Consider the following 54958-nt stretch of genomic DNA (forward strand, 5'->3'; position numbering starts at 1 on the left):
CCGGCGCGGGAACGGCATGAAGCCCTCGGTGAAGTCCGTGAACGCCATCGTCGTGTCCAGCCGCACCTGGTCGTACCGCTCGGCGAGGTCGAGGAACTCCTCGTACTCGGGCATGCCCATGTGCGCGACGATCAGCCGCAGCCGCGGGTGCCGCGCCAGCACCCGCGCGACGGGCTCGGGGCCGGTGTGCTTGCCGGGCGCGGGCCCGGAGCCGCAGTGGATCACCACGGGTATCCCGGCCTCGGCCAGCACACCCCACGCCGGGTCGAGACGCTCGTCGGCCGGATCGTACGCGCCCACCTGCACATGGGCCTTGAACACGCGCGCCCCCGCCTCGACGGCCTCGCGGACGTACGTCTCGGCATCCGGCTCGGGGTAGAGGGTGGCGGTGTGCAGGCAGTCGGGGGTGCGGCGGGCGAAGTCGGCCGCCCACCCGTTCAGCCACCTCGCCATGCCGGGCTTGTGCGGGTAGAGCATCGACGTGAAGGCCCGGACGCCGAAGTCCCGCAGCAGTGCCGCCCTCTCCGCCTCCTCCTTCCGGTACGTGATCGGCCAGTGGAGCCCGCCGATCAGCGGCCCGTTGGTGTCGAAGTAGTCCCACACCTTGTGCAGGACCCGCTCGGGCATGAAGTGGGTGTGGACGTCGACGAGCCCCGGAAGGCCGAGCCGTTCCCAGAACCGGCGGACCGCACCGGCCTCCTCGGACACCTTGCGCTTCTCGCTCATGCCGATCTCCGTCACGGGATGCGATCCGGCTCCTCGAAGTCGTGGAGCAGGGCGGTGGAGTCACCGTAGTCGCCGGGCTTCGGCCTCAGTTCGGCCCACACCGTCTTGCCGTGGGCCGGCGCCTCCACCACACCCCAGCGGTGCGCGTACGCCGCGACGATCCGCAGCCCGCGCCCGCCCTCCGCGTCGTCCGCGACCGGCCCCGCAAGCCGCGGGTTCCGGTCGCCCCGGGCGTCGGTGACCTCGATGCGGAGCGTGCGGTCGGCGTGCAGGGTCAGGGCCAGCCGGAAGTCCCTGCCCCGGACGCGTCCGTGCAGCACCGCGTTCGACGCCAGCTCCGCCACCACCTGCGCGGCGGCGTCACACTCCTCGCCCCACTCGTCGAGCTGGCGTTCGGTGAGCAGGCGAGCCAGTCGAGCACCTCTTCGAGTGGCGGACAGCTGGAGCGTGAAGTGACGTACGGGGGTGCCGATCTCGGCGAGGGATTTCTGGCTCATGTCACCCAGCGTGGCCGCCCGTCCCTACTCTGAACAGCAACGACCTCGGTACGGAGCGTGACTGTCCGGGCATGTCACGGGGTCGTACGGCTCGTACGTCAGGAGGGGAAGGCGTGGAGGACGAGGAAGCGGCGGCCGTGCTCAGGACGGTCGGGCGGCAGATCAAGATGTGGCGCGAGGCCGCCGGGTTGAAGCAGGCGGAGCTGGGCTCGGCCATCGGGTACGGGGAGGAGATGGTGTCGTCCGTCGAGCGGGCACGGCGCATCCCCAAGCCGGACTTTCTCGACAAGGCCGATGAGGTGCTGGGTGCGGGCGGCAAGATCTCGGCGATGAAGGAGGACGTGGAGAAGGCGCGGTATCCGAAGAACGTGAGGGACTTGGCCAAGCTGGAGGACCACGCGGTCGAGCTAGGGGCGTACTCGGCCCTGCACATCCATGGGTTGCTGCAGACACCCGAGTACGCCCAGGCGCTGTACGCGATGCGGAGGCCGGCTTACAGCGAGGACGAGATCGAGCGCCACGTGTCCGCGCGCATGGCACGGAAGGCCGTCTTCGACCGGACGCCCCGCCCCCTGGTCACGTTTGTCCAGGAAGAGATGACACTGCGGCGGCCCCTCGGGGGCAAAATGGTGCTGCGCCGTCAGCTCGAACACCTCATGGAAGTAGCCGGGTTGAGGCACGTCGAGATTCAGGTGATGCCCACGCGCAGGGAGGACCACGCGGCCGTGATGGGCTCGTTCCGGCTGCTGAAGCTCCAGGACGGCAAGGCACTCGGCCACACGGAAAGCCAGCTGTACGACCGGGTGATCAGCGACCCTAGGGACGTCCAGATCCTCGATATGCGCTATGGCATGATCCGGGCGCAGGCCCTCTCGCCCCGCGATTCACTGACCTTCATCGAGAAAGTGCTGGGAGAAGAGACATGACGCCCACCCCGCTGACGTGGATCAAGAGCAGCTACAGCGGTAACGACGGCCCCGACTGTGTCGAGGTCGCCATATCAGCCCCCACCATCCACATCCGCGACTCCAAGGACAAGGACGGTGCCCGGCTGGCCTTCACCGGCGGGGCTTGGTCCGATTTCGTTCAGTTCGCGGCGGGGCGTTGAAGGCTCGTCGGTCTGCTCACGCTCCCTCTTCAGGGCCAGTTCCCGCGCCAGCTTTTCCGAGTACAGCCTCATTTCCGCTTCTTTGCGCTCGTCGAACACGGACGCCTCCTTTGCGTGCAGGGGTGTTGAAGGGTGCTGCAGGGGGAAAATGAGAGACCGGTCAGGCAGAAACGCGCTGGAACCGGGGACGGCTGTGGTCCGGGAGCGCATGTGCCGACAGGTGGCAGGATTCATCGGGGATCAGCCGCCGCACCATCGCACACCTCCCAGGGAATAACTCGACCGGAGCACAAACCTCTTGGCTCGGATATTACCCGACGGGCCGGGAGCACGTCACGACCCGATTACGTTCGCGCACAAGTAATTCGCATGCTGTTCACCCGGCGAAACCCGGACGCGGTACCGCGTGGTCGGTATCCGAAAGCCGTTCCAGCGCATCGGAATTCCGCCCGCGCCCACGCCCGCGACGGCCGCGGGGTACACCGGACGACCATGCGCGGGGAGAATGATCGGCATGGCCACCTCCACATCACGCGGCGCGTTGTCGCTCGCCGCCACCCTGCTCACCGCGACCATCGCTCTCTACATGGCGCTCGTCGCCTTCGGGAACATCACCGACTTCGGGACCAACCAGCAGTTCGTCCGGCATGTGCTGGCCATGGACACCACCTTCAGGGACGAGGACCTGATGTGGCGGGCCATCACGAACCAGGGGCTTCAGGACGCCGCCTACGTCGGGATCATCGTCTGGGAGACCGTCGCCGCGCTGGTCCTCATATACGGGAGCTGGCTGTGGGTCAGACGCGATGACCTGCGCGCCCGGCGGATGTCCACGTACGGACTGCTGATGGTGATGCTGCTGTTCGGGGCCGGGTTCATCGCGATCGGCGGTGAGTGGTTCTCGATGTGGCAGTCGAAGAGCTGGAACGGGCTGGACGCAGCGACCCGGATCTTCGTGTTCAGCGGGGTCGTGCTGATCGTCAATCAGCTGTCGGCGCCGCGGACGGAGACCTCCGCCACCTGACCACGGTCACGGTCGTGCCGACCGTGCCGAACGCCCACAGTGCCGTGCCGTCCGCCTTCCGCGTCCTGACTCCGCCCGTCTTGGTGCCGGAGGCGGCGGGCGGCGGAGAGGCCCCGTCGACCGCGTTGGACAAGGCGACGGAGACGCCGGACTTCGCGGCGAAGTACACGATGTGCTCTGGGCTGACCGAGCCCGGCCAGACGGTGAAGGTGCGGCGCGTGGCCTCGCTCGCGTCGACCAGCCACACCCGCTTCTCGCCGAGGGAGTAGACGATGCGCCGGCCGGTGCCGGAGCCGTCGGGCACCTTCGCCGGGACGGAGGCCGTGGGGGTGGGCTGCGCCGAGGCCGTGCTGCTCGGCTTGGCCGACGTGGCGGTGGGGTGCGAGCCGCGGTCGGCCTGTACGCCCCAGGACCGTCACCGCGGCTATCGCTCCCACGGTCAGCCCGGTCACCCAGGCCCACGAAGGAAGTCGGGCAGGCACCGGCACGCGTCTCCTCCCGGCTGTCTCAGGGGCCGCCCGCGGCCTTGCGGACCGGCACCGGGCCCGTACCGGCGCCGCGGACGGCGTATCGCGGGGCGCGCACCGGTGCCGGATAGGACAGGTGGACCAGCCGGGTCTGCTCCTGGCGCATGTGCGTGAGCGACTCGAGGATGTAGCCCACGAGCAGGACGAGCGCCGCGATGGTCATGATCGCGGCGGCGAGGATCGCCGTGGGCACCCGGGGCACGGTGCCCGTCTCGACGAAGTCGGCGATGACGGGGATGCCCAGGACGATCGAGACGAGGGCCAGGACTCCGGCGACGACGGTGTGGACCAGCGAGGGGCGCTCGCGCCGCGCCAGGTCGAGGATGACCCGCAGGATGCGCCAGCCGTCCCGGTAGGTGCGCAGCTTGCTCTCGCCGCCGGCGGCCCGGACCCGGTAGTCCGTGAGGATCTCCGCCGTGGGGAGCCGCAGGTGCAGTGCGTGGATCGTCATCTCGGTCTCGGTCTCGAACTCCCGGGCGAGCGCCGGGAAGGACTTCACGAAGCGCCGCGAGAAGACCCGGTAGCCGCTGAGCATGTCGGTCACGTCGTTGCCGAACAGGGACCGCACGGCCCCGGTGAGCAGCTTGTTGCCGACCGCGTGCCCGGCCCGGTAGGCCCCGTCGACCGTCACCCGGCGGGCTCCCACGACCTGGTCGTACGGCCCCTCGAAGAGCAGGTCCACCAGGTCGCGGGCGCGGGAGGCGTCGTAGGTGTCGTCGCCGTCGATGATGAGCAGCGCGTCGGCGTCGACGTCGGCGAAGGCGCGGCGGATGACGTTGCCCTTGCCCTTGCGGGTCTCCTCCCGCACGATCGCGCCGGCCTCCCGGGCGACCTCCACGGTGCGGTCGGTGGAGGCGTTGTCGTACACGTAGACGACGGCCTCGGGGAGGGCCGCGCGCAGGTCGCGGACCACCTTGCCGACGGCCGCCTCCTCGTTGTGACACGGCACGACACACGCGATCGTCGGTTCCACTGCCACTTCCACTCCTCGGCCGAAGCGCTGTCGGACAGTAGGAAATAATGCGATATGAGCGAGCCCACCGAGCAAGGGCACGCCGGGTGGCTACTCTCCCTTTCGTGCCGGTTTCTCCCTCAGTGACCAGCTCCGTGCGCCACGCCGTGCAGGGCATCTGGCGCGAAGCCGCCAAGTTCGGCCTCGTCGGCGCGCTGGCGTTCATCGTCGACAACGGCGGTTACAACCTGCTCGTCTTCGGGCTGCCCGGCGGCGCGCGGGGCGGGCCGATGAGCGCCTCCCCGGTCCAGGCGTCCGTCGTCGCGACCTGCGCCGCCGCGCTGTTCAGCTGGGCCGGGAACCGCTACTGGACCTACCGCGACCGGCACCGCGACAAGGTGACCCGCGAACTCGTCCTCTTCCTCGTCGCGAACGGCGTGGGGCTCGCCATCACCGCCGGGACCGTCTTCGCCTCCCGGCATCTGCTCGGACTCGACTCCGCGCTCAGCGACAACACGGCCCGCATCCTCGGCTGGGCGCTCGCGACCCTGTTCCGCTTCTACGCCTATCGGCGCTACGTCTTCATCACACCCTGAGCCGTTAGCATCCGGCGCATGGGACAAATGGGATGGATGCCTCGTGCGCGGCACTGGGTCTGGATCCTGGCCACCGTCGCCGCCGTGTGCTGCCTGGCCACGATCCTCGTCTTCGCCCCCGGCTACCTGAGTCCCGACAGCCTCGACCAGCTCCGCCAGGCCGAGGGGAGGAAGCCCCTGACGGACTGGCATCCGCCCGTGCTCAGCCTGGTGTGGCGGGCGCTCATCGCGGTCACCGGCTCGATCGCGTCCATGCTGGTCCTCCAGTGCCTCGTCTTCTGGGCGACGCTGTGGGTACTGGCGCGGTGCGTATGGAGGCTGACCGCGAGCCGGGGCGGTTCGCTCGCCGTGCTCGGCCTCGGGCTGGCGCCCTTCGTGCTGACGTTCGTCGGGGTGGTGTGGAAGGACGTGCACGCGGCGTTCGCCCTGCTCGCCGCCTGCGCGGTCGCGTGCACCGGCCTGTTGCTGCGCGACGGCACCCCTCGCCCCGCCGTGCGGTGGGGTCTGCTCTGGCTGGGCGTGCTGTTCCTCGCCTACGCGATGCTGGTGCGCAAGAACGCCGTCGTCGCCGCGATCCCCGTCTTCGTCATGCTGGTCCTCGCCCTGTGGGGCACGCCCGGACGCCGTACGTGGGCGAAGTGCACGGCGGCCCTCGTCGCCGGACTCGTCGTGCCCACCGCCGCCATCTCCCTCTTCGCGGACCCGCTCCGGACGAACCAGGGCGCGCAGATCATGCTCGACGATCTCGTGCACGTACTGAGCGTGGACGAGCTCCGGTCGGCGGATGTGTCAGCCGCCCTGCGGGACCGGCTCGTCGCCTCCGCGCGGGAGTGCGAGCGCGTCGGCGCCCTCTCCGACGCCTACTGGGCCTGCTACCAGCGCCCGGCGGACGGGTTGCGCGGGGACTCGGGCGAGATCACGTCCCTGTGGCTGCGGGAGATGAGCGGGCATGTGCCGCACTATCTCCAGTACCGCCTGCTCCTCTTCACGACCCTGCTGTTCGAGACCGACTACGCGTACAAGGCGGGGATCTCCCGCAACGACCTGGGAATCGAGGTGGCGCACCCCCGGCTGGAGGACATGCTCGGCACGTACGTCAACGGCATGGCCGAGGACCTGCCCTGGCTGTTCCGCGGCTGGTTCTGGCTCGCGGTGGCACTCGTGCTCGCAGTCCGGCCCGGCAAAGGCGTCTTCTGGATGCCGGTCCGGGCGCTCGGCATCAGCTCGGCGGCCTACATCCTCGGCTACCTGCCGATCATGCCCGCGACGGACTTCCGCTACCTCTACTGGCCGGCGATCGCCTGCGCCCTCGGCCTGCTGCTGCTTGTGCTGGGCCGGGGCACGGCTCCCCCGCCACCGGCGAGCCCCGGCGCCGCGGCCGACCGCACCCTCACGGCGCATCAGCCGGCGGACGCCGGGGGCCAGTAGACCCTTCAGTCCAGCACCGGCAGCAGCTCCGGCAGATGCCCGTCCGAGGCCGCCGCCGCCCGCTGCCGCTCCTGCGGGACATCCCCGTAGAGGGTGTCGCGGGGCCTGGCGGGGCGCCCGGCCGCGTCCGCCACCGCGATCAGGTCCTTGACCGACTTGTACGAGCCGTACGACGAGCCCGCCATGCGGGAGATGGTCTCCTCCATCAGCGTCCCGCCGAGGTCGTTCGCGCCCGAGCGGAGCATCTCGGCCGCGCCCTCCGTGCCCAGCTTCACCCAGCTGGTCTGGATGTTGGGGATGTACGGGTGCAGCAGCAGCCGGGCCATGGCCGTGACCGCCCGGTTGTCCCGCATGGTCGGGCCCGGGCGGGCGATCCCCGCCAGGTACACCGGCGCGTTGGTGTGCACGAACGGCAGCGTCACGAACTCCGTGAAACCGCCCGTGCGCTGCTGGATGCCGGCGAGGGTGCGCAGGTGCCCGAGCCAGTGGCGGGGCTGGTCGACATGCCCGTACATCATCGTCGAGGACGAGCGGATGCCCAGCTCGTGGGCCGTCGTCACGACGTCGATCCAGTCGGCCGCGGGCAGCTTGCCCTTGGTCAGGATCCAGCGCACCTCGTCGTCGAGGATCTCGGCGGCCGTGCCCGGGATGGTGTCCAGGCCCGACTCCTTGGCGGCGGTCAGCCACTCGCGGACGGACAGGCCGGTGCGGGTCGCGCCGTTGACGACCTCCATCGGCGAGAAGGCGTGCACGTGCATGCCCGGGACGCGTTCCTTCACGGCCCGCGCGATGTCGAAGTACGCCGTGCCCGGCAGGTCCGGGTGAATGCCGCCCTGCATGCACACCTCCACCGCGCCCACCTCCCAGGCCTGCTGGGCGCGGTCGGCGACCTGGTCCAGGGAGAGGGTGTAGGCGTCGGCGTCGGTGCGGCGCTGGGCGAAGGCGCAGAAGCGGCAGCCCGTGTAGCAGACGTTGGTGAAGTTGATGTTGCGGGTGACGATGTAGGTCACGTCGTCGCCCACGGCCGACTTGCGTACGTCGTCGGCGACCCGGGCGAGGGCGTCCAGCGCCGGGCCGTCCGCGTGCAGCAGGGCGAGGGCCTCGTCGTCGGTGAGTTTCGTCGGGTCGTCGGCCGCCGTGCGCAAGGCCTGCCGTACGTCGGTGTCGATGCGCTCGGGTGCCATGCCGGGGGCGGCTGCCTCGCGCAGGGCGTCCCAGTCGCCGTACACCTCGTCGAAGTCGTCCCGGCGGTCCGACGTACGGCCCTCGGAATCGATCGAGGAGTGCAGGTCGGTGCGGCCGGACGCCGTGAAGACCTCCTCCGGCTCCTGCCAGGGCAGGCCCTCGGGCAGGGCCTCGGGCAGGGCGAGGCCGGTCTCCGGGTCGGCCAGCGCCGCCACGTGCGGGCGCAGCCGCGGGTCCAGCCAGGGCTCGCCGCGCCGTACGAACTCCGGGTAGACGCAGAGGCGTTCGCGCAGGTCGAAACCGGCCGCGCGGGACTTCTCGGCGAGCTGCTCGATCTGCGGCCAGGGGCGCTCGGGGTTGACGTGGTCGATGGTGAGCGGGGAGACCCCACCCCAGTCGTCGATACCGGCGCCGATCAGCCGCTCGTACTCGTCGTCGACGAGGTTGGGCGGGGCCTGGATGCAGCCGCTCGGGCCCATGAGGAGCCGGGCGACGGCCACCGTGGCGACCAGTTCGTCGAGTTCCGCGTCGGGCATGCCGCGCATCGCGGTGTCCGGCTTCGCGCGGAAGTTCTGGATGATCAGTTCCTGGATGCCGTGGTAGGCCCGGGAGACCTTCCGCAGCGCGAACAGCGACTCGGCGCGCTCCTCGTAGGTCTCGCCGATGCCTATGAGCAGCCCGGAGGTGAAGGGGACGGAGGAACGCCCCGCGTCCTCCAGGACCCGCAGGCGGACGGCGGGCTCCTTGTCGGGAGAGCCGTAATGGGGGCCGCCCGGCTCCGACCAGAGGCGGGTCGCGGTGGTCTCCAGCATCATGCCCATGCTGGGCGCGACCGGCTTCAGGCGCTGGAAGTCGGTCCAGGACATGACGCCCGGGTTCAGATGGGGCAGCAGGCCCGTCTCCTCCAGGATGCGGATGGAGACGGCCCGGACGTAGGCGATGGTGTCGTCGTAGCCGTGCGCGTCGAGCCACTCGCGCGCCTCCGGCCAGCGGTCCTCGGGCTTGTCGCCGAGGGTGATGAGGGCTTCCTTGCAGCCGAGGGCGGCGCCCTTGCGGGCGATGTCCAGCACCTCGTCCGGGGACATGAACATCCCGTGGCCCTCCCGGCGCAGCTTGCCGGGGACGGTGACGAAGGTGCAGTAGTGGCACTTGTCCCGGCACAGCCGGGTCAGCGGGATGAAGACGCTCTTCGAGTACGTGATGACGCCCGGCCGGCCGGCCGCCGCCAGGCCCGCGTCCCGCACCCGCGCGGCCGAGGCCGACAGGTCCTCCAGCTGCTCACCCCGCGCCTGAAGCAGCACCGCCGCCTCGGCGACGTCGAGCGAGACGCCGTCCCTGGCCCGTTTCAGGGCGCGACGCATGGAGTTCTCGGTGGGGCCGGTTCCGGAGGTCGCGGAAGTCGTCATCCTTCGAGCATACGAGTGCGCTGATCAGGCTCAGGGGAGCCCCGTCAGTGGAAGGCCAGCCACCCGATGCCCAGGGCGGACACGAGCCCGGCGGCGGCGACGGCGGCCGGTCTGTTGCGGTGCAGGGCGAACCAGACCAGCGCGGCGGTCACGAGCACGGCCGCCGTGCCGATCGCGGCGCGCAACAGCCCCTGGCTGTAGCCGTACTCGTTGAAATGACGCAGGAGCCAGGAAAACCAGGCAAGCCTCATGACGCTCTCCCCCCGTGGCGAACTGACCCCCAGTTTAGTAGGGGGCGCCAACCTCCTTGCCGGGCAGGGTAGTTGTCAGAGGTACCCGGCGAGGCCGTCCAGTGTCTTCAGCACCTCCGCCTCCCCCGCCGGGGGCAGCTGCGCCACGACCTCCTCGATGCCCAGATCGGCGTAGTGGGCGAGCTTGCCCGGGGAGGGGTGGACGGCGTAGGGGACGACCTGGAGGGCCTCGGGGTCGCGGCCGGCGTCGGCCCAGGCGGTGCGCAGGACCGGCAGCGCCTCACCGAGGCCCCGGCCGCCGATCGGCAGCCAGCCGTCGGCGTACTCGCTGATGTGCGCGAACAGCTTGGGCCCGGCGGCCCCGCCGACGAGCGTGCGCGGGCCGACGACCGGACCGCGCGGCTTCTGCACGGGCTTCGGATACGCGTGACTGGCCCGGACGCTGCCGAACTCCCCTTCGTACGCGACCGGTTCCTGCGACCACAGGGCCCTCATCAGCGCCATCCGGTCGCGGACCAGCTCGCGCCGGGTGTTCCAGCGCACGCCGTGGTCGGCGGCCTCCTCGACGTTCCAGCCGAAGCCGAGCCCCAGCGTGAACCGGCCGCCGGAGAGATGGTCGAGGGTCGCGACCTGCTTGGCCAGGTCGATCGGATCGCGCTGGGCGACGAGCGTGATGCCCGTGCCGAGCCCGAGCCGCTCGGTGACGGCGGCGGCCTGGCCGAGCGCCACGAACGGGTCGAGGGTACGGCCGTACTCGGGCGGCAGCTCACCGCCCGCCGGGTACGGGGTGGTCCGCTCGACGGGGATGTGGGTGTGCTCGGGCAGATACAACCCGGCGAAACCCCGGTCCTCCAGCTCCCGGGCGAGCCGGTTCGGGGTGATCGTCTCGTCGGTGAGGAAGATCGTCACGGCGATGCGCATGACCCATCCCTACCCGAGAGCGGCGCGAGTGTCCATACCGACCGGTCGGACTTTCGGGTGACCGTCGCGAGCGCGAGGTGCGGGGTGAGGGTGCGGACGCCCGGGACGAGACGGGCCGGCAAGACCGCCTGGTCGCCGTGGCACGCACCCGGGAACGCGACGTGCCGGCCCTGCCCGCGCAGGAGAGACCACCGCCGACATCGCCGCCCCCCTCCGACCCCGCGGCCTGTTTCCCTGCTGCCCGCCGTCCAATTCCCTTCCCTTGCACGGCGGTTCACGGCTGACTACAAGGGTGCACACGCACCACCCCGCACCACCCACGCCACGTCACCGACGACACCTGGGGAGCAGCAGTATGTGCGAGGACAGCCACGGCGGGCTCGGCCGGCGCGCTCTGTTCGTGACGGGAGCGGCGGCCGCGCTTACCTTGGGAAGCGTGAGCTTCGCTTCAGCGGCCGACGGGGGCCGGGAGAGCAGAACCGTGCGCGGCACGCTGCCGCCCGGCTCCCCGGACTTCGTGTACGTGCCCGTCGAGGTCCCGGCCGGGGTCCGGGAGCTCAAGGTCGCCTACACCTACGACCGGCCGGCCGTCCCGGCCGGCACCACGGGCAACGCCCTCGACATCGGCGTCTTCGACGACCGCGGCACCGAGCTGGGCGGCCGGGGCTTTCGCGGCTGGTCGGGCGGGGCACGCACGGAGTTCTTCATCCGGGCGGACGACGCGACGCCCGGCTACCTTCCCGGCCCGGTGCGCGAGGGCACCTGGCACATCGCGCTCGGCCCGTACACCGTCGCCCCGCAGGGCCTGTCGTACGAGATCACCATCACGCTGACGTACGGGGAGCCGGGCGAGGCCGCCGAGCCGGTGTATCCGCCGGAGCGTGCGAAGGGCCGGGGGCGGGCCTGGTACCGGGGGGACTGCCATCTGCACTCCTGGCACTCCGACGGCCGCCGCACCCCCGCCGAGATCGGGGAACTGGCCCGGGCCGCCGGCCTGGACTTCATCAACTCCTCCGAGCACAACACGCACGCGGCGCACGCCCACTGGGCCGACGTGGCCGGGGACGACCTGCTGGTCATGCTGGGCGAGGAGGTCACCACCCGCAACGGGCACGTCGTCGCGCTGGGCACCGACCCGGGCACTTTCGTCGACTGGCGCTACCGGGCCCGGGACAACCGCTTCGGCCGGTTCGCCCGGCAGATCCGCCGCGCCGGCGGCCTGGTCGTCCCGGCCCATCCGCACGCCACCTGCATCGGCTGCAACTGGAAGTTCGGCTTCGACGAGGCGGACGCGGTGGAGGTGTGGAACGGCCCGTACACGCCCGACGACGAGGTGGCGCTGGCCGACTGGGACAGCATGCTGGTGGCGTCCGTACGGGACGGGCGCGGCTGGATCCCCGCGATGGGAAGCAGCGACGCCCACCGCTCCCCGGACGCGGTGGGCAGCCCCCAGACGGTCGTCCTGGCCGACGACCTGACCCGGGAGGCCGTCCAGGAGGGCATCCGGGCGGGACGGTCCTACATCGCCGAGTCCGCGAGGGTCACGCTGTCGCTGCGGGTGTCCGGCGGACGCGGCGAGCACGCGGGCATCGGCGAGCGGCTCACCGTGGGCCGCGACACCCCGGTGACCGTCCGCCTGGAGGTCACCGGCGCCCCGCGCTGCACGGTCCGCTTCGCCACCGACCAGGGCGTCGTCCACACCAGCGCCCCGCTTCCGGTGTCCGGCTCGGGCGTCGTCGAGTGGCGGACCACACCGTCCTACGCGGCGTACGTACGGGCCGAACTGCGGCACGAGGCGGCGGCGGGGCCGCTCCCCGGAGCCCTGGCGGCGTTCACCAACCCGGTCTTCCTGGGGCGCCGCACCCCCTAGGGAGTGTCCTCCAGGTCGGCCACGACCGCTGCGTGGTCGGAGGGCCACACCCCGTCGACCGGGCCGTCGCAGGCCCGCCGTACGTCCCGTACGTGGCCGAGTCCGCCGGGGCCGGGCGGGCCCACGTGGATGTAGTCGATGCGCACGCTGGGCTCGTGGGTCGCCGCCACGTACGGGTTGGCCGCGTCCCAAGTGGCGGAGGGGGCGGCCGGGTCGGCGTACTCCCAGGCGTCGAGGAGGACCTGGCCGGGCACGGCCGGGGCGGTCTTGTAGCCGCCGAGGAGGCGGACCTCGTCCGAGTCGGGCCAGGCGTTGAGATCTCCCGTGACGACGGGCGGGAAGGGGGTGTCGCCGCGGTGCCGGGCGACGAAACCGGCGAGCGCGGCGGCCTGGCCGCAGCGGACCGCCGAAGCGTCCGGGGCGGAGATGAAGTGGGCCGTGAAGAAGGGGACTTCGCAGCCGGGGCCGGCCAGGCGGGCGTAGAGGGCCAGACGGCCGTCGTCCGAGTCGGCCGGGGCGGGCAGTGGCAGCACGTCCTGGTCGACGACCGGCCATCTGCTGAGCACGGCGTTGCCTATGCCGACGGTGGGGTCCCCGATCCGCCGCTGCCAGCGCTCGGGGGCGGGCGAGGCGCCCCAGGCGCAGTGCAGGCCCAGCTCACCGGCGAGCCACTCGGCGAGGTTCTCGCCGTCGGCCGCCCACACCTCCTGCAGTCCGACGACGTCGGGCCGCAGCTCCCGCAGGGCCGTGAGGATCGCCTTCTGCCGTGTCTGCCACGGCCCGAAGCGCCACCAAAGGTTCCAGGTCACGATCCGCATCCGCAGCCACCCGCTCTCCTCGTTGCCGCGTGGGGGATCATTGAAGCAGGATCCCTTGCAGAAACCGTGAGCGCTTCGTGCGAAGGAGACCCGCAGCCGATGTCCCGCCGCACCGATCTGAGGTTCCGCGCGACCACCGCCGTCCAGCGCCGCCTCAACCCGCTCCTGCGCCGCCTGCCCCTCCAGACGGTCCTGGAGACGACCGGCCGCGTCTCGGGGCTGCCCCGTCAGACGCCGGTGGGCGGGCGCCGCGTCGGCGACTCCTTCTGGCTGGTGTCGGAGTTCGGCGAACGGTCGCAGTACGTGCGCAACATCAAGGCCGATCCGCGGGTGCGGGTGCGCGTCCGCGGGCGGTGGCACGAGGGCACCGCGCATCTGATGCCGCAGGACGACCCGGTGGCGCGGCTGCGGGCGCTGCCCCGGGTCAACGGCCTGGGGGTGCGGGCCCTCGGGACGAACCTGCTGACCGTACGGGTGGATCTGGACACCTGAGAGGTGTCAGCCCGGCCAGACGATCGCCTGCACCTCGCTGTAGGCGTGCAGGGCGTACGAGCCGACGTCCCTGCCGACGCCGCTCTGCTTGAACCCGCCGAACGGGGCCTCCATGTTCCGCCCGACGGTGTTGACGCCCACCCCTCCGGCCCGTAGCCGCCGCGCCACCCGGAAGGCACGGGCCACGTCTCCCGACCAGACGTAGTCGATGAGCCCGTAGTCGGTGTCGTTGGCGAGCGCGATGCCCTCCTCCTCGTCATCGAAGGGGACGACGGCCACCACCGGCCCGAAGATCTCCTCGCGGACCACGCGCATGTCGTTGGTGCAGCCGGCCAGGAGGGCCGGAGCGACGTAGAAGCCGCGGGGCAGGTCCGGGCGTTCACCGCCCGTCACCAGCACCGCGCCCTCCTTCCGGCCCAGTTCGATGTACGACTCCACCCGGTCACGGTGCCCCGCCGAGATCACCGGCCCGACCACGGTGTCCGGCTCACGCGGGTCGCCGACCTTCAACCAGCGGGCGTAGGAGCCGAGTTGCTCGACCAGCCGGTCGTGGATCCCGCGCTGGGCCAGGACCCGCGTCGGTGCGGTGCAGATCTGCCCGCTGTAGAAGGAGAAGGCGGTGCCGATCCCGGCCACGGCCGAGCCGAGGTCGGCGTCGTCGAAGACGACCGCCGCGCCCTTCCCGCCCAGCTCCATCAGCTGCCGTTTCATGCCCCGCCCGCACACCTCGGCGATGCGCTGCCCGACCGCCGTGGAGCCGGTGAAGCTGACCATGTCGACGTCCGGTGACGCCACGGCCGCCGCACCGGTCTCGCCGCCCGAGCCGCCGACCACGTTCACCACCCCCGGTGGCACACCGGCGGCCTCCAGCGCCTGAGCCATCCGGTAGACCGACAGCGGATCCTGAGGGGCGGGTTTCACCACGACCGTGTTGCCCATGGCCAGGGCGGGCGCGACCTTGCCGGCCGGGTTGGCCCAGGGGTTGTTGTACGAGGTGATGCAGGTGACGACCCCTACGGGCTGCCGGACGGCCAGGGCGCCCATCACACCCGCCCTGCCCATCGGTCCGGCCTCGTTGATCTGCGGCGGGATCGCCCACTCGGCGGGCTCCATGCGCGCGTAGCGCCGGAAGCGGGCGGCGGCGACGCCGACCTGCATGCCGCGTGCGGTGCCGGTGGTCGCGCCGGTCTCGGCCTGGGCCAGTGACGCGTACTCCGTCAGCCGGCCGGCGATGATCCCCGCCGCCCGCCCGAGCACCGCGGCCCGCTCCTCCGGTGAGGTGCGCGACCACGGCCCGAAGGCCTCGCGGGCCGCGGCACAGGCCGCGAGCACCTGATCCCGCGAGGCCTCCGGCGCCCACCCGACGGTCTGCTCGGTCGCCGGGTCGATCACCTCGTAGTGCCCGCCGTCCGGCTCCACCCAGGAACCGCCGACGAACAGCGACTGCCGTGCCGTCACCTCGTGCTCACCGTCTCCGTGTCCCGCCCCGAGCGGAGCACCCGGCCCGGCACGGCCCCGGTCACCACGTCGTCCCGGATCGCCTCGACCCCGTTGACCCACACGGCCCGCACGCCGAGCGCCCGGGAGTCCAGCCGCGGGCTGTCACCCGGCAGGTCGTGCACCAGGGTGGCCGGGCCCGCGTCGATCCGCTCCGGGTCGAGCAGGACCAGGTCCGCGTGCCAGCCCTCCCGTACCCGCCCACGTTCCCGCAGCCCGAAGAGCCGCGCCGGGTCGTCGGTCAGCATCTTCACGGCCTGCTCCAGACCGACCAGCCTCCGGCCCCGCAGGCAGTCCCCGAGGAACCGGGTGGTGTACGGCGCCCCGCACATCCGGTCCAGATGCGCGCCCGCGTCGGACCCGCCGAGCAGCACGTCCTCGTGCTGCCAGGTCTGAGCCCGCAGCGCCCAGGACGCCGGATCGTTGTCGGTCGGCATCGGCCACAGCACCGTGCGCAGCTCGTCGTTGGCGCAGATCTCCACCAGGCACGCGAAGGGCTCCTGCCCGCGCTCCTCTGCGATGTCCTTCACCACGCGCCCGGTCAGCCCGGCGTTCGCCTCGCTGTAGGTGTCGCCGATGACGTACCGCCCGAAGTTCGACAGCCGCCGGAAGACACCCGCGTCCTTGGACCGGGCCCGCCGCAGCAGCTCGGCCCGTACGTCGGCATCCCGCAGCCTCTCGATCCGCTCGGGCACGGGCAGCCCCAGCACCGGCCCCCACCCGGGGATGAGGTTCAGTGCGCAGAAGGTCCCCAGTGACATGTTCATCGGCGTGAGGATCGGCATGGTCAGCGCCACGACCCTGCCGCCCGCCTTCCGCGCCTGCTCGCTCGCCAGGAGCTGGCGGGGCACGCGCTCGGGAACGGCCGCGTCGATGGTCAGCACGTTCCAGTTCAGCGGCCGCCCCGCCACCGCGCTCATCTCCACGAACAGATCGATCTCCGCGTCGCTGAACTGATCCAGACAGCCCGCGACGATCGCCTCGATCTGGGTGCCCTCGCACTCCCCGACGGCCCGCGACAGCGCCAGCAGCTCGGCCGGCTGGGCATGCCGCGAGGCGACCGGCTGCCCGTCCCCGTCGGAGTGGCTGGTCGACTGGGTGGTGGACAGCCCCCAGGCCCCGGCGTCCATGGCCTGCCGCAGCAACCGCACCATCGCGGCGAGCTGCTCCTGACTCGGCTGCCCGCCCACGGCCTGCGGCCCCATCACATACCGCCGCAGCGCACAGTGCCCCACCATGAAACCGGCGTTGACGGCGATCCGCCCCTCCAGGGCGTCCAGGTACTCCCCGAAGGAGTGCCAGCTCCAGGGCGCCCCCTCCTCCAACGCCACCAGCGCCATGCCCTCGACCCTGGACATCATCCGCCGGGTGTAGTCGGCGTCCTCGGGCCGATCGGGATGCAGTGGCGCGAGCGTGAACCCGCAGTTGCCGCCGGCGACGGTGGTGACACCGTGGTTGAGGGAAGGCGTGGCGTACGGATCCCAGAAGAGCTGGGCGTCGTAGTGCGTGTGGGGATCGACGAAGCCGGGGGTGAGGACGAGGCCGTGCGCGTCCTCGGTGGTGCGCGCTTCCTGGGTGACCTCGCCGATGACGGCGATACGCCCGTCCTTGATGCCCACGTCGGCGGTGATGGCGGGCGCACCGGTCCCGTCCACGACGGTTGCGCCCTTGATGACGTGATCGAGCATGAGCACTCAACTCCTCTGAGTCCGTTGCCTTTCTTGGGGGCGCGGGGAACTGCGCGACCAGCCCCCACGAACCCGCACTCGCCAACGAACGCTCAAACACCCCTGCGGAACCGCGAAGTCCGATGCACGGGATCCGTATCGATCTTGGGAATCACGTACTCCCCGACCAGCCGGATCGTCTGCAGCGTCTCCTCCTTCGGCACCCCCACCGGCAACCCGAAACTCAGCTGATCCGCCCCGGCCCGCTCCCACCGCTCGCACTGCCGCAGCACCTCGTCGGGGTCGCCGCAGATCAGCAACTCCTCCTCGATCAGCACCTCCACGAACTCCTCGGTGTACTCCGGCAACGTCTCCGGCCACACGGGGAACCCCTCGGGACGAGGGAACGTGTCGTGGTAGCGGAACACCAGCGACGGCAGGTAGTGCAACCCCCCGTTCGCCGCGATCCGCACCGCTTCCTGGTGCGTCGGCGCACAGATCGCCGTGGTCGTCACCATCACGTTGTCGTTCACGAAGGCGCCGACGGGCTCCGCGTCCACGATCGCCGTCTTGTACTGCTCCAGCACCCACTCCATGTCGGAGACCTTCTGCACGCTGAAGCCGAGCACGCCGAGCCCCTTCTTCGCCGCCATCGCGTACGACGGCGGCGACCCGGCGGCGTACCACATCGCCGGGTGCGACCCGCCGTACGGCTTCGGCAGGATCTTCCGCGGCGGCAGTGACCAGTGCTTGCCCTGGAAGCCCTGGTACTCGTCCTGGAGCCACATCTTGGGGAACTCGGCGATGGTCTCTTCCCAGAGCTCCTTGGTGTGGTTCATGTCGGTCACGCCCGGCATGAACCCGAGGATCTCGTGCGATCCGGCGCCCCGCCCGCTGCCGAACTCGAACCTGTTGCCGCTGAGGTGGTCGAGCATCGCGACCTTCTCGGCGACCTTCACGGGGTGGTTGACCGGGGCGAGCGGGTTGAAGATCCCCGAGCCCAGGTGGATCCGCTCGGTCGCGTGCGCCAGGTACCCGAGGAAGACGTCGTTGGCGGACAGGTGCGAGTACTCGTCCAGGAAGTGGTGCTCGGAGGCCCAGGCGTACTTGAAGCCGGACTTGTCCGCCTGGATGACGTACTCGGTCTCCTCCATCAGCGCCTTGTGCTCGGCGAGCGGGTCGGTCTCGGCCCGTTTGCCGACGTATCCCTGAACGAAGATGCCGAATTCCAAGGAGGTTCACCGCCCCACGGTCAGTTCTGACGCTACGTCAGATTTATGGGTCCGACTGTTCCACCGCCCCTCATGAGCGTCAATAGCTGATAGTGCGTCAGATGACGCTGACGCCGGCCAGCCACCCGCCGTCGATCACGAACGGCTGTCCCGTGATGTACGAGGAGTCCTCCGAGGTCAGGAAGAGCGCGAGCCTGGCCACCTCCTCCGGCTGCCCTGCCCTGCCCAGCGGCACGAGCTTGCGGTACAACCGGTCCAGGCCCTTCGCCGTCTCCTCCGGGTCGGCGTCCGGGTCGAGCCGCGCCGGGTTGGACATCGCCGTGTCGATGGCCCCCGGGCAGACGGCGTTGACGCGGATCCCCCGCCCGGCCAGCTCCAGGGCGGCCACCCGGGTCAGACCGACCACGGCGTGTTTGGTCGCCGCGTAGGAGCCCACCGCGGCCATCCCGGTCAGGCCGGTGCAGGAGGCCGTGTTGACGATCGTGCCCCCGTCGGCCATCTCCGGGGCGACCGCCCTGATGCCGAGGAAGCAGCCCACCTGGTTGACCTGGACGACCTGCATGAACTCGTCGAGGGGTGTGTCGAGGAGGGAGTTGAAGCGCAGGACGCCGGCGTTGTTGACGAGCCCGTCGACGTGGCCGTAGGCGTCCTTGGTGGCGGCGACGGCGGCCTGCCAGTCGTCCTCCCGCCCCACGTCCAGATGGACGTACCGCGCGCCGATCTCCTTCGCGAGGGCCTCGCCCTGGTCGTCGAGGACGTCCGCGACGACCACCCGGGCCCCCTCGGCCGCGAACAGCCGGGCCTCCTGCTCGCCCTGGCCGCGTGCGGCGCCGGTGACGATGACGACCCGTCCGTCGAGCTTGCCCATGGGATCTCCTCACAGCTCGGGGGCGACCTCGGCGCCGAACGCCGCGATCTGGTCGATGAGTTCGCCGCGGCTCCGGCTGCGGAACCGCACCTGGATCTGGTGCACGCCCATCGCGCGATACGCCCGCAGCGACTCGGCGAGCTCCTGCGCACCACCGGTGAGGGTCCGGCGCCCCACGTCCCAGCGGGGCGTGCCGACGTACAGCGGCTCGGCGATGGCACCGACGGTGAACGGTCCCCGCACACCGGCTCGTTCGCGCAGCTCCCCGATCCGCGCGATCTGCCCGGGCAGCCGGTCCCTCGGATCCCCCTGCGGCAGCCACCCGTCGCCCTTGAGGGCGGCCCGTCGTACGGCGGCCGGCGAGGAGCCGCCGACCCACAGGGGGACCGGGTCCTGCACCGGCCGGGGCCGCTGCCCGAGCCCCTCGAAGTCGTACAGCTTGCCGTGGTGCTCGGGGAACTCCTCCGGCCCGAGAGCGGCGCGCAGGGCGTCCACGCACTCGTCGAGCACGGCCCCGCGCCGGCGGAAGTCCACGCCCAGGGCCTCGAACTCCTCCTGCACGTGCCCGGCGCCGACCCCGAGGATCAGCCGGCCTGCACTGAGGTGGTCGAGGGTGGCGTACTGCTTGGCGGTGAGCAGCGGGTGCCGCAGCCCGACGATCGCCACATGGCTGAGCAGCCGGATCCGTTCGGTGGCGGCGGCGAGGAAGGCGAGGGTGGCGACGGGGTCGTACCAGACGGTGCTCATGGCGGCGGCGAGCCGGCGGGGGATGCCGACGTGATCGCAACCGGCGAGGTAGTCGAACCCGGCCCGGTCGGCGGCGCGGGCGATCTCCAGCAGGTCGGCGGGTCCGGCGGCGGCTTCCCACCCCTCCGCGTAGAGGGTGCTCTGCGACTGGACGGGAAGCTGCATCCCGTACCGCAGGCTCACCGCGGGCCACCGCCGCCGCCCGGCCACAGGCCCTCGGCGGTGAGCCCGAGCAGCCCGATGGCGTTCCCCCGCACGATCCGCTCGACCACGTCGGGCTCCAGATGCCCCATCTGAGCCTCGCCCACCTCGCGGGACTTGGGCCAGGTGGAGTCGGAGTGGGGGTAGTCGGTCTCGTAGAGGACGTTGCCGACGCCGATGGAGTCGAGGTTGCGCAGGCCGAAGGCGTCGTCGAAGAAGCAGCCGTAGACGTGCTCGGCGAACAGCTCGGACGGCGGCCGGTGCACCTTGTCGGCGACGCCGCCCCAGCCGCGGTTCTCCTCCCACACCACGTCGGCCCGCTCCAGGATGTAGGGGATCCAGCCGATCTGGCCCTCCGCGTACATGACCTTGAGGTTCGGGAACTGCTCGAACTTGCCGCTCATCAGCCAGTCGACCATGGAGAAACAGCAGTTGGCGTACGTGATGGTGGAGCCGACGGCGGGCGGGGCGTCCGCGGAGGTGGACGGCATGCGGCTGCTGGAGCCGATGTGCATGGCGACGACCGTGCCGGTCTCGTCGCACGCGGCGAGGAACGGGTCCCAGTCGTCGGTGTGGATGGACGGCAGCCCGAGGAAGGGCGGTATCTCGGAGAAGGCGACCGCACGGACACCGCGGGCGGCGTTGCGCCGCACCTCCGCCGCCGCCAGCTCGGCGTCCCACAGCGGGATGAGGGGCAGGGGTATGAGCCGCCCGTGCGCGTCCGGGCCGCACCACTCCTCCACCATCCAGTCGTTGTAGGCGCGCACGCAGAGCAGGCCCAGCTCGTGATCCTTCGCCTCGGTGAAGGTCTGGCCGCAGAAGCGCGGGAACGTGGGGAAGCACAGGGCGGACTGGACGTGGTTGACGTCCATGTCGGCGAGCCGTGCGGTGACGTCGTAGGAGCCGGGCCGCATCTGCTCGTAGGTGATGACCTCGAGCCGGATCTCGTCCCTGTCGTACCCGACCGCGGTGTCGAGCCGGGTCAGGGGCCGGCGCAGATCCTCGTAGACCCACCAGTCCCCGACGGGACCCTCGTCCCCGGGCTGCCCCATGACCGGCTTGAAGCGGCCCCCGAGGAAGGTCATTTCCTTCACGGGAGCCCGGACGATCCGCGGCCCGGCGCCCCGGTACTTCTCCGGAAGCCGGTCCTGCCAGACGTTCGCGGGCTCCACGGTGTGGTCGTCCACGGAGATGATCAGCGGAAAGGTGCTGTCGTGGGTGTCCATGGCGCTCACGGTAGCGCCGATCTGACGGTGCGTCAGCTATGCGTACGCAGACCGGTTCCGGCCGTGCCGGCGTGATCCACGCGATCCGCTCCGAGCGCATGCGGAGAGAGTGTGCAGACCTGGTGGACTCCCGTGCGCCGCCCTGTGATCGGTGTCTCCCACGGCTGACGTATCCGCCGTCAACAAGGCAAACTGGCGTGGTTGCTCAGGATGTCTAGGGGGACTGCATGGACGGTGTAGCGGACGGTGTGCCGCGCGTACCGGAGCAGCGGCGTCCCGACCACGCGTCGAAGTCGCCGGAGCCGGCGAGGCCGGAAGGGCTCGCCGAGCCGGGGGATTCCGTGACGCTGCGCTTCAGCGTGCTCGGCCCCGTGCGTGCCTGGCGCGGTGACGAGCCGGTCACCACCGGGTCCCCCCAGCAACGCGCCCTGCTGGCCGCCCTGCTGCTGCGCGAGGGCCGCACGGCCACGGCGGCCGAGCTGATCGACGCCCTGTGGGGCGAGGAGCCGCCCTCGCAGGCGCTGGCGGCGGTACGGACGTACGCCTCCCGCCTGCGCAAGGTGCTGAACCCGGGCGGCGAGGGACACCGGTCCGGCGGCACCGGCACGGCCGCGCCCGCCGTCCTGGTCAGCGAGTCCGGCGGCTACGCCGTTCGCGGCCTGGCCGAGGGCGCCTTGGACCTCACCCTCGCCCAGGACCTGGCGACCGAGGCGGAGAAGGCCCGCTCGGCCGGCGACCTCTGCCACGCCCGCGACACCCTGCGCCGCGCCCTCGCCCTGTGGGACGGGGAGACCCTGGCCGGCGTGCCCGGCCCCTACGCGGAGGCCCAGCGCGTCCGTCTGGAGGAGTGGCGGCTCCAGCTCCTCGAATCCCGCCTGGACATGGACCTGGAGCAGGGCTGCCACGCCGAGGCCGTCTCCGAGCTCACGGCCCTCACCGCGGCCCATCCGCTGCGGGAGCGGCTCCGCGAGCTGCTGATGCTGGCGCTCTACCGCAGCGGCCGCCAGGCCGAGGCACTGGCCGTCTACGCCGACACCCGCCGTCTGCTCGCCGACGAACTCGGCGTGGACCCGCGCCCCGGCCTGAGCGAGCTGCAACAGCGGATCCTCCAGGCGGACCCCTCACTGGCGGAGCCCTCCTCCCCGGCCCCCGAGCCGGCCGCTGTCCCGGTCCGCCCGGCACAACTGCCCGCGACGGTGCCGGACTTCACCGGCCGCTCCGCCTTCGTACGGGAACTGGGCGACATCCTCGCCTCCGCCGAGGGCCGGGTCATGGCGGTCTCGGCCCTGGCCGGCATCGGCGGCGTCGGCAAGACGACCCTCGCGGTGCACGTGGCCCACCGGGCACGCACGGCGTTCCCGGACGGGCAGCTCTACGTCGATCTGCAGGGCGCGGGTGCCCGGGCGGCGGAGCCGGAGACGGTCCTGGGCTCCTTCCTGCGCGCCCTCGGCACGGCCGACTCGGCGATCCCCGACACCCTGGAGGAACGCGCGGCCCTGTACCGCTCCGTCCTGGCCGGGCGCCGGGTGCTGGTCCTGCTGGACAACGCCCGGGACGCCGCCCAGGTACGTCCCCTGCTGCCCGGCGCGGACGGTTGTGCCGCGCTGGTCACCTCCCGGGCGCGGATGGTGGACCTGGCGGGCGCCCACCTGATCGACCTCGACGTGATGTCCCCGGACGAGGCGCTGGCGCTGTTCACGAAGATCGTGGGCGAGGAGCGGGTGGCCTCCGAGCGGAAGGCCGCCCTGGACGTGGTGGCGGCCTGCGGTTTCCTGCCGCTGGCGATCCGCATCGCGGCGTCCCGCCTGGCGGCCCGCCGTACCTGGACGGTGTCGGTCCTCGCGGCGAAGCTCGCCGACGAACGCCGCCGCCTGGACGAGCTCCAGGCCGGCGACCTGGCCGTCGCGGCCACCTTCGAGCTCGGCTACGGCCAGCTGGAACGCGCGCAGGCCCGCGCGTTCCGCCTGCTCGGCCTGGCGGACGGCCCCGACATCTCCCTCGCCGCCGCGGCGGCGGTCCTGGACCTGCCGGCCGAGGACACGGAGGACCTGCTGGAGTCCCTCGTGGACACCTCCCTCCTCGAATCGGCGGCCCCCGGCCGCTACCGCTTCCACGATCTGGTGCGGCTCTACGCGCGTGCGTGTGCGGAAAGGGACGAACTGCCCCCGAGCGAGCGGGGGTCGGCGCTGTCCCGGCTGCTGGACTTCTATCTGGCGTCCGCGGCCGGGGTCTACGCGATCGAACGCCCGGGCGACCGGTTGGTGGATCATCTGGCCGCGACCAGGTACGAGGGCCTGGCCTTCGACACCAGGGAATCGGCCCTGGACTGGCTCTTCGCCGAAGCGGAGTGCCTGTTGGCCTGTGTCATGCAGTCGCTGCCCGGCCCCACCCTTCGGCGGGCCGCCAGTCTCCTCCTCGTGGCGAAGGACCTCTCGGAGTCCGGCGCCAGCTCCCTCTTCTACGAGCGGGCCGCTGCCGCGTTGTGCCGGGCGGCGCAGGAACTGGGCGACGCGCACGCCGAGGCCCAGGCGCGCACTGCCCTGGCGCAAGTGCACGTGCGGGCCGGGCGCTTCGACGAAGCGGCTGTCGAGGCGAGCAAGGCGATGTCCCTGGAGACCGCCGAGGACCCGTGGTCCAGGTGCAACGCGCCGCTCGAACGCGGCGTCATCGCGTTCTACAAGAACCAGCTCGAGGACGCCGAGACCTACCTGAGCATCGCGTTGGCCAACTTCCGCGAGGACATGAACGCCCCGGGGGAGGCCAGCGCGCTGTGCAACCTCTCCCGTGTGCACCTGGCCCTGGGCAAGACGAGCACGGCCATTTCGCTGGCCGAGCAGGGCATCGAGCTCTACGACAGCCTCGGAGCGGCCCTGCGTCTGGCCAACGGCCGGTACGCCCTCGGTCTCGCCCTCACCGTCGCCGGCCGGTACGACGAGGCACTGGCGCAGCTCACGGCGGCGATGACCGTCTTCCGCGAGAATCGCCAGCCGCTCTGGGAAGGCGTGACGCACTTCCGTATCGCGGAGGTTCACCTCGCGGCCCATCGCCCTCCGCTCGCCGCCGCCCACGCCGAGCAGGCCATCGCCCTGCGAGGCATCGGCGGGGAGTGGCGTCGCGGGACCGTCCTCACGGTACTGGGCAAGGCCCTGCTGGAGCTGGGTCAGCCCGACCGCGCCCGTGCCTGCTGGAACGAGGCCCTGACCATCTACGAGAAGCTGGGCTCCGCCGAGGCCGCCGAGGTGCGGGAACTCCTCAGTCCCGTGGCGTCCTGAGCGCGGTCGAGGCCGCGGGGTCGGCGTTCATCGTTCGTTTATCGCTGCCCGGCACTCTGTTGCCACCAACCCGTCGCGTCGGGGGGCAGACGGTTTGGTCAACGGCCGTACCCATACGGTGTACCGGCCTTTGGACGCTCGTCCGGCAACCCACGGGGGAGTTGCCGGACGAGCGTCCTCGAATCGACCCATGTCACAGAGAGAGATCCAGCCATGAGCGACAAGGTCAAGCCCGAGGACACGCACATCTCCGGCGGGGAAGACGGGGACATCAAGCCCCTGGACACGCACATCTCCAGCGAGAAGGCGGGCTCGGGCGACATCAAGCCGCTCGACACGCACATCTCCGGCGGCACCGCCACCCCGCTGGACACCCACATCTCGGACGAGAAGGCCTGACGGACCTGGTCCTACGGGGGACCGCACGGGGGGACATCGGCCGCGGCGGCGCGGAGGGGGAGCCGTCGCGGCCGACGTGTGTCCGCGAGCAGGTGTGCCGTCGCGTCGGCCACGTACGTGTGGCCGCGCAGACCCGTGTCCCGGAGCAGAGCGACGGCGGCGGCGACGACCTCCCGTGTCACGGGTTCCACCACGACACACGACACGGCCCCCGGCCCAGCCGCACGCTTCACCGGCCGTGGTACGCCTCGACCAGCGTCATCGAGCCGGTCACGACACGGTGGCCGGAGCGGTGCACGTCCTCGAGCCGGGCGGGCCTGTCGGCCCGGCGGAGTGCACCGCTGGTTTCGGCGCGCGATAGTAGGTCCTCGCAGACCACCAGTCGGCTCCATCACGAAGGCGGCCCCATGCCCGGCGAGCAGCCCCACCTGTACGAGACCCTCGACGAGCGGTTCCGGACGGGGAGGTGTCAGGCGGGGGACTCGCGGCTGGAGACGCTGTACGAGGGGTGCCGGTGGGCCGAGGGGCCCGTGTACGTGCCCGCCGGGCGGTATCTCGTGTGGAGCGACATCCCCAACGACCGGCTGCTGCGGTGGGACGAGACCACCGGGGCCGTGGGGGTCTTCCGCTCCCCCGCCGGGTACCCGAACGGCAGCACCCTGGACGGGCAGGGCCGTCTCATCACCTGTGAGCAGGGCAATCGGCGGGTGACCCGGACCGAGCACGACGGCTCGGTCACCGTGATCGCCGAGCGGTTCCGTGGCAAGCGGCTCAACAGCCCGAACGACGCCGTCGTGAGGTCGGACGGGTCGGTGTGGTTCTCCGACCCCGAGTTCGGGATCGCCACCGACTACGAGGGGCACCGCGCCGAGAGCGAGATCGGGGCCCGGAACGTCTACCGCGTCGACCCCGCGAGCGGCGAGGTGCGGCTGGTCGCCGACGGGTTCCAGGGGCCCAACGGGCTCGTCTTCTCGCCGGACGAACGGCGGTTGTACGTCTCCGACAGCGTCGCCAACCACATCCGCGTCTTCGACGTCCACGAGGACGGGACGACCCTCTCCGGTGGCGATGTCTTCGCCGCGTGCGACAACGGCAACTTCGACAACATCCGGTTCGACGACGAGGGGCGGCTCTGGGCCGCCGCCATGGCCGGGGGCGTGCACTGCTACGACCCCGACGGCACGCTCCTCGGCCGCATCCTGGTGCCCGGTACCGTCGCCAACGTCCGGTTCGGCGGTGCCCGGCGCAACCGCCTGTTCATCGCCGCCGACACCACCCTGTACTCCCTGATGATGTCGGTCACCGGTACCCCGGCCCTGCCGCTCAGCCGGTGACCGCGCCCCGCAGCGCGCCCTTCACGACCTTCCCGCTCGCGTTGCGCGGCAGCCGCTCGACGAACTCCACCGTTCTCGGGACCTTGTAGTTCGCCATCTCCCTGCGGGACCAGGCGATCAGGTCGTCGGCGGTCAGCAGGGCACCGGGGCGCCGTACGACGTACGCCCGGCCGACCTCCCCGAGCCGGGCGTCGGGTACGCCGATCACCGCCACGTCCGCCACGTCCGGGTGGAGGCCGAGCAGCTGCTCTATCTCGGCGGGGTAGGCGTTGAAGCCGCCGACGATGAACATGTCCTTGAGGCGGTCGGTGATGCGCAGGTTGCCCGCCGCGTCCAGGACGCCGACGTCGCCGGTGCGCAGCCAGCCGTCCGGTGCCAGCACCTCGGCGGTGGCCTGCTCGTCCTGGTGGTAGCCGGTCATGACGTTGAAGCCCTGGACCTGGACCTCGCCCGACACACCGGGTTCCAGAGGCCGGCCCTCGGGGTCGGCGACCCGTACCCGCGTGCCGGGGATGGCCCGGCCGGACGTGGACGCGATCACCGTCGGGTCGTCGCCGCGCCGGCACATGGTGACGACACCGCCCGCCTCGGAGAGGCCGTACGCCGTGAGGACGGTGCCGATGCCGAGTTCGGTGCGCAGCCGCTCCACCAGCCGCAGCGGCACCACCGCCGCTCCGGTCACCACCAGGCGGAGGGCCGAGAGGTCGTGGGCGTCCCGGGCGGGGTGGTCGAGGAGGGACTGGAGGAGGGTCGGGGGGCCGGGGAGTACGGAGACCCGTTCCGCGGCGATGTTGGCCAGGACGGTGTTCACGTCGAACACGGGCTGGGGGATCATCGTCGCGCCCCGCATCAGGCAGGCGATCACCCCGGCCTTGTAGCCGAAGGTGTGGAAGAAGGGGTTGACGATCAGGTAGCGGTCGCCCCGGGTGAGGCCCGCCAGGTCGCCCCAGATGTCGTACGCCCGCAGCGTCTGCTCGTGGGTGATGACCGCGCCCTTGGGGCGGCCCGTGGTGCCGGAGGTGAAGATGATGTCCGAGGGCCAGGACCCCCGCACGGCCGCGGCCCTTTCCCGCACGTCCGCCGCCCCCGTCCCCTCCCCGCTCGCCAGGAAGTCCTTCCAGGTCAGGAAACCCGCCGGGGCGTCCTCCGAGAGGACGACCGCGTGCCGAAGGCCCGGCAGGCCGGGCAGCGGGCCGTCTCCCGGGCCGTCCCCCGCCGCCCTGCGCAGGGACGCCACGTACGACGTGCCGAGGAACGTGCCGGTGACGAACAGCAGCCGGGCTCCGCTGCGGCGCAGCACGTCCGCCGCCTCGGCGCCCTTGAAACGGGTGTTGAGCGGCACGAGCACCGCGCCCGCCGAGACCGCGCCCAGGGCGGAGACGATCCAGTCGAGCGAGTTCGGGGCCCAGATGCCGACCCGGTCGCCCGGCTCGATTCCGTTCGCCAGGCAGGCCGCCGCCGCGCGTTCCACACGGGCGCCCAGTTCCGCGTAGGTGACGCGGGTCCTGCCCTCGACGACCGCCTCGACGTCCGCGTACCGCTCGGCCGCCGTCCTGACCAGGCCCGGAACGCTTCCCCATGCCGTATCCGCTCGCACAGCACGCCTCCCCACGCCATAGGAGCTGACTGTCCGTCAGATTATCTGTAATCTGACGACCTGTCAGCGACCGTTCGGCCCGGAGGTGCGCGCAGCATGGCAGCAGGATCGGGAGGCCTCAAGGACGCCACCGCTCTGGTCGGCATAGGCCAGACGCCGTTCGCCAGACGACTCCCGGAGGACGAGCGCACCCTCGCCTGCCGCGCGGTCCTGGCCGCTCTGGACGACGCCGGGATCGCGCCCGGTGAGGTCGACGCCCTCGCCTCCTACACCATGGAGGAGACGGACGAGGTCGAGCTGGCGAAGGCCTGCGGCTTCGGCGACCTCACGTTCTTCAGCAAGGTCGGCTTCGGGGGCGGGGGTTCGTGCGCCACCGTCGCCCATCTCGCCGCCGCCATCGCCGCCGGGCAGGCGAGCGTCGGGGTCGCCTGGCGGTCCCGCAAGCGGGGCAGCGGGCCGCGGCCCTGGACCAACACCACCGTCCAGCTGCCGACCCCGGCCCAGTGGACCCGTCCGTACGGGCTGCTGAGGCCCGCCGACGAGATCGCGATGCTCACCCGCCGCTACCTGCACGAGTACGGCGCCACCCGGGACCACCTGTTCAACGTCGCCCTCGCCTGCCGCAACCGGGCCAACCAGAACCCCGCCGCGATCATGTACGACCGGCCCCTCACCCGCGAGATGTACATGACCTCCCGCTGGATCAGCGAGCCGCTCTGCCTCTTCGACAACTGCCTGGAGACCGACGGGGCGCTGGCGTGTGTCGTGGTCTCCGCCGAGCGCGCCCGCGACTGCCGGCGCAGGCCCGTCTACGTCCATTCCGCCGCCCAGTCGCTCCCCGCCCAGCACCACGGCATGGTCAACTACTGGAACGACGACCCCCTCACCGGCCCCGCCTGGAGCGCCGCCCGGCACCTGTGGAAACACTCCGACCTGGCCCCCGAGGACGTCGACGTCGCCCAGATCTACGACGCCTTCACGCCCCTGGTCCTGCTCTCCCTGGAGGGCTACGGCTTCTGCGGGCGCGGCGAGGGCGGGGCGTTCACCGAGGGCGGGGCGCTGGAGATCGGCGGGCTGCTGCCCGTGAACACCGGCGGGGGCGGGCTGTCCGAGGCCTACGTGCACGGCTTCAACCTCATCAACGAAGGGGTCAGGCAGCTGCGCGGGACCAGTACCGCGCAGGTGCCGGGCGCCTCCACCTGTCTGGTCACGGCGGGTGAAGGGGTTCCGACCTCCGCCCTGCTGCTGAGGAGTTGAGGAGCCACCCATGCTGCGTCCCGTCCCCGACGCCGACGGCGCCCCCTTCTGGGAGTACGCCGCCCAGGGCGAACTCCGCGTCCAGGCCTGCGCCGACTGCGGAGAACTCCGCTTCCCGCCCCGGCCCTGCTGCCCGCACTGCCAGTCCTTCGACGCCGAGTGGCGGCCGGTGTCCGGTCGCGGCCGGGTCTGGTCGTACGTCGTCGCCCATCCGCCGCTGCTGCCCGACTACGCCGCGCAGGCGCCGTACAACGTGGTCGTCGTCGAGTTGGACGAGGCGCCCCTGATCCGGCTGGTGGGCAACCTGGTCCCCGGCGCGGGGCAGCCGATCGGCTCCCTGCCGCCGGAGAACCTTCGCATCGGCGCCCGGGTGCGGGCCGTCTTCCACGACGGCCTTCCCCAGTGGGTTCCGGAGCGGTCATGAGCAGTGTCCTCGTGCGGGCCGACCCGGACAGCGGGGTGGCCGTCGTGACGCTGAACCGGCCCGAGCGGCTCAACGCCGTCGACCTCGCCATGGCCGGCGAACTCGCCTCCACCTGGGGCGAGCTGCGGTTCGACGACTCCGTGCGGGCGATCGTCCTCACCGGGGCCGGTGAGCGCGCCTTCTGCACCGGCATCGACCGGGACGCCGTGGTGCCGCAGCCGAACTCCCCGTACGCGCAGGACGATCCGCTGCTCGGCATCGGCCCGAAGGCGAACGACCTGTGGAAACCGGTCGTCGCCGCCGTGCACGGGATGGCCTGCGGAGGGGCCTTCTATCTGCTCGGCGAGGCGGAGTTCGTCGTCGCGGACCCCACCGCCACCTTCTTCGACCCGCACACCACCTACGGCATGGTCAGCGCCTACGAGTCCGTCCTGATGGCGCAGCGCATGCCGTACGGGGAGGTCGCGCGGATGGCGTTGATGGGCGCGGCGGAGCGGATCTCGGCCCGGCGGGCGTACGAGGTCGGGCTGGTGTCGGAACTCGCGGCGCGGGGCCGGGCGTTGGAGGCGGCGACCGCGTGCGCCGCCGTCCTCGCCGGGTATCCGACCGAGGCCGTGCAGGGGACCGTGCGGGCACTGTGGGCCGCGAGTGAGGCGGGGCGCTCGCAGGGGGTCGCGCAGGCGCCGCACCTCATCGCACTCGGGAACGCGGCGGGTGAGCGGCAGGCCCGGCTGTTCGCGGGGCGGTCACGGGCGTACCGGTTGCGCGAGTGAAGTCGTTTACTCATACATGCGTATGCTCGGGGTGTGGTTGAGCATCGGATGATCGACGTCAATGGCATACAACTGCACATCGCGGAGCAGGGCGAGGGTCCGCTCGTGGTGCTGCTGCACGGCTTCCCGGAGTCCTGGCACTCCTGGCGGCACCAGTTCGGTCCGCTGGCCGAGGCCGGTTTCCGGGTGGTAGCGCCCGACCAGCGCGGGTACGGCGGCAGTGACCGCCCCGAGGACGTGGCCGCGTACAGCATCCTCCACCTGGTCGGGGACGTGGTCGGGCTGATCCACGCGCTGGGCGAGGAACGGGCGTTCGTCGTCGGGCACGACTGGGGCGCGCCGGTGGCCTGGCACACCGCGCTGCTGCGGCCGGACGTGGTGCGCGGGGTGGCCGGGCTGAGTGTGCCGCCGCCGTTCCGTGGGAGCCGGCCTCCGCTTCAGACCATGCAGGAGCGGTTCCAGGGCCGCTTCTACTGGAACTACTTCAACCGGCCCGGGGTCGCGGAGGCCGAGTTCGCCGACACCCGGACGACCCTGCGCAAGCTGCTGTACTCCGCCTCCGGTGACGCGCCGGACGCCGGGCGTCCCGAGCAGGCCCTGGTCGACCCGGAGCGCGGGTGGCTCACGGACGCGCCGGACCCCGAGGTGCTGCCCGGGTGGCTCACCGAGGAGGACCTCGACGTGCTCACCGAGAGCTTCGAACCGGGCTTCACGGGCGCGCTCAACTGGTACCGCAACCTGGACCGCAACTGGGAGCTGACCGCCCCCTGGCAGGGCGCGGTCGTCTCCCCGCCCGCGCTGTACGTGTACGGCGACCGGGACCTCGTGCCCGCCTTCCCGGGCACGCCCGAACTGATCGAGCAGCTGCCCGACTTGATGCCGAACCTGCGCCGCAAGCCGCTCGTCCTGCCGGGCTGCGGCCACTGGACGCAGCAGGAGCGGCCCGCCGAGGTGAACGAGGCGCTGATCGACTTCCTGACGGAGCTGCGGGACTGACGTCCCGGCCGTCGGGGTCGCGCGGCTGATCGGCGACCGCGCTTGTCCGTCACGGCCATGCCACTGCTGGCGACCGGCGCGTGCCCGGCGTAGCGTCGGGAGTGGGAGCGGTGGACGGACCGCTTCCCGACAGACGACGGCCGCCGTCCGGAGCCCCTTCCGTACGCCGGTGCGACGGCCGTCCCGGGCCGGTCAGGCGGTGCGTGCCGTGCCCGTGCCCTTCTCCGCGTCCAGGGCGTACACACAGCGGTCCTTGCTGCACGCGTACACCACCCCGTCCCGGACGACCGGGGAGCCGGTGATCTCGCCGCCGGTCGCGAGCTTCCAGCGCAGCCGGCCGTCGTCGGCCTTCAGGGTGTAGAGCAGGTGGTCGGTGGAGCCGAAGTGGATGCGGCCCTCGGCCACCGAGGGGGCGCCCACGATGTCGCCGCCCGCCTGGAAGCGCCACTTGGGTGTGCCGGTGACCGCGTCGAGGGTGTAGAGGCCCTTGCCGCTGCCCACGTGGACATGGCCGGCGGCGACCAGGACGGGATCGACGCAGGAGCGGGCCTCGGTGGCGATGCGCCAGCGGTCGCGGCCGTCGGTGGCGTCGAGGGCGTAGACCGTGCCGAGGTAGTCGGCGAGGTAGATGCCGCCGCCGGTGACGGCCGGGCCGGGGACGAAGGTGGGCGGGGAGAGGAACACGGCCGGGGCCTCGAAGTGCCACCTCACGTGCCCGGCGGCCGCGTCGAGGGCGAGGACGCGGGTGCCGGCGCAGACGTAGACGTAGCCGTCGCCGGCCTGGGTGAGCCGGACCGGGACGCCGCCGCAGGAGGCCGCGTCGCCGATCGGGTACGACCAGCGCTCGTCGCCGGTGCGGGCGTCCAGGGCGCGCAGCCGGGCGTCCTGCCACACGTAGACCGTGCCGTCGTGCAGGGCGGGCCCGGCCTCGGGGGACTCGAAGTCGGTCTGGCAGCCGGTGATCTCCCACAGCTTCTGGCCGCCCGAGGCCTCCCAGCCCTGGACGCCGCCGCCGCGGGTGCCCGTGACGACGGTGCCGCGGCCGGCCTGGAGCGAGTAGACCCAGGCGTCCGTCTGGAGGCGCCACAGGTCGCCGCCCTCGCGGGCGTCCAGGGCGAACAGGGTGGGCCCGTCGGAGGCGTGGATGCGGCCGTCCGCGACCGCCATGGACCAGGCGACGTCCCGGGTCTTGAAGCGGCGGCGGCCGGTGGCGACGTCCAGGGCGTGTACCTCGAAGGAGGTGACGTAGACCAGGTCGTCGGCGACGGAGGGCGTGCCCCAGACGTCGTTGGACATGCGGAAGCGCCAGGGCCGCCAGCCGCCGGCCTGCTCCGGCGGTGCGGCCGGGGCCGGGGGCGCGGCGACGGCGGGGCCCACGGCGGGGTCGGTGCCGTTGACGCCGGGGCGTGGCTTGGACCAGGAGGCGGCGAGGGCGGCCTCCGGAGGGGGCGCCGTGACGGCGGCGGCACGCACGTCGGCGACGCGCGGGCCGGGGCCGATCGGCACCTTGGCGCCGGCCAGCCGGACCGGGCCGGTGTCGGGGCCGCCGGCCGGGGCCGGGACGGGCGCCGGGACGACGGGGTCGTGCGGGGGCGGCGGCGGGATGGGCGCGGGGCCGGGAGCGGGGCGTCCGCCGCCGCTGCGTCCGGCGCCGGGGGCGGGCTTGCCGGCCGGGCGGCCGTTGCGGCGGGTCTCGATCAGGCTCACCGCCCGCTCGGGCAGCCATGCGGAGGCCGTGCCGCTGTCGTCGGAGCCGGAGCCGAAGAGGTGGGGGGCCAGCTGGGCCTGGAGGTCGGCCGGGTTGGGACGGGCCGTCGGGTCCATCTGCATACAGGACTCGATGAGCGGCCGCAGTTCGTCCGGGAGCCCTTCGAGGTCCGGGCCCTCGCGCAGCAGCATGAAGACCGTCTCGACCGGGTTGGCGCCGTGGAAGGGCGGGTGCCCGGTGGCGGCGAAGACCAGCATCGAGCCCAGGGAGAAGACGTCGCTGGCACCGGTGACGCTGCGGGAGTCCTTGGCCTGCTCGGGGGACATGTAGGCGGGGGTGCCGACGGCGACGTTCGTCATTGTCAGACGCGTGTTCGAAACGCCGGACGCGATCCCGAAGTCGATCACCCGGGGCCCGTCCTCGACGACGAGGACGTTCGACGGTTTGAGGTCCCGGTGGACGAGGCCCGCGCCGTGGATGGACTGGAGCGCCTCGGCCACGCCCGCCGCCAGCCAGCGCACCGCCTGGGCCGGCATCGGGCCGCAGTCGTTCACTATCTCCTCGAGGGAGGGCGCGGGGACGTACGCGGTGGCCAGCCACGGCACGGCGGCGCGCGGGTCGGCGTCCACGACCGCGGCCGTGTAGAAGCCGGAGACGGCGCGGGCCGCCTCCACCTCGCGCGTGAAGCGGACCCGGAACAGCTGGTCCTCGGCGAGCTCCGTGCGGACGGTCTTGATCGCCACGCGCCGGCCGGACGCCGAACGCGCGAGATAGACCAGCCCCATGCCGCCGGCACCCAGCCGTCCCAGCACCTCGAACGGCCCGATCCGCCGCGGATCGTGCTGCGTCAGCTGATCCACCACTCTGCCTGCCACCTCCCCGTACGAGCCGCGCCAAGCCACATGTTCCACGCGACCCCGTGCAGCGTCTCACCACCGCACCGCCATGGCGGCACGCACCCTGATTCTTCCTGGCCGGAGCCGTGGTGGCGAACCCGGTGACATTTGGGGTGTCTCGGCACAGAGGTCATCAAACAATGACCAAACAATGCCCGCTCAACGCCGCAGCAGCGCGAAGGACGCCCCCTGATCGTCCGTGACGACGGCGACGGTGCCGTACGAGGTCTCGAAAGGCGGGGCATAGACCCGTCCGCCCAGCCGGGTCACGTCCTCCAGCGCGGCCGGTACGTCCTCGACCGCGAAGTGCACGAGGAAGTGGGGCGGCATCTCGGCGGGGAACACGTCGGAGACGGCGGCACGGCCGACATCGGGCTCGGCGTCCGGTCCGAACAGGGCCTCGTGGAAGAGATCACCGTAGAAGGCGTTGGCCGCCTCGGTGTCCCGGGCGTACAGCTCGGCCCAGGCGAAGGTGCCCGGCTCGTGCCGCTTGCCGAAGCCGGGGTGCTCCTCCGGCTGCCACAGGGCGAAGACGGCGCCCTCGGGGTCGGTGACGAGCGCGGTGACGCCCAGCTCGCCGGCCGGCACCGGCGCCGAGACGACCTGCCCGCCCGCGTCCCGGATCCGCCGGGCCAGGGCCGGCGCGTCCGGGGTCGCGAAGTACACCGTCCACACGGTGGGCAGCCGGCCGTCCACCTTGCGGACCAGCGCCGCCACGGGCTCGCCGTCCTTCAGCGCCTGCGCGAAGGAGCCGAACCAGTCCTCGAAGGTCCACCCGAAAAGTTCACCGTAGAACCGCTTGCCCGCTTCGACGTCGGGAAGCTGCGCGTCCACCCAGCAGGGGACGCCCTCTCCGTACACCGATGCCCTGTTTTCGGCCATGCCGACAACGTAACCGCGACTGCCGCACCCCGCAGACCAGGCACACCAGCCTCCGCACTCCCTCACACCCCATTTGCAGTCGGCCGAATCGCGCCCCGATGACGCCTCGGTAAGCTGACGACATGACAGGACAAGTGCGTACCGTCGACGGCCGCGTGGCCGGCCGACGTGGGCAGGCGACCCGGCAGAAGCTGCTCGACTGCCTCAGCGAGATGCTCAGCTCCTCCCCGTACCGGGACGTCAAAGTCATCGATGTCGCCCGGAAGGCGGGCACTTCCCCCGCGACCTTCTACCAGTACTTCCCGGACGTCGAGGGCGCCGTCCTGGAGATCGCCGAGCAAATGGCGACCGAGGGCGCCGCGTTGACGGAACTCCTGGAGGGCCGCTCCTGGACCGGCAAGGCCGGCTGGCAGACGGCTCAGGAACTCGTCGACGGCTTTCTGGAGTTCTGGCGCAAGAACGACGCGATCCTCCGGGTCGTCGATCTCGGTGCCGCCGAGGGCGACAAGCGCTTCTACAAACTCCGTATGAAGATCCTCAACTCGGTGAACAACTCCCTCGCGGACGCGGTCGCCGAGCTCCAGTCCAAGGGCAGGGTCGACAAGGACGTGAACCCGGCGGCCGTCGCCGGTTCGCTCGTCGCGATGCTCGCGGCCGTCGCCTCCCACCAGAAGGGCTTCTCCTCCTGGGGCGTGAAACAGGCCGAACTGAAGCCGAACCTAGCCCTCTTGGTGTACCTGGGCGTCACCGGCCGGAAGCCGACCAAGTAGCGCGGCGAGGCGACCTCTTACCCGTCCAAGTCCTGTCTGGCAGGCGGTGGTTCACTCGGGTGGACCACCGCCTGTCGCGCTGTTCCGCCTCCGTACGAGCCGGAACACCCGGATCTCCCGCTCCACCCGCGCCTGGTACGTCGCGTACGGCGGCCAGAACGCCAGCAGCGCCCGCCACGCCGCCGCCCGCTCCTCCCCCGCCAGCGGCAGAGCCGTGACCGGGACGTCCCGGCCCTTCCAGCTGATCTCGGCGTCCGGATGCGCGAGCAGGTTGTGGCTCCAGGCGGGGTGCCCCGGCCGCCCGAAGTTGGACCCGACGAGGAGCCAGGTGCGCCCGCCGTCCTCCGGCATGCAGGCCAGCGGCGTACGCCGGGGCAGCCCGCTCCTCGCCCCGGTCGAGGTCAGCACGACACCGGGGAGGAGTTGCGCGCTGAGCAGCACCTTTCCCCTGGTGAGCCGGTGGACGACCCGGTCGAGGGCGGGCACCACGTGCGGTGCCACGCGGGCGAAGCCCCTGGTCGACGACACCTTCTGCACCACGCGCGCACCCCTCATGGGCCGGCCTCCTCGAAGACGTGTGCCGCGTCGGCCGCGTGCGCCCGCAGCCGGTGCACCGGCCCGAACAGCAGCTCGTCGCCCGCGGCACGCTTGAAATACAGATGAGCCTCGTGCTCCCAGGTGAATCCGATGCCGCCGTGCAACTGGATCCCCGCGGCGGCGGCGTGGCGCAGGGCTTCCAGCGCCTGGGCGAGAGCGAGGCCGCCGGCCGTCTCCTCACGGGCCGGAGTGGCGGCGGCCCAGGCCGCGTAGTACGCCGCCGAGCGGGCCGCCTGCACCTGGACGTACGCGTCGGCCAGCCGGTGCTTGACCGCCTGGAAGGAGCCGACCGGCCGCCCGAACTGCTCGCGCTGCCCCACGTACTCGACGGTCCGCTCCAGCACCCGGCCGGCGGCCCCCACGGCCTCGGCGGCGAGACAGGCGGCGGCGGTGTCGCCGAGCCGGGCGAGGGCGGGGAGGGCATCGCCATCCTCGGCCCCCAGCAACTCGGCCGCCACATCGCGGAGTTGGACACGGGCCTGCGGGCGGGTCGCGTCCAGGGCGGTCTGCCGTACGCGGGTGAGACCGGCGGCGTCCCCGCGCACGAGGAAGAGCAGTACACGGGAACGGGCGAACCCCCCGGCGTGCGCGGCGACCACCAGCAACCGGGCACTGTGCCCGTCGAGAACCTGCTCGATCTGCCCGTACAGCCGCCAGCCGCCCTCCGCCCGCCGGGCCTGCACGCCCCCGGCCCGCCCCCCGCCCGCCCACTCCCCGCGCCGGTCGTGGCCGGTGAGCGCGAGGGCGGTGGCGAGGGCGGGCCCCGGTACGGCGAGGGCGGCGGTGAGCCGGCCCGAGGCGATGCACGGCAGGTGTTCGGCCCGCTGGGTGTCGGTGCCGAGGGCGAGCAGCAGCGGGGCGGTGAGGACGGCGGTGGCGAGCAGGGGGGTGGGGGCGAGGACCCGCCCCGTCTCCTCGCAGGCCAGGGCCAGTTCGGTCGCCGAGCAGCCGACGCCGCCGTAGGCCTCGGAGAGGGCCAGCCCGGGCAGGCCGAGTTGTTCGGCGAGGGTGGTCCACAGGGCCCGGTCGTGCCCGGCCGGGGTGTCGACGGCGGCCCGCAGCTCCTCGGGGCCGCACCGCTTGTGGAGCAGTTCGCGCAGGGTGCGGCGGATCTCGTCCTGTTCGTCGGTGAAGCGGGCGTCCATGGGGGCACCTCTCTCCGCATCTGACGGTGCGTCATATTAGGGCCGAGTGACAGGGAAGCCCAGAGCCCTGCCGCGCCCGCACTTGTCTGATGTACCGTCAGATTTATGGTGCCCCGGAGGAAAGTGGCCGTCGTCGGCGTGGCCCTCTCGGACTGCGGCCGCGTGGACGACGCGACCCCCTACGCACTGCACGCCCAGGCGGCCCGCCGCGCCCTGGCCGACGCGGGCCTGGACCGGTCGCTGGTCGACGGCTTCGCCTCGGCGGGCCTCGGCACGCTGGCTCCCGTCGAGGTCGCGGAGTACCTGGGCCTGCGCCCCACCTGGGTCGACTCCACCTCCGTGGGCGGCTCCACCTGGGAGGTCATGGCGGCCCACGCGGCGGACGCGATCGCGGCCGGGCACGCCCGCGCGGTGCTGCTCGTCTACGGCTCGACGGCCCGGGCGGACGTCAAGGCCGGCCGGCGCACCGGGACGCTGTCCTTCGGCACGCGAGGCCCCTCGCAATTCGAAGTCCCCTACGGCCACACCCTGATCGCCAAGTACGCCATGTCGGCCCGCCGCCACATGATCGAGTTCGGCACGACGATCGAGCAGCTGGCGGAGGTGGCGGTGCAGGCCCGGGCCAACGCGGCCCGCAACCCGGAGGCGATGTTCCGCACTCCGGTCACGGTCGACGAGGTCCTGGCCGGGCCCATGATCGCGGACCCCTTCACCAAGCTGCACTGCTGTGTCCGTTCCGACGGCGGGGCGGCGGTGCTGCTGGCGGCGCAGGAGTACGTACGGGACTGCCGGACGGCGCCGGTGTGGGTGCTGGGGACCGGGGAGTCCGTCTCGCACGCGGCGATGTCCGAGTGGCCGGACTTCACGGTCTCACCGGCGGCGGTGAGCGGGCGGCTGGCGTTCGAGCGGGCGGGTGTACGGCCGTCGGAGATCGACTTCGCCGAGATCTACGACGCGTTCACCTATATGACCCTGGTGACGCTCGAGGACCTCGGCTTCTGCGGGAAGGGCGAGGGCGGGGCGTTCGTGGAGAGGGGACGGCTCAGGGTCGAGGGCGGTGAGCTGCCGGTGAACACCGACGGGGGTGGTCTTTCGGCGCAGCATCCCGGGATGCGGGGCCTGTTCCTGCTGGTGGAGGCCGTGCGGCAGCTGCGCGGGGACTGCGGGGAGCGGCAGGTGCGGCGGGGCGACGGCTCACTGCCCGGGCTGGCGGTGGCCTCGGGGACGGGGGGCTGGTTCTGCTCGTCGGGGACGGTGGTGCTGGGTGCGGGGTGAGGGCCGGCCCGCCGCTGGGGGCGGCCCGGGGAACAGCCGGTGGCCGCAAGGGCGTTGTACCGCTCCACAAGCCGACCACCCTGTCGAAGGAGACCGGAATGGCCCTGACCCGCGAAGAGCGTGAACAGTTCCTGTCCGAGCCGCACATCGCGGCGCTCGCGGTCGACGCGGGGGCGGGCCGCGCGCCCCTGACGGTGCCGATCTGGTACCAGTACGAGCCCGGCGGCGAGATCTGGATCATGACCGGCCGGGACTCCCGCAAGAACGAGCTGATCAGCGCGGCGGGCCGGTTCTCGCTGATGGTGGACCGGCTGGAGCCCACCATCCGGTACGTGTCGGTGGAGGGCCCGGTCGTCGGCTCGGCGCCCGCCACTCTCGAACAGCTCCGGGAGATCTCGGCGCGCTACCTCCCGGCCGAGAAGGTCGACGGCTATGTGGACTCCGCCTGGACGAACCACGGTGAGCAACTGGTGCTGCGGATGCGGCCGGAGCGGTGGGTGTCGTCGGACCTGGGGCAGGTGTGACCACGAGGGCTCCGGGAGGTGCCGGGAGGTGCCGGGGCCGGTGACAATCGAGGCATGGCATCCGATCTTCACGAGCTGCTGAGGTCACTGCGGGTCTGGGACCCGGAGGTCACGAACCTGCCCTCCTTCGAGCCGGCCACCGCCCCGGCCGCTCCCCTGCCCCTCTTCGCCGAGTGGTTCGCGGCGGCGGTGGCGGCCGGCCAGACCGAGCCGCACACCATGTCGCTGGCGACCTCGGACGAGTCGGGCCTGCCCGACGTGCGGATCGTGATGCTGCACGGCGCGGACGCCGGCGGCTGGTCCTTCGCCTCCCACGCCGGCAGCCGCAAGGGCCGGCACCTCGCCGGGCGGCCGTACGCCGCGCTCGGCTTCTACTGGCCGGTGCTGGGCCGCCAGGTCCGGGTACGCGGCCCGGTGTCGGCGGCCCCGTCCGAGGAGGCCCAGGGCGACCTGCACGCCCGCTCGACGGGTGCGCTGGCGGCGGCGCTGACCGGGCGGCAGAGCGAGGTGCTTCCCTCGCTGGACGACCTCGCCCGGGCCTCGGAGTCGGCGTGGGAACGGGCGTCACGGGAGCCGGAGGCGCCGGTGCCGTCCTGGACGCTGTACCGGCTGCGGGCCGAGGAGGTGGAGTTCTTCCAGGGCGACGAGCGACGACGACACGTCCGGCTCCGCTACCGGCGGGAGGGGCAGGAGGCCGCCGGGGAGAGGTGGTCGCGGGAGCTGCTGTGGCCGTGAGGGGGCGCCCTATCGGCGGCGGGCGACTTGGGAACTAGGCCTTCGGTACGGGGTAGTCGGGCCCCGGGCCCGATCCGCGGGAGCGCGTCGCCGGTTAGCGTCGCACCATGCGTATAGGACTTCTCGGCACCGGCAACGTCGCCCGCGCTCTGGCCCACGGCTGGAGGGCGGCAGGACACGACGTACTCCTCGGCTCGCGGAAGCCCGGGGAACGAACGGACCTGGGTCTGCCCGTGGCAGGTCTGAACGAGACAGCGGCCCATGCGGAGGTGCTGGTCAACGCGACCCCGGGGACCGTCTCCCTGGACGTGCTCCGCTCCATCGGGGCACCCGCCCTGGCCGGCACACTGCTGATCGACGTCGGGGTGGGGCTCTCCGACGACTACACCGAGCTCGCGCACCCCAACAGCAGCCTGGCCGAGCGGATCCAGGAGGCCTTCCCGCAGACGCCCGTCGTCAAGACGCTGTGCACCATGGACTCGACCGCGATGATCGCGCCCGACGGCCTGGCCGGCCCGACCACCGTCTTCCTCTCCGGCGACGACCCCCAGGCCAAGCAGACCACCGGCCGCCTGCTCACCGACCTCGGCTGGCCCCCCTCGTCCCACCTGGACATCGGCGACATCACCACGGCCCGCGGCCAGGAACACTTCGCCCTGCTCTTCATGGGCATCGCGAACGGCCTGGGCTCCCACACGTTCAACATCAGGGTGGTCCCCCGGGCCGCCGCCTAGGGGGTGCATCGCCCCAGTGCCACACCCGTCACTCTCCTACGCGAGGTCGTACACCTCGAAGTCCGCCACCGGCCGGTATCCGATGCGCTGGTAGAGGCCGTTGCTGGTCGGGTTGGCCAGGTCTGTGAAGAGGAGGACCTCGTCCGCCCCGGCGGCCAGGGCGGCGCGGCTGACCTCGGTCGTCGCGGCGCCCGCGTAGCCGCGGCCGCGGAGGTGGGGCGGGGTGTAGACCGGGGCGACGCGGACCTGGCCGGCGACCTGGGGACTGGTGCCTGCCATGGCGACGGGTGTGCCGTCGGGGGTTTCCCAGAAGGTGATGCCGCCGCCGGCGATCCGGGCGTCCGCCCACTCGGCGGAGTCACGGGCCGTGCCCAGGCCGACGGCCTCGCTGAACTCGTCATGCCAGCGGATGAGTTGCCCGCGGTCCGCTGCGACGGCGACCCGGGGGCCGCCGGGCGGTACGGGTCCGGGCGCGGTCAGGGTGCCGAGCCGGTAGAGCCGCTGGCGCTGGCGGAGGGTCGCGGTCACGCCCGTGTGCCGCTGCCAGGCCTCGGCGAAGGCGGCGGCGGTGCCGCACTGCGCGTTCACCCCGGGCAGGCGGCGGCCGAGGGCGGCCAGTCGCGCGGCGAGGGTGTCGGCGTCCTCGGGGGTGAGGGCCGTGAGGTTCAGCCAGTGCGGCGGGGTGCGGAAGAAGGTCGCCCGGACCGCCCCGTCCCGCTCCAGTACGCCGAACTCCGGTGCCTCCTCCCCGTACACGCACCGGCCGCGCGTCCGCAGCGTCTCCGTGACCGTCAACGGCACGGTGTGCAGCGCCGGCCGGGAGCGGAGGAAGGCGCCCGCGCGGGTCAGGAAGTCGTCGACGTCATGGGTGAGGTGCCACCTGCCCGTGGCGGTGGAGGTGTCGGTGTCCATGGTTCATGGTGCCGCCCGGGACGCCCGGGGCACTCCTGATTTTCTGCGGGCCCCCGGGCGGTTCACTTGGCGCTGCCCTCGGCAAGCGTGTGTGCCACCAGCGCGTTGGCGTGGCCGTGCCCCAGGCCGTGTTCGGTCTTGAGCCAGGTGACGAGCTCCATGTGCCGGGACAGCGGCGAGGTGCGGATGAGCTCCTGCCACTCGGCGATCGGTCGGCCGTACTTCTTCTCGATGGACGGGAAGTAGCTGGCGGGGCCCTTCACGGGTGCGGTCATCTCGGCCGGTCCCTTCTCTTGTCAGCGGTGGTGCTGCGGTCGCCAGGTATGACCGGCGGCGTGGGACGGACTGATCGCCCATGCGAGGTGAGGTGCGTCACTCTGCCGTGCTCTGCCCGCCCGGGCCTCCGCCCGGGCCCGCCGGCTCAGGATCCGTGGCCAGGCGTGCGTGCAGATGGGCGTCCCGGAACGCGTCATGGCGCCCTTCCTGGAAGATCGCGCCGCGCAGGGTGCCCTCCTGGGCGAACCCGCATCGCTCGGCGATCCGGCACGACACGTCGTGACCGACCGCGTGATCCAACTCCAGTCGGTGCATACCGAGTTCCGTCAGTGCCCAGTGGGCGGTGAGCAGCAGGGCCCGGGTGGCGACGCCCTGGCCGCGGGCCTCGGGCAGGACCCAGTAGCCGACCCGGGCGACCTTCAGGTGGTACTTGATCTCGTTGACGCCGATGTGCCCCAGCGGGGCGTCGGTACGCGCGTCCGCGACCCGGAACGACATCGACGTCCCCTCCACGGCGCTCTGCGCCCGCGCGAGCAGGGACTCACGCGCGCTCGCCCGGTCCGTGACGAGCCTCAGCGGGGTGTTCCAGCGCCGGAACTCCGGATCCCGCATGCCTCGCAGCCACGTGTCGACGTCGGCACCGGACCCTGCGTCCCAGAGGCGCAGACGGAGGCCGTGGCCGTGGAGTTCCGGGTGGGAGCCGGTCCGGGACCGGTCGCGTATGGGGGCCATGGGTCCCATTCAATCCCGTGGTGCGGGATTCGGTACGCCGTGACGAGGAGATCGCGGCCCCTCCGCACCGTCCGGCCGCTCCCGGTCAGTGCGGCTCGGATGACGGCGTCGGCAGGGGCCGGGGCACCGTCCGGAACACCGGGATCCCCTCCCGGAAGGCCACCTCCAGCTCCGCCCCGTCCGACAGTTCCGGATCCTCACCGGCCCGGTGCCCCTCGGACCCCACGATCTCCGTCATCATCCGCGGCCCTTCGGCGAGTTCGACCACGGCGGCGACGTACGGCACGCGGTCCGGGAACGGCGGCAGGTCGTTGCGGTGGACGACGGACCACGTGTAGAGCGTGGCGCGACCGCTCGCCGTCTCCCACGTCACGTCCTCGCTCCAGCAGTGGGGGCAGAACTCGCGCGGGTAGTGGTGGGCCCGGCCGCAGGCCCCGCAGCGGCGGATCAGGAGCCTGCCCTCGGCGGCCGCGTCCCAGTACGTCCTCGTGAAGGCGTCGGGCTCGGGCAGGTCGAAGCGGGCGGCCATCAGAACAGGCCCAGCGCGCTGTCCAGCGACCACGTCTGCCAGGACATCCCGAACAGCCCGACCACCGACATCAGCGCCATCATCGAGTTCTGCCCCTGCTCGGCGACGTCGTGGACCATGAGCGTGAAGTAGAGGGCGTTGAGGAGGAATCCGCCGACCAGCGCGACCGGAGTGAGGAAGCCGCTGATCAGGCCCAGTCCAAGCGCCAGTTCGGCGTGGACGACGACGTACGCCATCACACGCGGGTGCGGTGCGACGGCCGCCTCGAAGCCCGAACGGACGGCGCTCCAGCGGTGCTTCGCGGCTATGCCGGCCGCCCACGCGATGCCGGTGCCCCGTTCGAACCAGGCCTTGCGGTCCTTGTGCCGCCAGCTCTCCAGCCACCACAGCCCGAGCCCGATCCGCAGCACGGCCAGCCATTCCGCCCCGGTGAGCCAGATCGCGTCCATGCGATCTGACGGTACGTCAGATCTTCGGATGCGCAAGACCCGGCGAGGACGTCCAAAATCCTGTGCACGTCAGAAGACCGCCCCGGCCAGGGGCCCGGCACGGCCTCCGTCCGTCCCGCCCGTCACGGAGGCCGTCCCCGCCGCACGTCAGAAACGATCACCGGCCCGCCACAACCAGGCCCTCTGCGCCACGAGCCCCTTCCCCTCTCCCCACAGCCGTGATCAATCCGAAACCAATTCCGGTCTTGACCGAGACCCATCAAGCGGTCCCGTGATTACGCTCCCGCTCATGGCCGACTCCACACCCCCCACACACGCCTCCGCGCCACCCCCACCCGACCGCCCCGTCTACGTCATCGGCGGCGGCCCCGGCGGGCTCTCCGCCGCGTACGCACTGCGCGCCCGGGGCATACGGGCCGTCGTCCTGGAGAAGTCCGACCGCGTCGGGGCGTCCTGGCGCCGCCACTACGACCGGCTGCACCTGCACACCACCCGCCGCCTCTCAGCCCTGCCCGGGCTGCCGATGCCCCGGCGGTTCGGGCGGTGGGTGGCCCGGGACGACGTGGTGCGGTACCTGGAGAAGTACGCCGAGCACCACCGCCTCGAGATCGTCACCGGCGTCGAGGTGTCCCGCATCGAACGCGCGCCCGACGGCACGGGCTGGCTGCTGCACGCCACCGGCGGCCGGGAGCTGACCGGTGCGGCGGTGGTCGTCGCGACCGGCTACAACCACACCCCGCGCCTGCCGGACTGGCCCGGCCGCTCCGCCTTCACCGGCGAGTTCCTGCACGCCGGCGAGTACCGCAACGGCAAGCCCTACGCCGGCCGGGACGTCCTCGTCGTCGGCGTCGGCAACACCGGCGCCGAGATCGCCCTCGACCTGGTGGAGAGCGGTGCCTCCCGGGTCCGGCTCGCCGTGCGCACCGTCCCCCACATCGTGCGCCGTTCCACCGCCGGCTGGGCCGCCCAGTACAGCGGCGTCCTGGTCCGCCGGCTGCCGGTCGGCCTGGTCGACCGGATCTCCCGGGTGCAGGCCAGGGTGGCCCTGCCCGACCTGTCGGCCCACGGGCTGCCGCGCCCCGACACCGGGCTGTACACGCGGGTGAGGCAGGGGGCCATCCCGGTGCAGGACGTCGGCCTGATCGACGCCGTGCGCAAGGGCAGGGTGGAGATCGTGGCCGCCGTGGACGGCTTCGAGGACGGCGGCAAGATCGCCCTCGCCGACGGCACCCGGATCTCCCCGGACGTCGTGATCGCCGCCACCGGGTACGTCCGCGCCCTGGAGGACCTGGTCGGCCACCTCGACGTCCTCGACGACCGCGGCAGGCCCGTCACCCACGGCGCCCGCACCCCGAAGACCGCCCCCGGCCTGTACTTCACCGGCTTCACCAACCCGATCAGCGGCAACCTCCGCGAGATGGCACTCGACGCGGTGAAGATCGCGAAGGCCGTCGCGAGGAACGGCTCGGGGAGCGTGTCCCGGCTGCCGGGCCGAGGATCCCGCCCCCGCGGCGAGATTCTCCGGTCGGTCCTCTCGACAACTTCGCTCGCCCGCACCGTTCCTGGCGTCGCATCAGTTCAGTAATCTGACAGAGCGTCAGTTCGTTAGCGGCTGTCTCACAGGAGCGGGCGGAAACGATGCTTGGATCGACTCACGGCACCCTCACCACCGACTCCCGACGGGCCCGGGCCATCGCCTGTGGCGAGCGGTCCGGGCCCGTCGTGCACGGCAAGCCGGCCCAGGCGGGCGACGTCGACGTCAGCGGCCGCCCGCTGCACGCCGACGCACCCGACCTGGACCGCTTCTTCCGCCCCCGGTCCGTCGCCGTGATCGGCGCCTCGGACGCCGAGGGGCGCCCCCACACCGGGGTCACCCGCCAACTGGCCGACTGGGCGGAACGCGTCGGCGCCCGGCTGTACCCGGTGCACCCCAGCCGGCCGTCCGTCTTCGGCATCCCCTGCTCCCCTTCCGTGGCCGACCTGCCCGAGCAGGTCGATCTGGCCGTGGTGCTGGTCGGCGATCCCCTCCCGGTGATCGAGGAACTGGCCGATGCCAAGGCGCGGTTCGCGGTCGTCTTCGCGTCCGGGTTCGCGGAGACCGGGCCGGAGGGCGAGGCCGCCCAGCGGCGACTGGCCGCCGCCGTCGAGCGGTCCGGGCTGCGACTGCTGGGGCCCAACACCAACCTCAACGCCTTCGAGCGGTTCCGCGACGACCTTCCGGGCCCGGCGATCGCGTTGATCACCCAGTCCGGCCACCAGGGCCGCCCCGTCTTCGCCCTCCAGGAACTCGGCATCCGCCTCTCCCACTGGGCGCCCACCGGCAACGAGGCCGACCTGGAGAGCGCCGACTTCCTCTCCTGGTTCGCCGAACAGCCCGAGGTCGGCGCCATCGCCTGCTACCTCGAAGGGCTGAAGGACGGCCGTGCCTTCCTGCTCGCCGCCGACCGGGCCGCCCGGCGCGGAGTCCCGGTCGTCGCCGTCAAGGTGGGCCGTACCGAGACCGGCGCCCGCACGGCCGCCTCCCACACCGGCAAGCTGACCGGCGCGGACGCGGTGGTGGACGCGGCACTCCGGCAGTACGGCGTGATCCGGGTCGACGGGCTCGACGAACTCCAGGACACCGCCGCCCTCTTGGCCCGGGCCCGGCCGCCACGCGCCGACGGGGTCGTCGTCTACTCGATCTCGGGCGGCACGGGCGCGCACGTCGCCGACCTGGCGACCGAGGCGGGACTGCGGCTTCCGGTCCTGTCCGAGGCCAAGCAGGCCGAGCTGCACCAGTGGATACCCGAGTACCTGAGCGTCGCCAACCCGGTCGACAACGGCGGGCATCCGGTCGGGGACGAACGCGGCCGGAAGATCATCGACGCGATCCTCGACGATCCCGCCGTGGGCGTGCTGATCTGCCCGGTCACCGGACCGTTCCCGCCGCTCAGCGACCGGCTCGTCCGCGACCTGGTGGACGCGGCCGAGCAGACCGACAAGCTCGTCTGCGTGGTGTGGGGTTCGCCGGTCGGCACCGAACCGGCCTACCGCGAGGTCCTGCTCGGTTCCTCCCGCGTGGCCACCTTCCGCACGGTCGGCAACTGCCTCACCGCCGTCCGCGCCCACCTCGCGCACCACCGCTTCACCGCCGGCTACCGCTCCCCCTTCGACGAGGCCCCGCGCACTCCTTCGCCGTCCTACCGCAAGGCGCAGGCCCTGATGCAGCCCGGCCGGCAGCTCAGCGAGCACGCGGCGAAGCAGCTGCTGCGGGCGTACGGCATCCGCGTACCGCGCGAGCAGCTGGTGCCCAGCGCGGCGGCGGCCGTCCGCGCGGCCGGGCTCGTGGGTTACCCGGTGGTGATGAAGGCCTCCGGCGCCCGGATCGCCCACAAGAGCGAGCTGGGCCTGGTGAAGATCGGGCTGACCTCGGCCAGCCAGGTCCGCGACGCCTACCGGGAGCTGACCGACATCGCCCGCTACGAGGACGTCTCCCTGGACGGCGTCCTGGTCTGCCAGATGGTGGAGCAGGGCGTCGAGATGGTCGTCGGTGTCGCCCACGACGACCTGTTCGGACCGACCGTGACGGTCGGGCTCGGCGGAGTGCTCGTCGAGGTGCTGCGGGACACCGCCGTAGGGGTGCCGCCCTTCGGGGAGGAGCAGGCGCGGGACATGCTCGCCGGGCTGCGCGGGCGGGCCCTGCTCGACGGGGTCAGGGGGCGGCCGGCGGCGGATCTGGACGCGCTGGTCGAGGTCGTCCTGCGGGTCCAGCGCATGGCACTGGAACTCGGCGACCAGCTCGCGGAACTGGACATCAACCCGCTGCTGGTCCTGCCCCGGGGGCAGGGCGCGGTGGCGCTGGACGCGCTGGCGGTGTGCCGCTGATGTCGCAGGCCGCTGTACTGCACACGACCGGCGACCACGTCCTCTCCCTCACCCTCAACCGGCCCGAGAGCCTCAACGCCCTCACGCCCGGACAGCGCGAGGAGATCGTCCGGCTGCTGTCGGAGGCGTCCGCCACCGCGGAGGTACGGGCTGTCGTGATCACGGGGGCGGGCCGCGGCTTCTGCGCCGGAGCGGACCTCCGGGGCGCCGCCCTGCCCGGCGAACGCGTCGCCGGGGATGTCGCACGCACCCTGCGCACCGGCGCCCAGCGTCTGATCGCCGCCGTGCTCGACTGTGAGAAGCCGGTGATCGCGGCGGTGAACGGCACGGCGGCCGGCCTCGGCGCGCATCTGGCGTTCGCCTGCGACCTCGTACTGGCCGCTCAGTCGGCGCGGTTCATCGAGGTGTTCGTCCGGCGAGGACTGGTGCCGGACGGCGGCGGTGCCTACCTGCTGCCCCGGCTGGTCGGGCCGCAGCGGGCGAAGGAGCTGATGTTCTTCGGCGACGCGCTCACGGCCGTGGACGCCGAACGCCTCGGCCTCGTCAACCGGGTGGTCCCGGACACGGACCTGGACAGGACGGCCCGCGCGTGGGCCGAGCGCCTCGCCGCCGGACCCACCCGCGCTCTCGCCCTCACCAAGCAGCTCGTCAACGCCTCCCTGGACGCCGACCGCGCGGCCGCATTCGCCGCCGAGGCCGCCGCGCAGGAGATCAACATGACGACGGCGGACGCGCAGGAGGGCGTACGGAGCTTCGTGGAGCGGCGGGGCGCCGAGTTCGAAGGCCGCTGACCCTCCCCTGTCCCTTCCCATCTGACGCTGCGTCAGTTTCAATGCTGCTTGTGATGGGACAAGCAGGGATGGCGGAAGCCGCCGTCCGCTACCTCAGGTCGAACCGCACACCCGCCCCGGCGCCCGTCGAAGCGCTGCCGCGCCCTGAGCTGCGCTGTGTCGCCGAGGACGAGCGCGCACCGCTCGACCCGCGTGAGTTCCGCCGTGTCCTCGGGACCTTCGCGACGGGCGTGGCGATCATCACGGCACCACCCGCCGCCGACGGCGACTCCCCCGCCGGCTTCGCCTGCCAGTCCTTCACGTCCCTTTCCCTCGCCCCACCCCTGGTGGCCTTCATGATCGGCCGTACGTCGACGACGTGGCCGCGTATCGCCCGGGCAGGGGTCTTCTGCGTGAACGTCCTCGGTGCGGGCCAGGGCGAACTCTGCCGCGCGTTCGCGGTCAGCGGCGCGGACAAGTTCGCGGGCGTGACGTACGACGCGGCGCCGGTGACGGGGTCGCCGCGGCTGTCGGGTGCCGTCGCCTGGATCGACTGCGCCGTCCACGCCGTCCACACCGGAGGCGACCACCTGATCGTGGTCGGCCGGGTGAACGCCCTCGGCACGGGCGAGGACGATCCGGACGGACCGCTGCTCTTCCACCGAGGGCGCTTCGCGCGGCTGTCGGGCTGATCGAGTCGTACGGATCAGACGGCGGCCAGCCGCCACAGCGAGGTGACCTCGGCGGCCCGTACGGCATGCAGCGGATCGCCGGTGTCCCGCATGCGCGGGTGACGCGGGCGGGTGTCCAGACGGTCGTCCGCGATCCGCATCACCTCCCCTACTACGCCCTGGTGCCCGCGAGCATGCCGCGTAGGAGGAGTCAGGCCGTCGGCGACTGGAGGCCCCTGGACGTGGACTGCCTCGGCCACGGCAACTGCCATGACGGTCCGGACCTTGTTCCCCTCGCGACCTCGCGACTCCTCTGACCGTGTTGATCACCTCCGGCGTTCCAGCCGCCAGCCGGTCCTGTGCCACTCTCCTCTGAGCGGGAAGGGCCTACTCGCCGGTGCGGGCCACGAGCAGCGGCTGGAAGAAGCCCGTCTCCTGCGGCATCCGCCACCCGGGGTCGACAAACCCGGCCTTGGCCGCGAGGCCGGCCAGCCGGTCCCGGCCGAGCGCCCAGTAAGCAGTACGACGGACCTTGACGCGCCATTCCGCGCCTGCGGGGAGGAGTTGGAAGTGCTCCAGGTCGTAGTGCTCGCCGTCGTCCTGCCAGTGCCAGAGCTGGAAGGTCACGGTCCGTTCTCCGTCGTCGGCGCGGTCGGCGATCCGGTGGACTTGGGGAGGCGTCGAAACAGGGCGGTCGCGCAGCAGGTCGTCGTAGGGACGAGTGCTGACCAGCAGCAGGCCGTCGGGACGCAGCACGCGGCGCATCTCGGCCAGGGCGGCGTGCACGTCGTGCTCCGTCAGCAGGTGAGGCAGCGAGTTGTCGGCGCAGACGACGGCGTCGAACCGGCCGTCGGGAAACGGCAGGCGCCGCATGTCGGCGGCGGCCGTGCGCAGACTCAGGCTCCGGGCGGCGGCCTCACGGGTCGCCCGGGCGGCGGCGCGGGGGCTGAGGTCGGTCCCGGTGACACGGTGCCCGTGCAGCGCCAAGCCGATGGCCTGCGTCCCGATGCCGCAGGAGCAGTCGAGCACCGCCGCGCGCTCCTGGCCGATCAGCGCGTCCAGGGCGTTCCCCTGCCGACGGATGCTCGCGTCCCAGTCCGCGTGGATCAGGTGGTAGTCGTCGGCCAGCTCGTCGTAGAAGTGCGCCACCGATGGGTCGGACATGGCCCGAGATCACCGGCCTGATGCTCCGGAGGCGCTGGTCACTTCCCGCAAGCTCGTGCCACCCCAGCACGTCGGGGCCGGACGTCTGTCACCTGCGAGACCCCTTCACCGCACCGGACATACGCGGCAAGGGGGCGGCTCGCGCGCTTGGTGTCGTTCACCTGACCCTGACCACCGCAGTCGGCCGACAGCGCCGATGACCCACCGGGCGACCCGCCCAGGTGCCGGCACCAGAGCCGATGCTCAGCGGTCGGGCAGGACGAACTCGGGCTGGTCGAGCAGGCGCAGCCAGCTTCCGTCGGGCTGGCGCCGGACGACCTGGGCCCGGGCGCCCGCCCCGTCCTTCGGCGGGGTCGAGGTCAGGGCGATGTCGCCGCTGACCAGCGACGGCAGCGGTAGTTCCGGCTCGAAGCGGGGACGGTCGGCCAGCACCTTTTCCCACAGCGCACGGATCGCCTCCCGGCCCACCGTCCGGTCGCCGGGCGGGTAGGCCAGCACTGCGTCCTCTTCGTACAGTGCGGCAACCCCGGCCGCGTCACCGGCGTTGGAGCGTTCGACGAACAAGCGGGTGATGTCTTCGGGCCGCATGGCCTTCTCGTACTCCGGCACGGGTACCTCCTGACGTCGGGCTTCAGTGCTTTCCAGCGCTTTCCAGCCTCATCGCCCGCCAGTCAGAAGTCCAACAGATGGTTCTTCTGGAAACTAGAATTGGCAGTCATGGAAATGAGGCAGCTGGAATACTTCGTCGCCGTCGCCGAAGAACAGAACTTCACCCGGGCGGCCGAGCGGGTCCACATCAGCCAGTCCGGCGTCAGCGCCCAGATCCGCAAGCTGGAACGCGAACTCGGCGCCGAGCTGTTCCACCGCTCAGCACGCACCGCCACCCTCACTGTGGCGGGAAAGGCCGCGCTCGAACACGCCCGCGCCGCGCTCGCCGCAGCCGACGCGGTCGGCCAAGCGGTGGGTGAGGTCACCGACCTGATCCGAGGCCGGCTCACGGTCGGGATGGTCATCGGCTGCACCGTGACGCCGCTGTTCGACGCCCTCGCCACCTTCCACCGGGCGCATCCGGGTGTGGAGATCTCCCTGCTGGAGGACAACTCCGACCGGCTCGTCGAGGGCGTACGGGCCGGCGCCATCGACCTGGCTCTCATCGGGACCGCAGCCGCCACGCCAGACGGGCTGGACGCGCTGACGATCATCAGCGAGCGGCTCGTCGCGGCGGTTCCGGCCGGGCACCCCCTGGCGAAACGACGGCGCGTCACCCTGCGCGATCTGACCGCCCACCCCATCGTGTGCATGCCAACCGGTACGGGCCTGCGCACGGTATTCGACCGCGCCTGCGCCGCGCAGAGCCTCCAGCCCGCGATCCCACTGCAGGCCAGCTCGGCGGACGCCATCGCCGACCTCGCCGCCCGCGGGCTCGGCGTCGCCGTCCTCAGCGACTCGATGGCCGCGCACTACCGCGACCGACTCACCGCCCGCACCCTCGACGACGTCGAAACACCAGCGTTGCTGGCCCTGGTCTGGAAGAACACGCACAGCCCCGCCCTGGGTGAATTGCTCCAGCACAGCCGACGGGCATTCACCGAGCCCGGCGTTGCGTGAAGACGGAACTCGACAGCCCGCCCTCAGGCCATGGCCGCCACCCCCACGCCCCGCCGCCGGATCACCAACGCCATCAACGCCGCCACCGCACACAACGCCCCCGACGCGTACCACACCACGTCGTACGACCCGAACGTGTCGCGCGCGACGCCGCCGAGGAAGGCGACCAGGGCCGCGCCGACCTGGTGGGAGGCGAGGACCCAGCCGAAGACGATCGCGCTGTCCTCGCCGTACTGCTCGCGGCACAGGGCGAGGGTGGGCGGGACGGTGGCGACCCAGTCGAGGCCGTAGAAGACGATGAAGAAGATCATCGGGGGATGGACCGCGGGGCCCAGCACGAGCGGGAGGAACATCAGGGACACGCCCCGCAGCGCGTAGTACACCGCCAGCAGGCGGCGCGGCTCGAAGCGGTCCGTGAACCAGCCGGAGGCGATCGTGCCGACGACGTCGAAGACGCCGATGACCGCGAGCAGGGAGGCCGCGGCCTGGACGGGCATGTGGTGGTCGTGGGCCGCGGGGATGAAGTGGGTCTGGATCAGGCCGTTGGTCGAGGCGCCGCAGATCGCGAAGGTGCCGGCGAGCAGCCAGAACGGGCCGGTGCGTGCGGCCGAGAACAACACGGTCACGGCCCGGCGGGCGGCGCCCGGCACCGGCGCGGGCTTCGGTACGAACTCCGTCGCGCCGTACGGCTTCTGGCCCACGTCCGCCGGGTGGTCGTGCAGCAGGAGCCACACGAACGGCACGACCGCGAGGGCGGCGAGGGCGACCGTCACGGCCGCCGGACGCCAGTCGTACCGGTCGATGATCCAGGACAGCAGGGGCAGGAAGATCAGCTGGCCGGAGGCCGAGGCGGCGGTGAGGATGCCGCTGACCAGGCCGCGCCGCTCGGTGAACCAGCGGTTGGTGACGGTCGCCGCGAAGGCCAGCGCCATGGACCCGGAGCCGAGACCGACCAGCAGGCCCCAGCACAGCATCAGCTGCCAGGCCGCGGTCATCCACACGGTGAGCCAGGAACCGGCCGCGATCACCGTCAGGGCGACCGCGACGACCCGGCGGATGCCGAAGCGGTCCATCAGGGCTGCCGCGAACGGGGCCGTCAGACCGTACAGCGCGAGATTCACCGAGACAGCGGCGCCGATCGTGCCGCGCGACCAGTCGAACTCGTCGTGCAGGGGATCGATGAGCAGGCCCGGCACGGAACGGAAGGCGGCGGCGCCGATGATCGTCACGAAGGTGACGGCGGCGACGAACCAGGCGCGGTGCACGCGCGCACGGGTCGGTTTCGGCGGCTGCTGGACGGCCGCTGCATCGGTTGTCTGGGTCACGCCATAGAGCCTGCGACCTGTGGCGTACTCCATCGAGTGGCCCGAAGGACAGCATTCGTTAGGATCGGGCCATGAGCCGTGAGACGGAGTTCCGCCCGCACCGCGTCGTCGTCCTCGCCCTCGACGGCCTGCTCCCCTTCGAGTTGGGCATCCCGCACCGCATCTTCGGCCGCCCCAGGGACGCCCGGGGGCGCCTGCTGTACGACGTCGTCACCTGCTCGATCCGCCCGCCGGGCCCGGTGCAGACCGACGCCGACTTCGCCATCCAGGTCGAGCACGGCCCCGAGACCCTGGCCACCGCCGACACCGTGATCGTCCCGGCGTCCTACGAGCTCGGCCCGGTCTTCGAGCAGGGCGTGCTGACCGGTGAACTGGCCGCCGCCCTCGCCCGCATCCGCCCCGGCACCCGGCTCGCCTCGATCTGCACCGGCGTCTACGTCCTCGCCGCCGCCGGTCTCCTGGACGGCCGCCCGGCGACCACTCACTGGGCCGACGCCGACCGTTTCCAGCGGCTGTTCCCGCGGATCGAGGTCGACCCGGACGTCCTGTTCATCGATGACGGCGACGTCCTGACCTCCGCGGGTGTCGCGGCCGGCATCGACCTGTGCCTGCACATGGTGCGCCGCGACCACGGCGCGGTGGTCGCCAACGACGTGGCCCGCCGCACCGTCGTACCGCCGCACCGCGACGGCGGGCAGGCGCAGTACATCCACCGGCCCGTGCCCGACCCGCAGCAGGCCACCACGACCTCGGCCCGCGCCTGGGCCCTGGGCCGCCTCCACGAGCCGATCCAGCTGCGTGACATGGCCGCCCAGGAGTCCATGTCGGTCCGCACCTTCACCCGCCGCTTCCGCGAGGAGACCGGCGTCAGCCCCGGGCAGTGGCTCACCCAGCAGCGCGTGGAGCGGGCCCGCCACCTCCTGGAGTCCACCGACCGCTCCGTCGACCAGGTCGCCCGGGACGCGGGCTTCGGCACGGCCCAGTCGATGCGCCAGCACCTCCAGAGCGCCCTCGGCGTCACGCCCACCGCCTACCGGCGGACGTTCCGGGCGGAGAACGACACCGCCGCCCTCAGAAGGTGAGCACCGCCCGCGCCACCCGCCCCGCCTCCGCGTCCGCCGCCGCCTTCTCGAAGTCCTCGACCGGGTAGGTCCGGGTGACCAGTTCGTCCAGCAGGAGCCGCCCCTGGCGGTACAGCCCGGCGTACAGGGCGATGTCCCGCTGGGGGCGGGAGGAGCCGTAGCGGCAGCCCAGGATGGACTTGTCGAGGTACATCGAGGAGACGCGGAAGGACGCCTCGGCCGTGGCGGGCGGGACCCCGAGCAGGATGGCCTGGCCGTGCCGGTCCAGGGAGTCGATCGCCTGCCGGATCAGCTCCACGCGGCCGACGCACTCGAAGGCGTGGTCCGCGCCCGTGGGCAGGAGGTCGCGCACGCCCTCGGCCGAGGTGAGGAAGTCGGTCGCGCCGAACCGGCGTGCCGTCTTCTCCTTCGCCGGGTTGGCGTCGACGGCGACGATCCGCCCGGCGCCCGCGAGCCGGGCCCCCTGGAGCACGTTCAGGCCGATGCCGCCCGTCCCGATGACCAGGACGCTGTCGCCGCGGTCCACCCGCGCCCGGTTGAGCACGGCGCCCACCCCGGTCAGCACCCCGCACCCGATGAGCGCCGCCGACGTCAGCGGGATGTCGTCGGGGATCGGGACCGCCTGTACGGCCTTGACGACCGTGAGTTCGGCGAACGCCGAGTTGGACGCGAACTGGTGCACCGGCGAGCCGCCGTGGCCGAACGGCCGGCCCGGGCGCCCTATGGCCTGCCGGCACATGGTCGGCCGGCCCCGGTCGCATTCCGCGCACGTGCCGCAGTTCGCCAGGGTGGACAGCGCCACATGGTCCCCGGGCGCGACATGGGTGACGCCCCCACCGACCGCCTCCACGACCCCGGCCCCCTCATGGCCCAGCACCACCGGAACCGGGAAGGGTATGGTCCCGTCCACCACCGACAGATCGCTGTGGCACAGCCCGGCCGCCGAGATGGCGACCCGCACCTCGCCCGGCCCCGGCTCGCACACCTCCAGGTCCGTCACGACCCGGGCCTGCTTCCCG

General features: G+C 72.2%; 53 protein-coding genes and 1 pseudogene (2 of these 54 only partly in view). 25 read left to right on the forward strand and 29 right to left on the reverse strand.

All coding sequences use genetic code 11. The annotated features are described in order from the left end of the window. Both ACIRDU_RS21330 and ACIRDU_RS21335 read right to left on the reverse strand, forming a co-directional pair. On the reverse strand, positions 1-726 hold the 5' portion of the coding sequence (locus ACIRDU_RS21330) for an amidohydrolase family protein (protein WP_403581666.1). The gene continues 171 nt to the left of window position 1, outside the view; only the first 726 of its 897 coding nucleotides appear in the window; it begins with the start codon at positions 724-726; the stop codon falls past the left edge of the window. Positions 727-737: 11 nt separating this feature from the next. Continuing rightward, entirely contained in the window at positions 738-1223 is a 486-nt protein-coding gene (locus ACIRDU_RS21335) for an ATP-binding protein (protein WP_403581667.1), read from the reverse strand. Positions 1224-1336: 113 nt separating this feature from the next. Between ACIRDU_RS21335 and ACIRDU_RS21340 the strand changes: the two genes are divergently transcribed. From ACIRDU_RS21340 to ACIRDU_RS21350, 3 genes are all read left to right on the forward strand, one after another. Continuing rightward, positions 1337-2149, forward strand: a complete 813-nt coding sequence (locus ACIRDU_RS21340) for a helix-turn-helix transcriptional regulator (protein ID WP_403581669.1) — start codon at positions 1337-1339, stop codon at positions 2147-2149. After that, the gene (locus tag ACIRDU_RS21345; protein ID WP_403581671.1) at positions 2146-2331 is read left to right on the forward strand and encodes a DUF397 domain-containing protein; all 186 of its coding nucleotides are present in this window, start codon (positions 2146-2148) and stop codon (positions 2329-2331) included. The genes ACIRDU_RS21340 and ACIRDU_RS21345 overlap by 4 nt, the downstream gene beginning before the upstream one ends. A 514-nt stretch (positions 2332-2845) precedes the next feature. Next, a complete protein-coding gene (locus ACIRDU_RS21350) occupies positions 2846-3355 on the forward strand; it encodes a DUF2165 domain-containing protein (RefSeq protein ID WP_403581672.1) in 510 nt (169 codons plus the stop codon). On the opposite strand, the pseudogene ACIRDU_RS21355 reads toward ACIRDU_RS21350, so the two are convergent. Together ACIRDU_RS21355 and ACIRDU_RS21360 are read right to left on the reverse strand one after the other, a co-directional pair. Next, positions 3312-3837: pseudogene (locus ACIRDU_RS21355) on the reverse strand (hypothetical protein). The gene ACIRDU_RS21350 and the pseudogene ACIRDU_RS21355 overlap by 44 nt on opposite strands. Before the next feature lie 25 nt (positions 3838-3862). Further along, positions 3863-4861, reverse strand: a complete 999-nt coding sequence (locus tag ACIRDU_RS21360) for a glycosyltransferase family 2 protein (protein ID WP_403581674.1) — start codon at positions 4859-4861, stop codon at positions 3863-3865. Between the two features lie 116 nt (positions 4862-4977). Here ACIRDU_RS21360 and ACIRDU_RS21365 point away from each other — a divergent pair, with 116 nt between their 5' ends. Both ACIRDU_RS21365 and ACIRDU_RS21370 read left to right on the forward strand, forming a co-directional pair. Further along, a complete protein-coding gene (locus ACIRDU_RS21365) occupies positions 4978-5430 on the forward strand; it encodes a GtrA family protein (protein ID WP_403581676.1) in 453 nt (150 codons plus the stop codon). A gap of 18 nt (positions 5431-5448) precedes the next feature. Next, positions 5449-6858, forward strand: coding sequence for a hypothetical protein (locus ACIRDU_RS21370; protein WP_403581678.1), 1410 nt, complete (start codon positions 5449-5451; stop codon positions 6856-6858). Between the two features lie 5 nt (positions 6859-6863). On the opposite strand, the gene ACIRDU_RS21375 is transcribed toward ACIRDU_RS21370, so the two are convergent. From ACIRDU_RS21375 to ACIRDU_RS21385, 3 genes are all read right to left on the reverse strand, one after another. Next, positions 6864-9449 carry a bifunctional FO biosynthesis protein CofGH gene (locus tag ACIRDU_RS21375; protein WP_403581680.1) on the reverse strand — a complete coding sequence of 862 codons (2586 nt, stop codon included), beginning with the start codon at positions 9447-9449 and terminating at the stop codon, positions 6864-6866. 44 nt (positions 9450-9493) lie between these two features. Next, a complete protein-coding gene (locus ACIRDU_RS21380; protein WP_403581681.1) occupies positions 9494-9700 on the reverse strand; it encodes a hypothetical protein in 207 nt (68 codons plus the stop codon). 75 nt (positions 9701-9775) lie between these two features. After that, positions 9776-10621, reverse strand: a complete 846-nt coding sequence (locus tag ACIRDU_RS21385; RefSeq protein ID WP_403581683.1) for an LLM class F420-dependent oxidoreductase — start codon at positions 10619-10621, stop codon at positions 9776-9778. A gap of 355 nt (positions 10622-10976) precedes the next feature. On the opposite strand from ACIRDU_RS21385, the gene ACIRDU_RS21390 reads away from it, so the two are divergent. Then, the gene (locus ACIRDU_RS21390; RefSeq protein ID WP_403581684.1) at positions 10977-12491 is read left to right on the forward strand and encodes a CehA/McbA family metallohydrolase; all 1515 of its coding nucleotides are present in this window, start codon (positions 10977-10979) and stop codon (positions 12489-12491) included. On the opposite strand, the gene ACIRDU_RS21395 is transcribed toward ACIRDU_RS21390, so the two are convergent. After that, positions 12488-13309: an endonuclease/exonuclease/phosphatase family protein gene (locus tag ACIRDU_RS21395; RefSeq protein ID WP_403581686.1), complete on the reverse strand. Its 822-nt coding sequence runs from the start codon at positions 13307-13309 to the stop codon at positions 12488-12490. The genes ACIRDU_RS21390 and ACIRDU_RS21395 overlap by 4 nt on opposite strands. 99 nt (positions 13310-13408) lie before the next feature. On the opposite strand from ACIRDU_RS21395, the gene ACIRDU_RS21400 reads away from it, so the two are divergent. Continuing rightward, positions 13409-13801 (forward strand): nitroreductase/quinone reductase family protein, encoded by a 393-nt coding sequence (locus ACIRDU_RS21400; RefSeq protein ID WP_403581687.1) that lies wholly within the window; start codon positions 13409-13411, stop codon positions 13799-13801. Positions 13802-13807: 6 nt separating this feature from the next. Here the strand turns inward: ACIRDU_RS21400 and ACIRDU_RS21405 are convergent, their stop codons facing one another. From ACIRDU_RS21405 to ACIRDU_RS21430, 6 genes are all read right to left on the reverse strand, one after another. Next, positions 13808-15259: an aldehyde dehydrogenase family protein gene (locus tag ACIRDU_RS21405; protein WP_403581688.1), complete on the reverse strand. Its 1452-nt coding sequence runs from the start codon at positions 15257-15259 to the stop codon at positions 13808-13810. After that, positions 15256-16986: an amidohydrolase family protein gene (locus tag ACIRDU_RS21410; RefSeq protein WP_403581690.1), complete on the reverse strand. Its 1731-nt coding sequence runs from the start codon at positions 16984-16986 to the stop codon at positions 15256-15258. Before ACIRDU_RS21410 ends, ACIRDU_RS21405 begins: the two co-directional genes overlap by 4 nt. 92 nt (positions 16987-17078) lie before the next feature. Beyond that, positions 17079-18197 (reverse strand): LLM class flavin-dependent oxidoreductase, encoded by a 1119-nt coding sequence (locus tag ACIRDU_RS21415; protein ID WP_403581691.1) that lies wholly within the window; start codon positions 18195-18197, stop codon positions 17079-17081. 97 nt (positions 18198-18294) lie between these two features. Next, the gene (locus tag ACIRDU_RS21420; RefSeq protein ID WP_403581693.1) at positions 18295-19065 is read right to left on the reverse strand and encodes an SDR family NAD(P)-dependent oxidoreductase; all 771 of its coding nucleotides are present in this window, start codon (positions 19063-19065) and stop codon (positions 18295-18297) included. 9 nt (positions 19066-19074) lie between these two features. Further along, positions 19075-19977, reverse strand: a complete 903-nt coding sequence (locus ACIRDU_RS21425; protein ID WP_403581694.1) for a TIGR03619 family F420-dependent LLM class oxidoreductase — start codon at positions 19975-19977, stop codon at positions 19075-19077. 14 nt (positions 19978-19991) lie between these two features. After that, positions 19992-21239 (reverse strand): amidohydrolase family protein, encoded by a 1248-nt coding sequence (locus ACIRDU_RS21430; RefSeq protein WP_403581696.1) that lies wholly within the window; start codon positions 21237-21239, stop codon positions 19992-19994. A gap of 227 nt (positions 21240-21466) precedes the next feature. Between ACIRDU_RS21430 and ACIRDU_RS21435 the strand changes: the two genes are divergently transcribed. The 3 genes from ACIRDU_RS21435 (at position 21467) to ACIRDU_RS21445 (ending at position 26244) form a co-directional block, all read left to right on the forward strand. Next, positions 21467-24511, forward strand: a complete 3045-nt coding sequence (locus tag ACIRDU_RS21435; RefSeq protein WP_403581697.1) for an AfsR/SARP family transcriptional regulator — start codon at positions 21467-21469, stop codon at positions 24509-24511. A 213-nt stretch (positions 24512-24724) separates the two neighbouring features. Then, positions 24725-24910, forward strand: a complete 186-nt coding sequence (locus tag ACIRDU_RS21440) for a hypothetical protein (protein WP_403581698.1) — start codon at positions 24725-24727, stop codon at positions 24908-24910. A 407-nt stretch (positions 24911-25317) separates the two neighbouring features. Beyond that, positions 25318-26244 carry an SMP-30/gluconolactonase/LRE family protein gene (locus ACIRDU_RS21445; protein ID WP_403581700.1) on the forward strand — a complete coding sequence of 309 codons (927 nt, stop codon included), beginning with the start codon at positions 25318-25320 and terminating at the stop codon, positions 26242-26244. Here the strand turns inward: ACIRDU_RS21445 and ACIRDU_RS21450 are convergent. Then, the gene (locus ACIRDU_RS21450; protein WP_403581702.1) at positions 26234-27841 is read right to left on the reverse strand and encodes a FadD3 family acyl-CoA ligase; all 1608 of its coding nucleotides are present in this window, start codon (positions 27839-27841) and stop codon (positions 26234-26236) included. The genes ACIRDU_RS21445 and ACIRDU_RS21450 overlap by 11 nt on opposite strands. Positions 27842-27937: 96 nt before the next feature. On the opposite strand from ACIRDU_RS21450, the gene ACIRDU_RS21455 reads away from it, so the two are divergent. From ACIRDU_RS21455 to ACIRDU_RS21470, 4 genes are read left to right on the forward strand one after another with little or no spacing between them, the layout of a single operon-like run. Further along, positions 27938-29098, forward strand: coding sequence for a lipid-transfer protein (locus ACIRDU_RS21455; protein WP_403581703.1), 1161 nt, complete (start codon positions 27938-27940; stop codon positions 29096-29098). A gap of 10 nt (positions 29099-29108) precedes the next feature. Beyond that, the gene (locus ACIRDU_RS21460; RefSeq protein ID WP_403581705.1) at positions 29109-29522 is read left to right on the forward strand and encodes a Zn-ribbon domain-containing OB-fold protein; all 414 of its coding nucleotides are present in this window, start codon (positions 29109-29111) and stop codon (positions 29520-29522) included. Then, positions 29519-30295 (forward strand): enoyl-CoA hydratase/isomerase family protein, encoded by a 777-nt coding sequence (locus ACIRDU_RS21465; protein WP_403581706.1) that lies wholly within the window; start codon positions 29519-29521, stop codon positions 30293-30295. Before ACIRDU_RS21460 ends, ACIRDU_RS21465 begins: the two co-directional genes overlap by 4 nt. 48 nt (positions 30296-30343) lie before the next feature. Beyond that, the gene (locus ACIRDU_RS21470; RefSeq protein ID WP_403581761.1) at positions 30344-31291 is read left to right on the forward strand and encodes an alpha/beta fold hydrolase; all 948 of its coding nucleotides are present in this window, start codon (positions 30344-30346) and stop codon (positions 31289-31291) included. A gap of 192 nt (positions 31292-31483) precedes the next feature. On the opposite strand, the gene ACIRDU_RS21475 is transcribed toward ACIRDU_RS21470, so the two are convergent. After that, complete coding sequence (locus tag ACIRDU_RS21475; protein ID WP_403581708.1) at positions 31484-33862, reverse strand: PQQ-binding-like beta-propeller repeat protein; 2379 nt, start codon at positions 33860-33862, stop codon at positions 31484-31486. A 192-nt stretch (positions 33863-34054) separates the two neighbouring features. Beyond that, on the reverse strand, positions 34055-34777 hold the full coding sequence (locus ACIRDU_RS21480; RefSeq protein WP_403581710.1) for a VOC family protein: 723 nt from the start codon (positions 34775-34777) through the stop codon (positions 34055-34057). A 122-nt stretch (positions 34778-34899) separates the two neighbouring features. Here ACIRDU_RS21480 and ACIRDU_RS21485 point away from each other — a divergent pair, with 122 nt between their 5' ends. Next, positions 34900-35547, forward strand: a complete 648-nt coding sequence (locus ACIRDU_RS21485; protein ID WP_403581712.1) for a TetR family transcriptional regulator — start codon at positions 34900-34902, stop codon at positions 35545-35547. 51 nt (positions 35548-35598) lie between these two features. Here the strand turns inward: ACIRDU_RS21485 and ACIRDU_RS21490 are convergent, their stop codons facing one another. Beyond that, positions 35599-36102: a nitroreductase/quinone reductase family protein gene (locus tag ACIRDU_RS21490; RefSeq protein WP_403581714.1), complete on the reverse strand. Its 504-nt coding sequence runs from the start codon at positions 36100-36102 to the stop codon at positions 35599-35601. Then, positions 36099-37289 (reverse strand): acyl-CoA dehydrogenase family protein, encoded by a 1191-nt coding sequence (locus tag ACIRDU_RS21495; protein WP_403581715.1) that lies wholly within the window; start codon positions 37287-37289, stop codon positions 36099-36101. Before ACIRDU_RS21495 ends, ACIRDU_RS21490 begins: the two co-directional genes overlap by 4 nt. 105 nt (positions 37290-37394) lie before the next feature. On the opposite strand from ACIRDU_RS21495, the gene ACIRDU_RS21500 reads away from it, so the two are divergent. From ACIRDU_RS21500 to ACIRDU_RS21515, 4 genes are all read left to right on the forward strand, one after another. Then, positions 37395-38564, forward strand: a complete 1170-nt coding sequence (locus ACIRDU_RS21500; RefSeq protein WP_403581716.1) for a thiolase C-terminal domain-containing protein — start codon at positions 37395-37397, stop codon at positions 38562-38564. Between the two features lie 98 nt (positions 38565-38662). Next, entirely contained in the window at positions 38663-39088 is a 426-nt protein-coding gene (locus ACIRDU_RS21505) for a pyridoxamine 5'-phosphate oxidase family protein (RefSeq protein WP_403581718.1), read from the forward strand. A gap of 54 nt (positions 39089-39142) precedes the next feature. Beyond that, on the forward strand, positions 39143-39823 hold the full coding sequence (locus ACIRDU_RS21510) for a pyridoxal 5'-phosphate synthase (protein WP_403581719.1): 681 nt from the start codon (positions 39143-39145) through the stop codon (positions 39821-39823). A gap of 107 nt (positions 39824-39930) precedes the next feature. Beyond that, on the forward strand, positions 39931-40557 hold the full coding sequence (locus ACIRDU_RS21515) for an NADPH-dependent F420 reductase (protein WP_403581721.1): 627 nt from the start codon (positions 39931-39933) through the stop codon (positions 40555-40557). A gap of 36 nt (positions 40558-40593) precedes the next feature. On the opposite strand, the gene ACIRDU_RS21520 is transcribed toward ACIRDU_RS21515, so the two are convergent. From ACIRDU_RS21520 to ACIRDU_RS21540, 5 genes are all read right to left on the reverse strand, one after another. Then, positions 40594-41469 (reverse strand): GNAT family N-acetyltransferase, encoded by an 876-nt coding sequence (locus ACIRDU_RS21520; RefSeq protein ID WP_403581723.1) that lies wholly within the window; start codon positions 41467-41469, stop codon positions 40594-40596. 62 nt (positions 41470-41531) lie between these two features. Further along, positions 41532-41744: a DUF4287 domain-containing protein gene (locus tag ACIRDU_RS21525; RefSeq protein ID WP_403581725.1), complete on the reverse strand. Its 213-nt coding sequence runs from the start codon at positions 41742-41744 to the stop codon at positions 41532-41534. 97 nt (positions 41745-41841) lie between these two features. Beyond that, positions 41842-42477, reverse strand: a complete 636-nt coding sequence (locus tag ACIRDU_RS21530; protein WP_403581726.1) for a GNAT family N-acetyltransferase — start codon at positions 42475-42477, stop codon at positions 41842-41844. Between the two features lie 85 nt (positions 42478-42562). Beyond that, positions 42563-43006 carry a Zn-ribbon domain-containing OB-fold protein gene (locus tag ACIRDU_RS21535; protein ID WP_403581727.1) on the reverse strand — a complete coding sequence of 148 codons (444 nt, stop codon included), beginning with the start codon at positions 43004-43006 and terminating at the stop codon, positions 42563-42565. Further along, positions 43006-43455 carry a DoxX family protein gene (locus tag ACIRDU_RS21540; RefSeq protein WP_403581728.1) on the reverse strand — a complete coding sequence of 150 codons (450 nt, stop codon included), beginning with the start codon at positions 43453-43455 and terminating at the stop codon, positions 43006-43008. The genes ACIRDU_RS21535 and ACIRDU_RS21540 overlap by 1 nt, the downstream gene beginning before the upstream one ends. A 289-nt stretch (positions 43456-43744) precedes the next feature. Between ACIRDU_RS21540 and ACIRDU_RS21545 the strand changes: the two genes are divergently transcribed. Genes ACIRDU_RS21545 through ACIRDU_RS21560 form a run of 4 tightly spaced genes read left to right on the forward strand, consistent with a single transcriptional unit; the run spans position 43745 to position 48781 of the window. Beyond that, on the forward strand, positions 43745-45040 hold the full coding sequence (locus ACIRDU_RS21545) for a flavin-containing monooxygenase (protein WP_403581730.1): 1296 nt from the start codon (positions 43745-43747) through the stop codon (positions 45038-45040). Between the two features lie 53 nt (positions 45041-45093). Beyond that, positions 45094-47319 (forward strand): acetate--CoA ligase family protein, encoded by a 2226-nt coding sequence (locus tag ACIRDU_RS21550; RefSeq protein ID WP_403581732.1) that lies wholly within the window; start codon positions 45094-45096, stop codon positions 47317-47319. After that, complete coding sequence (locus ACIRDU_RS21555) at positions 47319-48110, forward strand: enoyl-CoA hydratase/isomerase family protein (RefSeq protein WP_403581734.1); 792 nt, start codon at positions 47319-47321, stop codon at positions 48108-48110. Before ACIRDU_RS21550 ends, ACIRDU_RS21555 begins: the two co-directional genes overlap by 1 nt. Before the next feature lie 53 nt (positions 48111-48163). Continuing rightward, entirely contained in the window at positions 48164-48781 is a 618-nt protein-coding gene (locus ACIRDU_RS21560) for a flavin reductase family protein (protein ID WP_403581735.1), read from the forward strand. 14 nt (positions 48782-48795) lie between these two features. Here the strand turns inward: ACIRDU_RS21560 and ACIRDU_RS21565 are convergent, their stop codons facing one another. The 3 genes from ACIRDU_RS21565 to ACIRDU_RS21575 all read right to left on the reverse strand — a co-directional run bounded on the left by ACIRDU_RS21565 (position 48796) and on the right by ACIRDU_RS21575 (position 50533). Beyond that, entirely contained in the window at positions 48796-48921 is a 126-nt protein-coding gene (locus ACIRDU_RS21565; RefSeq protein WP_403581763.1) for a hypothetical protein, read from the reverse strand. 226 nt (positions 48922-49147) lie between these two features. Continuing rightward, a complete protein-coding gene (locus ACIRDU_RS21570; protein ID WP_403581737.1) occupies positions 49148-49924 on the reverse strand; it encodes a class I SAM-dependent methyltransferase in 777 nt (258 codons plus the stop codon). A 243-nt stretch (positions 49925-50167) separates the two neighbouring features. Continuing rightward, positions 50168-50533 (reverse strand): YybH family protein, encoded by a 366-nt coding sequence (locus ACIRDU_RS21575; RefSeq protein WP_403581739.1) that lies wholly within the window; start codon positions 50531-50533, stop codon positions 50168-50170. A gap of 108 nt (positions 50534-50641) precedes the next feature. Here ACIRDU_RS21575 and ACIRDU_RS21580 point away from each other — a divergent pair, with 108 nt between their 5' ends. Then, positions 50642-51532 carry a LysR family transcriptional regulator gene (locus ACIRDU_RS21580; RefSeq protein ID WP_403581741.1) on the forward strand — a complete coding sequence of 297 codons (891 nt, stop codon included), beginning with the start codon at positions 50642-50644 and terminating at the stop codon, positions 51530-51532. Positions 51533-51555: 23 nt separating this feature from the next. Here the strand turns inward: ACIRDU_RS21580 and ACIRDU_RS21585 are convergent, their stop codons facing one another. After that, positions 51556-52857 carry an MFS transporter gene (locus tag ACIRDU_RS21585; RefSeq protein WP_403581742.1) on the reverse strand — a complete coding sequence of 434 codons (1302 nt, stop codon included), beginning with the start codon at positions 52855-52857 and terminating at the stop codon, positions 51556-51558. Positions 52858-52928: 71 nt separating this feature from the next. Between ACIRDU_RS21585 and ACIRDU_RS21590 the strand changes: the two genes are divergently transcribed. After that, the gene (locus tag ACIRDU_RS21590) at positions 52929-53939 is read left to right on the forward strand and encodes a GlxA family transcriptional regulator (RefSeq protein WP_403581744.1); all 1011 of its coding nucleotides are present in this window, start codon (positions 52929-52931) and stop codon (positions 53937-53939) included. Here the strand turns inward: ACIRDU_RS21590 and ACIRDU_RS21595 are convergent. After that, on the reverse strand, positions 53929-54958 hold the 3' portion of the coding sequence (locus ACIRDU_RS21595) for a Zn-dependent alcohol dehydrogenase (RefSeq protein ID WP_403581746.1). 20 nt of this gene lie beyond the right edge of the window; 1030 of the gene's 1050 nt are visible here — the last part of the coding sequence; its start codon lies off the right edge, out of view; the stop codon is at positions 53929-53931. The two genes, ACIRDU_RS21590 and ACIRDU_RS21595, sit on opposite strands and share 11 nt — an antisense overlap.

It is taken from the genome of Streptomyces sp. NPDC093598 (assembly GCF_044764825.1).
GTDB lineage: Bacteria > Actinomycetota > Actinomycetes > Streptomycetales > Streptomycetaceae > Streptomyces.

Excerpts from the sequence above, each read along its gene's own strand:
- ACIRDU_RS21335 (WP_403581667.1), bottom strand. The coding sequence starts at position 1,223 with ATGAGCCAGAAATCCCTCGCCGAGATCGGCACCCCCGTACGTCACTTC.
- ACIRDU_RS21345 (WP_403581671.1), top strand. The coding sequence starts at position 2,146 with ATGACGCCCACCCCGCTGACGTGGATCAAGAGCAGCTACAGCGGTAAC.
- ACIRDU_RS21350 (WP_403581672.1), top strand. The coding sequence starts at position 2,846 with ATGGCCACCTCCACATCACGCGGCGCGTTGTCGCTCGCCGCCACCCTG.
- ACIRDU_RS21370 (WP_403581678.1), top strand. The coding sequence starts at position 5,449 with ATGGGACAAATGGGATGGATGCCTCGTGCGCGGCACTGGGTCTGGATC.
- ACIRDU_RS21375 (WP_403581680.1), bottom strand. The coding sequence starts at position 9,449 with ATGACGACTTCCGCGACCTCCGGAACCGGCCCCACCGAGAACTCCATG.
- ACIRDU_RS21380 (WP_403581681.1), bottom strand. The coding sequence starts at position 9,700 with ATGAGGCTTGCCTGGTTTTCCTGGCTCCTGCGTCATTTCAACGAGTAC.
- ACIRDU_RS21385 (WP_403581683.1), bottom strand. The coding sequence starts at position 10,621 with ATGCGCATCGCCGTGACGATCTTCCTCACCGACGAGACGATCACCCCG.
- ACIRDU_RS21390 (WP_403581684.1), top strand. The coding sequence starts at position 10,977 with ATGTGCGAGGACAGCCACGGCGGGCTCGGCCGGCGCGCTCTGTTCGTG.
- ACIRDU_RS21395 (WP_403581686.1), bottom strand. The coding sequence starts at position 13,309 with ATGCGGATCGTGACCTGGAACCTTTGGTGGCGCTTCGGGCCGTGGCAG.
- ACIRDU_RS21400 (WP_403581687.1), top strand. The coding sequence starts at position 13,409 with ATGTCCCGCCGCACCGATCTGAGGTTCCGCGCGACCACCGCCGTCCAG.
- ACIRDU_RS21410 (WP_403581690.1), bottom strand. The coding sequence starts at position 16,986 with ATGCTCGATCACGTCATCAAGGGCGCAACCGTCGTGGACGGGACCGGT.
- ACIRDU_RS21420 (WP_403581693.1), bottom strand. The coding sequence starts at position 19,065 with ATGGGCAAGCTCGACGGACGGGTCGTCATCGTCACCGGCGCCGCACGC.
- ACIRDU_RS21425 (WP_403581694.1), bottom strand. The coding sequence starts at position 19,977 with ATGCAGCTTCCCGTCCAGTCGCAGAGCACCCTCTACGCGGAGGGGTGG.
- ACIRDU_RS21430 (WP_403581696.1), bottom strand. The coding sequence starts at position 21,239 with ATGGACACCCACGACAGCACCTTTCCGCTGATCATCTCCGTGGACGAC.
- ACIRDU_RS21435 (WP_403581697.1), top strand. The coding sequence starts at position 21,467 with ATGGACGGTGTAGCGGACGGTGTGCCGCGCGTACCGGAGCAGCGGCGT.
- ACIRDU_RS21440 (WP_403581698.1), top strand. The coding sequence starts at position 24,725 with ATGAGCGACAAGGTCAAGCCCGAGGACACGCACATCTCCGGCGGGGAA.
- ACIRDU_RS21445 (WP_403581700.1), top strand. The coding sequence starts at position 25,318 with ATGCCCGGCGAGCAGCCCCACCTGTACGAGACCCTCGACGAGCGGTTC.
- ACIRDU_RS21455 (WP_403581703.1), top strand. The coding sequence starts at position 27,938 with ATGGCAGCAGGATCGGGAGGCCTCAAGGACGCCACCGCTCTGGTCGGC.
- ACIRDU_RS21460 (WP_403581705.1), top strand. The coding sequence starts at position 29,109 with ATGCTGCGTCCCGTCCCCGACGCCGACGGCGCCCCCTTCTGGGAGTAC.
- ACIRDU_RS21465 (WP_403581706.1), top strand. The coding sequence starts at position 29,519 with ATGAGCAGTGTCCTCGTGCGGGCCGACCCGGACAGCGGGGTGGCCGTC.
- ACIRDU_RS21470 (WP_403581761.1), top strand. The coding sequence starts at position 30,344 with ATGATCGACGTCAATGGCATACAACTGCACATCGCGGAGCAGGGCGAG.
- ACIRDU_RS21480 (WP_403581710.1), bottom strand. The coding sequence starts at position 34,777 with ATGGCCGAAAACAGGGCATCGGTGTACGGAGAGGGCGTCCCCTGCTGG.
- ACIRDU_RS21485 (WP_403581712.1), top strand. The coding sequence starts at position 34,900 with ATGACAGGACAAGTGCGTACCGTCGACGGCCGCGTGGCCGGCCGACGT.
- ACIRDU_RS21490 (WP_403581714.1), bottom strand. The coding sequence starts at position 36,102 with ATGAGGGGTGCGCGCGTGGTGCAGAAGGTGTCGTCGACCAGGGGCTTC.
- ACIRDU_RS21495 (WP_403581715.1), bottom strand. The coding sequence starts at position 37,289 with ATGGACGCCCGCTTCACCGACGAACAGGACGAGATCCGCCGCACCCTG.
- ACIRDU_RS21500 (WP_403581716.1), top strand. The coding sequence starts at position 37,395 with ATGGTGCCCCGGAGGAAAGTGGCCGTCGTCGGCGTGGCCCTCTCGGAC.
- ACIRDU_RS21505 (WP_403581718.1), top strand. The coding sequence starts at position 38,663 with ATGGCCCTGACCCGCGAAGAGCGTGAACAGTTCCTGTCCGAGCCGCAC.
- ACIRDU_RS21510 (WP_403581719.1), top strand. The coding sequence starts at position 39,143 with ATGGCATCCGATCTTCACGAGCTGCTGAGGTCACTGCGGGTCTGGGAC.
- ACIRDU_RS21515 (WP_403581721.1), top strand. The coding sequence starts at position 39,931 with ATGCGTATAGGACTTCTCGGCACCGGCAACGTCGCCCGCGCTCTGGCC.
- ACIRDU_RS21520 (WP_403581723.1), bottom strand. The coding sequence starts at position 41,469 with ATGGACACCGACACCTCCACCGCCACGGGCAGGTGGCACCTCACCCAT.
- ACIRDU_RS21525 (WP_403581725.1), bottom strand. The coding sequence starts at position 41,744 with ATGACCGCACCCGTGAAGGGCCCCGCCAGCTACTTCCCGTCCATCGAG.
- ACIRDU_RS21530 (WP_403581726.1), bottom strand. The coding sequence starts at position 42,477 with ATGGCCCCCATACGCGACCGGTCCCGGACCGGCTCCCACCCGGAACTC.
- ACIRDU_RS21535 (WP_403581727.1), bottom strand. The coding sequence starts at position 43,006 with ATGGCCGCCCGCTTCGACCTGCCCGAGCCCGACGCCTTCACGAGGACG.
- ACIRDU_RS21540 (WP_403581728.1), bottom strand. The coding sequence starts at position 43,455 with ATGGACGCGATCTGGCTCACCGGGGCGGAATGGCTGGCCGTGCTGCGG.
- ACIRDU_RS21545 (WP_403581730.1), top strand. The coding sequence starts at position 43,745 with ATGGCCGACTCCACACCCCCCACACACGCCTCCGCGCCACCCCCACCC.
- ACIRDU_RS21550 (WP_403581732.1), top strand. The coding sequence starts at position 45,094 with ATGCTTGGATCGACTCACGGCACCCTCACCACCGACTCCCGACGGGCC.
- ACIRDU_RS21555 (WP_403581734.1), top strand. The coding sequence starts at position 47,319 with ATGTCGCAGGCCGCTGTACTGCACACGACCGGCGACCACGTCCTCTCC.
- ACIRDU_RS21560 (WP_403581735.1), top strand. The coding sequence starts at position 48,164 with ATGGGACAAGCAGGGATGGCGGAAGCCGCCGTCCGCTACCTCAGGTCG.
- ACIRDU_RS21565 (WP_403581763.1), bottom strand. The coding sequence starts at position 48,921 with ATGCGGATCGCGGACGACCGTCTGGACACCCGCCCGCGTCACCCGCGC.
- ACIRDU_RS21570 (WP_403581737.1), bottom strand. The coding sequence starts at position 49,924 with ATGTCCGACCCATCGGTGGCGCACTTCTACGACGAGCTGGCCGACGAC.
- ACIRDU_RS21580 (WP_403581741.1), top strand. The coding sequence starts at position 50,642 with ATGGAAATGAGGCAGCTGGAATACTTCGTCGCCGTCGCCGAAGAACAG.
- ACIRDU_RS21590 (WP_403581744.1), top strand. The coding sequence starts at position 52,929 with ATGAGCCGTGAGACGGAGTTCCGCCCGCACCGCGTCGTCGTCCTCGCC.